The organism is Amycolatopsis sp. NPDC051071, assembly GCF_040682875.1.
Taxonomy (GTDB): Bacteria; Actinomycetota; Actinomycetes; order Mycobacteriales; family Pseudonocardiaceae; genus Amycolatopsis.
This window is the reverse complement of record NZ_JBFBBY010000036.1, coordinates 1-57671: the sequence shown is the minus strand read 5'-3', so window position 1 is coordinate 57671 and position 57671 is coordinate 1. Positions and strand designations below refer to the sequence as shown.

Here is a 57671-nt window from a genome sequence, read left to right as displayed (position 1 = left end):
TACCGGCGGCGAGCAGGCCGGCCCCGGTGGCGAGCCCGTAGATGAACCCACTGCAGACGGCGTTGACGTCGAAGGCGGCGACACCGTTCAGCCCGAGCTTGGTCGCGACCTGCGGCGCGCTGGCCGGGCACAGCTGATCGGCCGTCGACGTCGCGAGCACGACGGCGTCCGCGCCGCTCTCCCCTGCCGAGGCCAGCGCCCGGCGCCCCGCCTCGACCGCGAGGTCCACAGTGGACGTCCCGGGGTCGACGACGCGCCGTTCGGCGATGCCGGTCCGCGTGCGGATCCACTCATCGGAGGTGTCGAGCCGCTGAGCGATCTCCTCGTTGCCCACCACCCGGGGAGGCAGCCACGAGCCGAGACCGGCGAGAACGGCCGCCTGAGATGAGGGCACCAAGAAATCCTTTCGCGCGGAAAAAGAGAGGTCTGCCATTCACTTGTAAGCGCTACCATTCAGTAGACCCGTCAGTTGTGTTCCGGGTCACAATGGGAAAGAATTCTCACTTTCCCCCGCGCACCGTGCCGGACCAGCCTCATCCGCAACCGACCTGGCAGGACGGGGTGACCGGGCACACCGGCCACCCGATGATCGACAGGCCGGCGCGTGGGCCACGCGGGCGGGCACGCCGCACGCTGGGCGAGGGCCGCTCGCCGGACGCGGCGTGATCCACACCGCGTCCGGGCACGCGTAAAGGTCGGGCGTCCGGGAGACGGCTCCGGTTAGCCTGAGCCGGTGGACACACCCGACCTCGACCGCCTCGACGTAGCCATCCTCTCCTGCCTGCAGGACGACGCCCGCACCATCGCCGAGAGCATCGGCGCGAAGGTGGGCCTGTCGGCCGCCGCCGTGCAGCGGCGGATCAAGCGGCTGCGTGAAGCCGGGGTGATCGAACGCGAGGTGGCGGTGCTGTCACCGCAGGCGCTCGGGCTGTCGATGACGTTCGTGGTGATGGTCGAGATGGAACGCGAGAATCTCGCGGTACTCGACGGGTTCCGGCGGCAGGTGCTCGCGGACGACAACGTCCAGCAGTGTTACTACGTCACCGGCAACGCGGACTTCGTGCTCGTGGTCACCTGCAAGGACATGAGCGGCTTCGAGGCGTTCACGCGGCGGATGTTCGTCGACAACCCGAACGTGCGCCACTTCACGACGTCGGTGGCGATGGACCGGGTCAAGACGGGGCTGACCCTGCCGCTGGATCCCTGAGGGTCCACAGAGGACACTTCCCTTCCGCAACTTGCGCTCCGGTTACCGGGACGCTGCTCTCCGTGACATGACCTCGTCACCACGTGTATCGGGCCGAACGCAAGTGGTCTGTGCCCGGCGTTACACCACTATGGACATATGCAGCCGATAGCGTGAACGTCGCCGCACTCGCGTCATCCCGCGTCAATCCGGGCATCTCCTTGCCGAGACACAAAGTTCGCGCCGCGCGAACCACGAGCACTTAGGAGTGGCCGTGCACACCGATGCCGTTCACCAGAGCCAGTTCGTCCTGCTGAACCACAGCAGCACGCCCGTTCTCTCCCGTCTGTCCTTCCACGCCGACGAGCCCTACGCGGTCACCGTGGCGTTCCGGACCGAGCGCGGCCGATGGGTCGAGTGGACCTTCGCGCGTGAGCTGCTGGCCACCGGTCTCACCGACCCCGCCGGGATCGGCGACGTCCGGGTCCGCCCCGACCTCTCCGGGGACGAGGCGATGCTGACCCTCGAAATCGAGTCACCGGACGGCTATGCGTCGTTCGAGCTTGAGCGCGAGGACGTCGAATCCTTCCTCGGCTCCACCTTCGAGCTGGTCCAGCTCGGCGCCGAAAGCGAGCACTTCGACATCGATGCGCTGATCGAAGAAATCAGCAACGTGTAACCCGAGCCACCGCTCCCGCGGTACGAAGCGAAGGGCGGCCCGCGTGCGCTGGAGGCACTCGGACCGCCCTTCGTCTTGTTCAGGTCAGCCGAGGACCAGGGAGGTCCCGGTCGCGGACAACGCCGGCCGGACCGGGAAGAAGTAGGTCACCGAGCTGTTGCCGCCGGACAGCATGCCCTGCGCCTGGTTGCCCGCGATGAACGAGCCGCCCGAATCGCCTGCCTGCGAATGCACGTTGGTGGCGGTCATGCCGTAGACCGTGCCTTCGGCGTAACGGACGGTCTGGTTCTTGGCGCCGACGGTGCCGCAGGTCCAGCCGGTGGTCGAACCCGATTTGCAGACCGAGGCGCCGGTGGCCGCCACGTTCGAGCCGCTCACCCGGGTGCCGTTGTTGATGATGCCGCGCGGCACCCAGTTGCTGTTGACCCGGACGTGGCCGTAGTCGTTGGTCGGGAAGCTGGTGCGGGCGAACGAGCCCATCGCGACCCGGTTGGAGCCGGCGACGGTGCCGGGGCCACAGTGCCCGGCGGTGAGGAAGCCGCCGTTGACCGAGAACCCGATCGAGCAGCGCGAAGAGTTGTTGATGTAGTAGGCGTCGCCGCCGCGGACGTCGTACTTCAGGGTCGGCACCGAAGTGGTCTCGACCACTGAGACGGCGGCCTTGTCGACGCCGGTCTTCTCCAGATACGAGTCCACGGTGCCGCCCTTGCCAGGCAGGACGTTCAGCGTGACGCGGTTGCTCTTGGCGTCGACGCCCCAGCCGGTGATCGCGCCGTCCGCCGTGCGCTCACCCGCGTTCAGTCTGTCCACAGTGGAATCGAGCTGGGCTGACGAGAAGCGCACGAGTTCCGCTTCCGCCCCGGCCGCGGTGACCTTGGCCAGTTTCGCCGCGTCCGTGACGCCGACGCGGAGTTTGCCGGTGGCCTCGTTGTAGCTCGCGCCGCCGAAGCTGCCGGCGAGCGATGAGGCGAGCGACTGTTCGAGTGTGCCGGCGGCGGTCTCGCTCTGGATCCGGGCGAGTGCCTGTCCGGCGGTCAGGCCGAGGTCCCGTTGCAGGGCCGGGACCATCTCGGCGTTGAGCAGGGTGCCATCCGAGGACGCCGCCGCGGGGGTACCCGTGACGAGCGCGCCGGCCGACACGACAGCCGTGGCGGCCACTCCGAGGAGCTTCGTGAACTTCATGCTTCTCCCTCGTCATCACGCACGGCTCCGGTTCGCCATGCGATTGCCTCCCCCGACGGGTGAGAGTTCACCGAAGCAGTCGAGGCCCGCAATCCGGTCCGCGCTGGATAGGTATACCCAATCTTCGACTGCCGAATACCCTGCTCCAGGTCGGTCACGTAGCGATGGCACCCGTACGGGCACGTCCGTAAGTAGGGATTCGGAGTGAATACCTTGCGTAGTCATGACCACCCCCTGAACGTGGGATGAATCGCCGGAACGGGTCTCTAGCCGATGTTTCGGGCGTCCAGTGATTTTCCAACCGTCGATCCGTCAGTCACCCGGTGACGGTGCGTCCGCGGACGGCCTGATCCGATGCCCGTGCTGTCCGTGATGGGAGGTTTACGACCAGGTAGGCAGTGCTTAGGCTCCGCAGGACAACGCACAAGATCGTGTCGGGCTCAGCGGGAACCTCCCAACCGAGGAGCGCATGATGTGGCTTGCCACCCCTCGCCCGACCTCGGTTTCGGTCCGCGCCGGATCGACGGCGCTCGTGGGCCGCGACGTCGAGGTCTCGGCGATCGTGAAGATCCTGCTGCGCCGTCCCGCCGCCGTGCTGATCGAGGGCGAACCAGGGATGGGCCGCAGCAGGCTGCTCGAAGAACTGGCCGGACGCCGCGAGTTCGCGGCGGGCCGGGTGCTGTCCGGCGCCTGCCAGCCGATGCGCGAGCCGTTCCCCTTCGGCCCGGTGCTCGAAGCGCTGCGCTCGGCGGGAGACCGTCCGCTCGGACCGCTCAGTCCGGTCGCCGGGGTACTGAGACCCCTTCTGCCCGAACTCGCGGAAAGCCTTCCACCCCAACCGGAACCACTCACCGACCCGTGCGCCGAACGGCATCGCCAGTTCCGCGCCGTCCGTGAACTCCTGATCGCCTGCGGGCCCGCGCTCGTCCTGATCGACGACCTGCAGTGGGCCGACGAGGGCACCCGGGACCTCCTGCGGTTCCTCGCCGCGGCCATGCCCGCCGAACTCGCCGTCGTTTCGGCCTACCGGACCGGCTCCCCGGCCAGGCACGGCACCGCCGGTATCCCGTTCCGTACGCCGCCGAACGTCCAGACCGCGCGGGTGACGCTGGGCCCGCTCGACGTCGAGGCCGTCGGGAAACTGGCGGAAGAACTACTGGACCTGCCGAGGGTTTCCGCGGCGTTCACCGCGAAACTCCACGAAAGCACCGCCGGGATCCCGTTCGTGGTCGAGGAGACACTGCGCGCGCTGCGTGACGCCGCCGGGCGGCTGCCCATCGGCGAGGTGCTCTCGGACCGGCTCCTGGAAAGCCTCGAAGTCCCGGTCTCCCTGCGCGAGGCCATCACCGAACGGCTCGAAGCACTGCCGGAACCCGCGGTCCGGCTGGCGAGCGCGGCGGCGGTGCTCGCCGTCCCGTCCGAACCCGGGGTGATCGGCGAACTCGCCTGCCTCACCGGCGACGGGCTCCGCTCGGCACTGCTGTCCACTTTGGACGGCGGGGTGCTCGGGGAACTCGGTGGCGACCGCTACGGCTTCCGGCATCCGTTGGCACGCAAGGCCGTCTACGACACCATCAGCGGTCCGGAGCGGACACTGCTGCATTCCCGCGCCATCCAGGTACTCGCCGAACAGCCGGTGCCCCCGCTGACCCTGCTGGCAAACCACTCCCGCGCCGCCGGGCGGACCGAACAGTGGCGCCACTACGCCGAAGCCGCCGCTGACGAGGCCATCGCCCAAGGCGACACCTCACGCGCGATCGACCTGCTCCAGTCCGTCCTGGCGGAGGCGGGCCTCGGCGAGGACGCCGTCGCCCGGCTGGCCACGAAACTCAGCCAGGTCGCGCTGCGCGGGTTCCGCCCCGACGTCATCGAAACACTGGAGCGGATCCTCGATGAGCTCACCGACCTGAGCCCGAGCGTGCGCGGGACGATCCGGCTCAGCCTCGGGATGCTGCTGGTCCGCACGATCGGGCGGCTCGGCCGGGGCAGGGTCGAGGTGGAACAGGCGATCACCGAACTGGTCGACGAGCCGGAACTGGCCGCACGCGGGATCAACCTGCTCGCCCAGCCGATCGACGGGCTGACCCCGTTGTCCTGGCACGAGGTCTGGATGGAGCGCGCCCGCGAGGTCTTCGAACGGCTCGAAGACCCGGAACTGCGGCTCGCGCTCACCGGCGACCGGATCGCCACGCAGGCGCATATCGGCAACGGTTCGGCGTGGACCGAGTTCGAGCGGCTGCCGGACGAGACCACCGGCGTCGCCGAACGCGTCCAGCTCGCCAGGCTGTGGTGCAACCTCGCCGACGCCCAGTCGTGGGCAGGCCATCTGACCAGGGCGGAAAAGCTGGTCACGGAAGGGATTCGCCGCGCGACCGACGCCGGCGCGCTCTACGCCGCCGGGCTCGCGCAGGGCACCCGGGTCCGGCTGGACTGGGTACGCGGTGAGTGGTCCGGGCTCGCGGAGACCGCCGAACAGCTTCGCGACGGCTACCCCGACCTCGGCCCGATCGTCATGGAGTCCTCGCTGGTCCTGGGTGGACTGGCCGCGGTGCGCGGGGAATTCGCCGCCGCGCAACGACATCTGGCCGCGGCGAGTGTGAACGCCCCGGAACACGGGCCGATCCCCGTCGTGCTTTCGGCGGCCGGGGTCCTCATCCGGGTGCTGCTGGCGACGGACGACGTCGACGGCGCTTGCGCGGCGGCCGACGGCGCGATCGCGGCCGCCCGGCGCAAGGGTGTCTGGGTGTGGGCGGCGGGACTGGTCCCGGCGGCGGCCGAGGCCTACACCCGGGCGGGGCGCTGGTCGGAGGCAGACGCGGTGGTCGAGGAGTTCGCCCGTGGCGTCGAGGGCAAGGATTCACCGGTCTCTCGGGCAGCGTTGCTGGCCGGACGGGCAATCTTGTTCGACGCCCGAGGGAAGCATTCCGCCGCGGCGACGGTTTTCGACGAGGCCGCCATCGCCTACGAAACCCTGCCGATGCCGTATCAGGCGATCGGCTCCCGGGAGCGCGCGGCGCTGTGCCGTCTCACCGGTGGCAACCGCAAGGCAATCGAGGAACTCGCGGCCGCCGCGGAGGCGTACGAGCGGCTCGGCGCGACCCGGGACGCCGGCCGATGCCGCCACCAGCTGCGGGAACACGGTGCTTGGGCACCTTCACAACGCGGGCGGCGCGGCTACGGCCAGGAGCTTTCACCCCGGGAATTGGAGGTCGCGCGCATGCTCTCCGACGGGCGTACGAACCGGGAGATAGCGGACGGATTGTTCCTTTCCCCGCGCACCGTGGAACAGCATGTCGCGAAGGTTCTGCGGAAACTGGGCGCGCGTTCCCGCACCGATGTCGCCCGTCGCATGTCGACTTATGCCCCTGCTACGGTCGATCGATAGAAACGTCGATTGCGGTACGGTACTCGTTAGCTGGCAAGGGAATCCGCTCAAACGAGCACTGTGATCCAGCCCATCGGGTCGGGCGGTGTGCGTACGGTTCCGCGCGGTCACTCCCCGTGCTAGTTTGTTTTCGTCATTAACAAAGTCGGCTCCCTTTATGCGGGTCAGCCGATCGGGACGGGGTCCGACCCCCGCGAGGGAGTAGCGCAGAAGCATGGCTGAACGAGCCGATTTCGCGCTGGGGACGGTAGAAGCGAGTGTGGTCGGGCAGGCGCTTGGCGTCAATGTCCGGCTGTTTCCCTTGCGGGTCCGCAACACTTCGATCGACCCGGAGCGGTACACCGCCGTCATCCAGCGGGTCTACACCGACCTCGAACAGCGCCGCCTGTCGGTCAACGGGGAACTGAGCCCCGCCATCCGCACCGCGTTCGCACTGCTGGCGAATCACCGGATCACCGTTTCGGTGAACGGCGTCGACGGCCTCGGCGAGGACATCGCCGTACTCACCGTCACCGACGGCAGGCAGGCACTCGGCATCACCCAGGCCCACGGGGACGACCTCCTGCAGTTCGCGCTCTTCGCGGACGAGGACCTGGTCGAAGTCCTCGCCGGGGTACTGCCGCGCATGCGGCCCGCGTCGACCGGCCGCCGCAAGATCGTCCAGCAGGAAGAGCGGGCCGTCTCCGCGATGACGGCCCGCCGCCAGGCCGAGGCGGAGTTCGACGAGGAGGAGACCGACGCGTTCGGCAACCTCGAACTCACCGCCGTCGTCCGTGCCCGGCCCGAGACCGCGGTGCGCCCCAGCGGCGAGGACACCGACCTCCAGGTGCTGGAGAAGGTGCTGTCCGGCGTCCGGCTCGGCGGCGGGCACATCATCGTGAGCGGGATCGGCCGCCGCGGCGAGCGGCTGCGGTCGACGCCGTTGAGCTGGCTCGACACCGAAGACGGCCGTTACCTGGTCTGGACCGAGACCGACGAGGCATCCGGCGCCGTGATCGGCCACTACGACCCGGCGAGTCACTCGGGCGTGGCGAACGCGATCCGGGACGCCATCGCTGACATCTACTGACCTCCTGAATCCGGCGAGAGGATCCTCCGTTGACCGAGGAAGCACAACCGCTCGAGCCCAAGCTGGCCGAAGCCACGAAGTGGAAGACCGCCAAGATCGGGCTCGCGGGCACGCAGCTGAAGCGGATGGCCCGGCAGGGCGGCTTCGCCGTGGACGACAGCACTGGCGACGAGATGATCCGCTCACTCCAAGGAGTGATCGACAGCCTCGAAGAGCGCTGGAGCGCGCTGACCAAGCTGCAGAAGTCACCGCCGATGAGCGACACCGCCACCGCGCGCTGGGTGTCCCAGCACATGCAGGGCACCGCGACCGACGCGCAGGGCCTGCTCACCCAGCTGCAGGCGGCCCGCGCCGAGTTCCCGACCTACGTCGAGGCGATCGAACTCGCCAAGCGGAACTACCGTGAACGGGACGACGAGAACCAGCGCGACCTGACGCGGATCGACACCGAGATCTAGGGGAGGAACTCCGTGACCGACTCGACGGAAAAGACCACGAAGGTCTCCGATCCCGCCTCCAAGGAATACGACCCGGACAGCCCGTTCTACGACATCACGGCCGACTCGTCGAGCGCCTACTACTTCGGGCCGCTGGCGGACAAGGCCGCTTCCGGTGACGAGATCCGGGCCGGTGCCTCGTTCGGGACCGATGTCATCTTCAACCTCCTTGGCTGGGGTGACACGGCACTCAACGGCTTCAAGGACATGTTCACTCAGAAGATGTACGAGGGCCAGCTGGACAAGGCACGCGAGGGTCTCGACAAGAACCTCGACATCCGCGACCCCGGCCAGCCGCCGTCCACGGTCTGGGGCAACGCCACCCACGAGCAGATGCAGGCCGCGATCGCGGGTAACGCGGACCCGGCCGCGGTGGGCGAGACGTCCGAGGAATGGGTCCGGGTCGGCAACGACCTGGCGACGCACCAGCGCAACCTCGCGAAGGCGATCAACGCCAGCACGGCCAACTGGCAGGGCGAAGGCGGCGACGCGGCACGCGAGCACCTCGCGGGTGTCGGCAAGTGGCTCGGCTCGACCGCGAACGGCGCGACGCTGACCGGGCGCCAGCAGCAAATTCATTCGCAGACGCTGAACGAGACGCAGAAGCAGATGGCGGTGAATCCGCCGGTGCCGTTCAACGTGCGGGATGCCAACGCCAACCTGCAGACGATCACCGACCCGCAGCAGTACATGTCGCAGCTCGGGAAGGACCTCGAGACCTTCAAGAAGCAGCAGGACGGGCGCGACCGGGCCGCTCAGGTGATGACCCAGTTCGACACCACGGTCGGCTCGGCGATCGCCACCCCGGCGTTCCCCGCCCCGCCGAAGCTGCCTTCGGCGCAGGCGAGCCCTCGCTTGAGGGACGGTGCCGGTGGTGGCGGCGGCGCGGGCTCGCCGTCCCACACCCTTCGCGACCGCATGTCGCCTGAAGGCGCCGACGGCGTGCAGCGTCCGTCCCCCTTCAACGTGGATGGCACTGTGGCCGCTTCGGTGGACGGGACGCCCCAGGGCGGGCCGGGCGGCCCCGGCACCGTGTCGCCCTTCAACGCGCCGAACGGTCCCTCGGGTGGGTTCCCTGGTGGCGGTGGCCCCGGTAGCAGTGGTCCCGGTAGCGGTCCCGGTAGCGGCGGCTCGTTCGGTGGCCCCGGCGGCGGCCCGTTCGGTGGACCCGGTGGCTCGTTCCCCGGCGGATCCGGCTCGTCCCCGGTCATGCCCACCATCGGCGGCCCGAACGGCACTGGCGGCGAGGCCTACCACCCCACGACCTCGGCGCCCCGGCCGAATATGCCCAAGTTCGACGACGGCACGCACACCTCGGGCTACACCCCGCCCACGTCGCCTCCGACGTTCCAGCCGCCGCAGCTGCCGCCCCTTCCCGACAGTGGCGGCCCTCGTAGTGGCGGGGCCCCGTTCAACCCGCCGAACTTCCCCCTGCCTGGCGGCCCCAACGGCATACCCGGCGGCGGACCGGGACCGGTCATGCCGAAAATCCCGCCGATCGGCCGCACCGGCGGGATCAACGGCGACATCACCAGCAGGCTCGGCGGTCCTCCCTCGATCCCCGAAGGCGGCCCGATCAAGGGCGGTCCGCTCGGCGGCTCACCGAAGCTGCCCAGCTTCGGCGGCGGTGGTGGCGGGGTCGGCGGTGGCAGCCTCGGCGGCGGTGGTGTCGGTGGTTCCGGAGCCGGTGGCGGTGGTCTCGGCGGCGCGGGCCGGGCGACCGGTTCGCTCGGCATGGGCGGCGCTGTCGGCGCGGGCGCGATGGAAGCCGAAGGTGCCGCGGGCCGCGGGGCCGGTTCCGGCGCGGGCAAGGCGGGCGGCGCCGGCGGGATGGGCCCGATGGGCGGTATGGGCGCGGGTGGCGCCAAAGGCCAGGGTGACGAGGACAAGGAACACAAGATCGCCGACTACATCGAGTCCGACGACCCGTCCTTCTTCTCGCCGGACGAGGTCGTCGCGCCGCCGGTGATCGGTGACTGGCAGAACAAGGACTGGAAATGACGGCCTCGTTCGACGTCGACCCGGACGATCTGGTCGCGCACGCGAGTCACCTCGACGGGCTCGTCGACCGGCTGGACACCGCATACGGCGCGACCGGTTCGGCGATGTCGGCGGAAGCGTACGGCCTGCTGTGCGCGTTCCTGCCGCCGATCGTCAACCCGACCGGAGAACGCGCGGCGGAGGCGATCAAGGCGGCCGCCGAGGGCGTCCAGGCGACGGCGGACAACGTCCGCACCGCCGCGAAGTCCTATCAAGAAGGCGACCAGGCCAACGCCGAGCCGTTCAACCGTGACTTCAAGGCTCTCGATATCGGAGGAAAACAGTAGTGACCAGCGCTAACGGACTCGGGGATCTGATGCGGGACCCCGATGAGGCTGAGCGACGGCTGGACCAGTGGGCGCAGGGCCTGGAGGACAAGGCCCAGCGGTACGCCGCCGCGCAGGAGCGAACCGAGCAGTTGCGGCTGACCGCGTCCAGTTCCGACGGCGCCGTCAAGGTCACCGTCGGCGCGGACGGCGGCGTGACGGCCATCGAGTTCGGCAACAAGGCCAGGACGTACCCGCTGGAAGAACTGTCCCGGCAGATCCTCGGGACCATGCACCAGGCGCAGTCCGGGATCGCCACCCGGGTCTCCGAGGTGATGCAGGAATCGCTCGGCGACGAGGACCAGGAGACCAGGGAGCTGATGCTCGGCACCCTGCGCAGCCGCTTCCCCGAGATCGAAGAGGAAGAGCCGACGCCGCCCGTTCCCCCCGCGTCGTCGGGGCCGTCGGGTTCTACGGGTTCTTCGGGTGAAATTCCGCCGCCCCCGCCGCAGGCACCTCGCGATAAGCGCCACGAAGCACCCGACGACGAGGAGAACTCACCCTGGTGAGCCCGTCGTCCTGGCCGGTGTCCACAAAGGACCCGACCGTCCACAACGGACACTCATGTCCTGAAGGCCCCCTTTGAGACGTTCACCGTCTCAAAGGGGGCCTTCAGGACAACGCACCCCGGCCCTCGTGAGCACCCACCCGGGGGTCAGGCCGCGGCGAGGGAGACAACGCGGTTCCGCCCGCTGTTCTTCGCCTGGTACAGCGCGGAGTCGGCGACGTGCAGCAGCCGCTCCAGCACCGTCCCGCCCGCCGGGTAGACCGCGACGCCGATCGAGACCGAAAGGCCTCGCACGACCCGCTTGCCCGTGGCGGCCGGGACCTCGACCTCGATCGCCATCACCGCCCGCCGGACCCGCTCGGCCACCGGGAGCACCTCGGTCTCCGCCGCCCCGGGCAGCAACACGACGAACTCCTCGCCACCGAAGCGGCCGACGGAGTCGTAGTCGCGTACGTGCTGCGAGATCGTCGTCGCGACGACCTTGAGCACGGCGTCGCCCGCGAGATGGCCGTAGACGTCGTTGACCTGCTTGAAGTGGTCGAGGTCGAGCATCAGTACACCGAGTGTGCTCTTCGCCCGTGCCGCCGACGTCAGTTCCTGCTCGCCAAGCAGATGCCACGCGTGCGCGTTGAGCACCCCGGTCTTGCCGTCGATGTTCGCCGCGATCTCCAGTTGCCGCACCAGCACGCTGCGGTGCAGCACCAGCACGGGCAGCAGTACGAACGGGACGAGCGCGGGCGCGTGCACGACGCCGAGCGCGGTCGAGGTCCCGAGCACCAGTGTCGTGACCTCCAGCAGGTTGTCGTCGCTGGTACCGAACAGCGACCGGAGCGATCGGCCACCGGTGTGCAGGTAGACCGAGAGCGCCACGATGACCGCGTTGGCCATGGTGAACACGGCCGCCGCCTCGACGATCCGCAGTGACCCGGTGAACCCGACCGGCAAGCCGTTCCAGCCGGCGACGATGGCCCCCGAGGCCAGGCAGGAGAGCACGATCGCCGCCGCGCAGTACACGACGCGGTACGCGGGCCGGTGACTCATCCCCCGCCACACCCGGAACCAAAGGTGCAGGTAGACACAGACGCCGAGGACGACGGCGAGTCCCGGCGGGAGCACGAGCACCCCGGCGAAAGTCCACACCGAAGTCATGTTGATGTGGGGACGGTCACAGATACTGCGCCGCAACCGTTCCACCGAACGCGAAAGCTCGGCCTGCAGGAAAGCGAGGCCGAGCAATGATCCAAAGCGGACGAATTCCGTAGCCTCGTAGTTCGATCGGAGCAAAGAGATGACCGCGACCGCCGCCGCGAGCCCTTCCACCATAAGAAAAACCGCAGGTACGCCGCGTGGTCCGGACCAAAGATCCCAGTTTCGGATCCAGGCTCTCAGACGTGTTACGGCCCCTTCTCCGGCGAGTTCCACATCCCCCATAATCATCGTCACCGGTCCCCCTCCCGTGCACAATTCAATGTAACCGAAGTGGTACTGAGGGTGGCCCGAGTCAATTCCGGAACACACAGATGGAGCAGTGCGGAGGGAGGACCATCATGAACGGTCGCGAGGACTGATCCCACGAATTCAGCCGGTCCGGCTCCCGGCCGGGAGCCATACATCGGGTCCGGTGGCGATGGCGCGTTTCCACGCCATCGCCATCGGGCCCGCCGAGGCGACGGCGGCCAGCGCGGCCACCCCGACGGCGACGAACGGGCCGGTCAACTGGGCGAGACCACCCGCCAGCATGATCCCGATCCCTTGCACCGTCACCAAACTCGTCGAGGTCAGGCCCATCACCTGAGCCCGGACCCCGTCCGGCACCGCGCGGGCCATCAACGCGACGGCCTGCAGGTGGTACGGCGCCGCGCAGGCCCCGCTGAGCCCGATCAGTGCGAGGCACACCGCGAGCGGAGGGCGGAAAAAGACAAAAAGCAAAGGTACGGCGGATGCGATCGCGAGAATGCCGACAATACGCGTTTTCCGCCGTGCCGGAACCCATTTCGTGAAGATCCACGATCCTATTACCGAACCCACCGGATCCGCCGCGAGAATGAGCCCGACCGCGAAATTCCCCACCCCTAGTCCGCCGGCGAGCGGCGCCGCGAGCCCTTCCGGCGCGATGGCGAATCCGGCGAGCATCTTCAGCCCGAACAACACCCGGATTCCCTTGCCACGCCAGAGTTCCCGGACACCTTCACCGCTGAAAGCCCTGGCCACCCGGCTTTTCACGGAGGATTCCGTGACCGCGGGCGCCCGGTGACGGACTCCCGCGGAGACAAGCAGCGCCGAGACCACAAAGGTCGCCGCGTCGATCACCAGTCCCCAGTAAGGGGTTACGAGCCCGATCACCAGCCCGCCACCGCCGAAACCCGCCAGCTGTGCCGTTTGGATGGTGATCGTGCGTACCGCGAGCCCGGCGACGTAACGCTCGCCCACGAGGACATCCGGAAGCAACGCGAGCTGCGCCGCCCGGAACGGCCCACCCGCCATCGTCAGGAACACCAGCAATACGGCCAAAACGAGCAACGGTGTACCCGGGACGGCCATCAGCGCGGCGATCGCCGCGCGCAGCAGATCGCAGACGATCATCACCGTCCGCCGCGAATACCGATCGGCCAGCCCGGCGAACAAGGTGCCGCCGATCAGCGTCGGCAGATACGTCAGTCCGTATGTCAGTCCCGTCAGCCCGGCCGATGCCGTTCTTTCCCAGACCAGTACCGAAAGCGCGACCCTCGCCAGCTGGTCACCGGCCTGCGAAAGCGCCTCGGCCGCCCACAACGCACGGAACTCGCCGACCGCGAAAGCGGCCTTGAACGCGGTGCCCCGAGCGGAATCCCCCTTTTCCATGAGCCCCTCCCCTTGGCTCACGGTAAGGGATCACTTCCGCTCTGTCAGCGGCCATCCGGCCCACGACGTCGGTCAGTGTCCCTTGTGGAGGAAGAATCCGGTGTGGTCAGCGGCCCGCGCCGTAACCCGCCACTCCCTGCGCCAGCTGCGCCGCCAGCTGACTCGCCGCGACGGGATCCATCATGCTTCGGAAGCCCTCCGTGACTTTGTCCTGCGATCCGGTGTCGGAGCGTGGTTGCTCCGGCGGCCGGGTCTCCGCACGCGGCATCGCGACGACCTGCTCCTTGGCGGGGTTCTTCTTCGCCGTCGCGGGAGCCTGCTGCTTCACGGTGACCGGTACATAGACGGTCACCGGGGCGGCCGGCGGCGCGGGCTGCGCGATCGCCTGCGGTGGCACCGGCTGCTGGGTCGCCACCGCGGGCAGCGGCTGCTCGGGCAGGGCGTCGACCGACGACGGGACCGAGAACGTGCCGGCGAACCAGCCGATCGCCAGCAGCGCCACCCCGGCTCCGCCGACCAGCCAGGTCCTGGTGCGGCGGTGGATGACGACGGCTTTGGGCCGCAGGTCCTTGTCGACGACCGGTGCACAGACCGGGGGCCGGACCGGCATCGGCTCGGGTTCGTGCTCGTTCTCCGGGCTTCGCCGCCGTTTCGGCAGGCTCGCCGCGATGATGCCGGTCCGGTCCAGCAACTCGGCTGTCTCGACAGGCGCGGTGAACGCGGCATCAGTCGACGGACGGCGCTGGGCGGCGCGCGGCATGGGGACCTCCGGAAGGGGAATCACGAACGTGAGCATTCTGGTGCATTTCCGGCGCCGCCGTAAGTAACGCACCCCGATCGAGTTATCCCAAGCCGTCCGGACCACGGAGGGTTACTCCGTTCAGAGGCGCTTCATTCCGACGCGTCCCAGAAGTGCCAGTGGCCGCTGGTAAAAGGAGCCGAGCAGCCGCGGAATCGCGTCGATGACGTAGGCGTCCGCGCCGATCAGGATGCGCGGTGTCCCCCGTTCGATACCACGGACGATGGTCTGCGCGGCCTTCTCCGGCGTCGTCCTCGCGATCTTCTCGAATCCTTTCGCGGCCTTGTCGAGGTCCCGCTCGGCGCCACCCCGCGCGTCACGGGCGATATTCGTCTTGATGCCGCCGGGATGCACACAGCTGACCTTGACCGGATGCCGCGCGATCAGCATTTCCTGGCGCAGTGCCTCGGTGAAGCCGCGCACCGCGAATTTCGCCGCGTTGTAGGCGCTCTGCGTCGGCACGCCGATGAATCCGAAAACACTCGAAACATTGACGATATGCCCGTCACCGGAACCGATCACCTGCGGCAGGAAGGCCTTCGTGCCGTTGACCACGCCGCCGAGGTTGATCCCCATCAGCCAGTCGTAGTCGTCCCAGGTCATTTCCTCGACCGTCGCGCCGAGCGCGACACCGGCGTTGTTCACCACGACGTTGGCGCCCCCGAAATCGACGGCGACCTCCTCCGCGTGCGCGAGAACGGCGTCGCGATCGGCGACGTCCAGCTCGTACCCCTTCGCGGTCGCGCCCGCCTTCTCGCAGAGCGCGGCGGTCTCGGCGACGCGGATGGCGTCGACGTCGGAAACCGCGAGCTTCGCCCCGCGTCCCGCCAGTTCGAGCGCGAGCGCGCGGCCGATTCCCGAGCCCGCGCCCGTGACCACCACGACCTTGTCCGTGAACGACTTCATGCCCGTTCCCCATCTCAGCCAGACCGTTACCCGAGGTAACACATACTACGGGTATCCAGGCCACTCCGCTGTGAGATTGCTGTGCGTTGATCGATTCGGGCTGTGTTCGTGGACCGCTTATGGTGATCTGTACTCAGGACAGCCGTGGACGAGCGAAAGGATGGCGATGCGCCGCGCCCTGCTGCTCGTGCTCTGCTTCGCGCTGACCGGGTGCTCCGGCGCGTCGGAGGCCGAGCCCGCCGACACCGCCGGGGCCGCGACAGTGGCGGTCACCCCCACGTCGCGGTACAACCCCGCGATCGGCACGTTGTTCCTCGACGGCTCACACTTCTGCACGGCCAGCGTCGTCCACAGTGGTCCAGGCGACCTTCTGCTCACCGCGGCGCACTGCCTTCACGACGGCGAAGGCGGCGAGTACGCATCAGGGATTACCTTCGCCCCCGCCTATCACGACGGCGTCGCGCCCTACGGCTATTGGGACGTCTCGGATCCGCAGGTTCCCGAAGGCTGGGCCGATTCGTCCGATCCGGACTTGGATGTCGGGTTCGCGACCGCGCACCAGGCGGGCAACACGAAGTCCCTCGAAAGCATCACCGGCGCCAACAAACTGCTCACCGGCGGCGGTTTCGTCCACCCGATCACTCTGACGGGTTACCCCGACGAACGCGAGGCGCCGGTCGTCTGCCACGGCACCAGCGACCAGGCCGACACCTACCAGATGCGCGTCGGCTGCCCCGGTTTCACGACCGGCACCAGCGGCGCCCCGTGGGTGGTCGGCCCCGATCCGGAGACCGAACTCGGCACGGTCGTCGGCGTGATCGGCGGCTACCTGTACGGCGGGGACGACCCGGACACGTCCTACAGCAGCTATTTCGACACCGACGTCGCCACCTTGTACCGGAAGATGGACTCCCGAGGATGATCTCCCCATGAGCATCCACGACGTCCCGATCACCGGCGAGCCGATCCGCCTCGGCCAGTTCCTGAAACTGGCCAACCTGGCCGAAGACGGTTCGCACGCCAAAGACCTCCTCGACGCCGAAGAAGTCACCGTCAACGGCGAGGTGGAGGTCCGGCGTGGTCGCCAGCTGACGAACGGCGACGTCGTGGAGGTCGGCGGCGAAGGCGGCCGCGTCGTCCTGGCCTAGGGCGTGCCTGACCCCGCCCTAGGGCGTGCCTGACCCGCCCGAGCGGCCCTGCAGCGAAGGCAGGCGCAACGCCTTCGCGAGTTCCTCGAGTTCGCGGTGCACCGGTGCGTTGAGCGGGACACCCAGCGCCTGGCACTGTTCGAGGTACTGCGCCTCGCGCCAGCCCGGGTAGCGGACCGGGGTCCCGCCCTCCCAGCCGAGCAGGCTCCCGAACAACGCGCTCGCGGCCTTGTAGAAGCCGTCGGCGCTGCGCAACGTCGTCGGCGCGATGGCCATCACCATGAGCCCGGTGTCGTGGTCGTGGTCGCCGACGCCGGACAGCACCCCGGCGAAGATTTCGACCAGCAGCGCGAAGCCCGCGACGGCCGAGTTGTCGACGTCGGCGAGGGTGTCCAGGTCGAGGACGAATTCGGGGTACGCGCCGGCGGGGGCGGCCATGCCGAGCGGGTTCGCCGCCGTCCCTTTTTCGCCGCCCGCCGCCATGACCAGCCCGATCATGGTGTGCGGCAACGCCCGCGCGGCGTGGTGCCCGGCGCGGCCGAACGGTCCGACGCCACGGACCGACATCAACCCCACGCCGTACCGGCCGGCTCGGGTGATCGCCCTGTCCATCGCGTCGCCGACGGCCCACAGGCCGGGCGCGCGACGGTAGTCGATCAGCGCGGCGGCACCGCGGTCGGCGATCATCAGCGGTTCGGCGCGCGGCCGCACCATGCCGTTGACCAGCATCGGCAGATGCAGTCGGGTCAGTTCGGCGACGCCGGTCTCCGGGCTGCCGGTGAGATCGCCGTGGCATAACGCCTCGGCGGCCATCCTGGCACGCGACCACGGCAGGTCGTGCGCGGTGAAAGCCTCGGTGACCAGGTCGATCAGCGCGTCGATCGGGACGCGCTGCCAGACCTGTTCCGGGATCGGGGAGGGTTCGGCGGTCGGCTCGGCGGGGGCTCGGCGGAGGGAGCGAGGTCTGAGGGGCACTCCGCCGAGAGTGCTTAACGTGTTTTTCGGCGTCAACGAAGCGGGCCAGCTTCTAACCGACTGTGTGATCGAAGCGCCCGGAAGCGTCGGTGGTCAGACGTACGATCGGGGTATGTGCCGGAACATCACCACGCTTCGAGGCCTGGAGCCGGCGGCGACGCCGGACGAGATCGAGGCCGCCGCCCGCCAGTACGTCCGCAAGGTGACCGGGGTGCAGAGCCTCTCGGACGCCACCCGTGAGCCGTTCGAGGCCGCCGTCGCGGAGATCACCGAGGTCACCAAGCGGCTGCTCACCGAACTTCCCTCGCGCCGTCAGCCGCCGCCGACGGTGCCACCGTTGCGCCGTCCCGAGGTACAGGCACGTATCGCCGCCAAAGCCGCGAAGATTCAGGCGTCCTGAACCAGGCTCCGGCGGTTACGGTGAGCCGGTGACATATCCGCAGGACCCCTACGGTCAGCAGCAGCCTTACGGCCAGCAACCCCCGTACGGCCAGCCGTACCAGCAGCCCGGCTACGGATACGGTCCGCCGATGCCGCCGCAGGAACAGGGCCTGGCGATCGCGGCGCTGATCGTGTCGATCGCCAGCCTGGTGATCTGCAGTGGTCTGCCGTCGCTGATCGGCGTCATCATGGGGCATATCGCGCACTCGAAGGCCAAACGCGGCGAAGCCGGTGGACAGGGGTTGGCGCTCGCGGCGATCATCATCGGCTACATCGGCATCGCGATCATCGTCGGCATCGCGCTGCTGATCGTCATCATCGGCATCGCGACGGACTGGGACTTCGACTAGGGCGTCCATGCCCCCGCCACCAACCTCGACGGGAAGCTTCGCTTCGACTGGATCCGAAGCATTCCGGTAGCGAGCGGTCGGATATCCTCGACAGCGGTAGCGTGTCCGAGCGGCCGAAGGAACATGTCTTGAAAACATGCGAGGGCTCTGTCCTCCGTGGGTTCGAATCCCACCGCTACCGCCAGTCGTGAAAACGAAGCTCCCCAGGCCCTGCGGACCTGGGGAGCTTCCCGTTACGCGGGTACGAGGCCCCAGACGGTCTCGTCGCTACGGCCACCCACGAAGGGCCGTTGCTCCAGTAGCGAAGCCGTGCCGTTGTTGACCTGCCGCACCGCCAGCGAGCTGGCCCGGTTCACCAGTCCGTATCGCGTGTCCGCGCTCCGGAGCAGCTTCCACTGCTGATCGGTGGCCGAGCCGCAGTGCGTTTGTTCGAGGAGCGCGCCTTCCGCGGTGCTGCCGGAGACCGGCCGCAGGCACTGTCCGCTCCGTTCGTTGACGATCTTCCAGTACCCGCCGCCCGCGTCGGTGAGCTTCCACTTCTGGCCGTTGTCGTTCTGCCTGGCCACGTTGGTGATCTTCGCGCCGGCGGACGTCGAGCCGTCGACCACGGCCACGCTGTTGCCGTTGGTGGCGGCGGCGAAGTAGTACTTCTTGGCTGCCTGCGGACCGGGGTCGGCGACGGGGTTCAGGGTCCACTGCTGGTTGGCCGCCCCGGTGTAGGGCTGCTGGACGAGCGGCGCCGGGTACGCGCCGCCATCGGTGACCGCGTAGCCGGTCAGGTAGTTGAAGATCGCCACCTTGCCGTTGCCGAGCGGCTGGAACGCCCACCGCATGCCGTTCTGGCCGTTGCAGTTGTACTGAAGGATTTGCGTGCCGGGCGCCGTCCCGCTCTGGGCGCTGTCGGCGCAAAGCTGGCTGTTGGCGTTGACGAGTTGCAGACCGGTGTTGTACCCGAGGATCCACTTCTGGCTGGTCGAGTCGTTCCGGAGCCGCTGGCTGAGGTTGACGAGGCCTCCGGTCGACGAACCCACGACGTCGATGGCGTTGCCACCCGCTCCGGTGATGACGTAGGTCTTCCCGCCTTGGGCGTGGCCGTCGTCGTTGTCGGGGGTGTCCTTCTTGATCAGGAAGGCGCTGTTGGCCACGTTCCAGTGGGTGGCGAGCCAGCTGCCGGGGGTGGGATTCGTGCTGAAGTAGTCGTCGTTCCCGCAGTCAAGCAACCGATCGAAATCGCGCTGTGTGCAGTCGAAGGACTGAGTGTCGCCGTAACACATCAGGTCCCATTCCTGCGAGCAGTGCCCGCCGCCCTGGTAGTGCGGGGCACCGGGAAGGACCGCGCCGAGCACATGGCCCAGCTCGTGGGCGGTGGCGTTGACACCCCAGCAGGGAACGGCGATCTCGGTGTAGTGCCTGCCGTTGTTGAAGGCGTTGGCGGGACCGGGCTGGTCGTCGTTGTCACCCCAGGTACCCGCGCACGTGTGGGGATTGTCGGAGAACAGGATGTAGTCGCGGTCGGCGTTGAAGAAGCCGGCTTGGATGGCACGGTCGCGGATCGCGCCGGACTGGTACGTGCCGTCTGGCACCACCAGGGTGGCGACGGCGACCTGACAGCCCGCGCCGGCGGTCGTCACGTAGCGGATGTGCCTGCTGCCGCCCGTCACCGCGGCGCTGTCGTTGAACGAGTCGTCCATCCCGGACGCGTAGGCACGCAGGGACGGCGCGACGGTCGCGTACCGGTCGGGTTGACCGGTCTCACGGACGTAGACCAGCTCGATGCGCTTGCCGGAAACACCGTCGCCCTCGCAGATCACCGGGTTGGCGGCGATCTGCGCCTGAGCGACAGCGGGAGCGAGTGGGGCGATCGGGGTCGCGCCGGGCGGCAGCGGCCGGTCGTGATCTTTGGCGGCGAAGCCGTCCGAGATCGGGGCTGTCGGGGGCGAGCCTGCTTCGGCGGCACTCGCGGTCTCACCGATGAGCAAACCGCAAACGAGGCCGGCGGTCACCAGCATGCCGGTGTATCTCCGCTTTACTTGGGACAAGGACTGTTCCTTTCGCGAGGGAGAAGGATCTGTCGCGATAAAGAACGTTAGAGGTCGGATGTATAGACCACCAGGCAGAAGAACCGGCAATCTTCCCGGCGATGTCGAGAACCCGTGTCCTGCTCCGTCCCAGGGCCGAACGCGGCCAGAATGGCTCGCACCGTCATCGAGGAGAACCCATCATGGCCAAGTACCTGCTGCTCAAGCACTATCGCGGCGCTCCGGCCCCGGCCAACGACGTGCCGATGGACCAGTGGACGCCGGACGAGATCACGGCACATATGAAGTACATGGACGACTTCGCGGCCCGGCTCCAGCAGAACGGCGAGTTCGCCGACGCCCAGGCACTCGCCCCCGAAGGGACCTTCGTCCGCTACGACGGCGAAGGCCGCCCGCCGGTCACCGACGGTCCCTTCGCCGAGACCAAGGACCTCATCGCCGGCTGGATGATGATCGACGTCGACACCTATGAGCGTGCGCTTGAACTCGCGGGCGAGTTGTCGGCCGCTCCGGGAGCGGGCGGGAAGCCGATCCACGAGTGGCTCGAACTGCGCCCGCTGTGGTCCGAGCCGCCCACCATCACGGAGTGACCACCGAGATGGACGAGACCCTGCTTCGCGGTCTCACACCGAACGTCCTCGGGATCCTCGTCCGCCGCGGAGCCGGCTTCGCGGCGGCCGAGGACGCCGTGCAGGAAGCGCTGATCGAGGCCGTCCGCGTCTGGCCCGGCGACAAGCCGAAGGATCCGAAGGGCTGGCTCGTCACCGTGGCGTGGCGGAAGTTCCTCGACGCGACCCGCTCGGACGCCGCCCGCCGCCGTCGCGAGGAGCTCGTCGACGAGGAGCCGCCGCCCGGACCCGCGTCCGGCGTGGACGACACACTGCAGCTCTACTTCCTGTGCGCCCACCCGTCGCTGACGCCGTCTTCCGCGGTCGCCCTCACGCTGCGTGCCGTCGGCGGGCTGACCACCCGCCAGATCGCCGAGGCGTATCTGGTGCCCGAAGCGACCATGGCGCAACGCGTCAGCCGGGCCAAGCGCACCGTCTCGGGTGTGCGGTTCGACCAGGCGGGCGACGTCGCCACCGTGCTGCGTGTCCTTTATCTGGTCTTCAACGAGGGCTACTCCGGCAACATCGACCTCGCCGCCGAAGCCATCCGGATCACCCGGCGGCTCTCGGCCGTGATCGACCACCCCGAAGTGCGGGGCCTGCTCTCGCTCATGCTGCTCCACCACGCCCGGCGGGCCGCCCGGACCACGGCCGACGGCGAACTGGTGCCACTCGCCGAGCAGGACCGGGGCCGGTGGGACACGTCGGCGATCGCGGAGGGCGTCGAGATCCTGCAGGCGGCACTCGCTCGCGACCGGCTGGGCGAGTTCCAGGCACAGGCCGCCATCGCGGCACTCCACGCCGACGCGCCCGCCGCCGAAGAGACCGACTGGGTGCAGATCGTCGAGTGGTACGACGAACTCGCCGCGCTCACCGACAGTCCAGTCGTCCGGCTCAACCGTGCGGTGGCCGTCGGCGAGGCGGACGGGCCACGCGCCGGGCTGGCGGCACTCGCGGCACTGAACGGATCGCTGCCCCGGCATACCGCGGTCGCGGCGTACCTCCACGAACGCGACGGCGACCTGGCGACGGCGGCGAAACTGTACGGCGAAGCGGCCGAGAAGGCGTCCAACCTCGCCGAGAGCGCCCATCTGACACGTCAGGCCGCCCGGCTCAACGCTCTTCTGAGGTGACCGGCGGCAGACGCGGGAGACCGTCTATCTCCGACAGATGCTCCAGCACCCGCCCGAAGGCCTGCCCCAGCACCGTCTGCTCCTCGGCACTCAAGAGGTCGATCAGGTGCTCGCGGACACCCTCGACGTGGGTCGGCGCCGCACCCTTCAGCAGCTCCGCCCCGCGTTCGGTCATCTCCGCGACGACGCCACGCTTGTCCGCCGGGTCGCGGGTGCGGCGGATGACGCCGTCGGCCTCCAGCCGGACCATCTGATGCGAAAGCCTGCTCTTGGTCGAGCCGAGCATGCTGGCCAGTTCCGTCATCCGCATCCGGCTGTCGGGCTGGAGCGAGAGGCACACCAGCACCTCGTAATCGGCGAGAGTGACATCGTGGCGCTCGGCGAGTTCGCGGTGCAGGCGCTGTCGCAGCCGCATGGTGGCGACGATGTACGAGCGCCACGCGACCATTTCGGGCTCGGACAGCCAGCGCACATCCTTCTGCTCCACCGCCATCCACGCAGCGTAGATCGTTGATCGCGTAAGGCGCATACCCGCCGGTCACTTTTCGGGTGGTGAAAAATCTGGGAGAACATTCGCCCGAAGGTGGGTTACGAAAAGGTTGAGACTCGGCGAGAAAAGGCGCATTCTGCTTGTCAGCGGATGGTCGGGCAAGTATCGGGCGAACCGTCGAAGGATCGCCGGACCTGCTCCCAGCCGAGAAGGGTCAGGTGGTGGTATGGCGGGTGATTCTCGCGGTTGACCGCCTGCTGTGTCCCGCGACCGGAACGGAAAGGACCGGGTCGGTCGCGACTGCGAACAGCGACGAGCGCGGGCATCTTCGATGCGCTCGACATAACCATTCTCGCGCATTCGGCGTCACTCGAGCCTGTTTCGGGTTTGCGGCCTCTTCGACCGCCTCGGCAGTGCCGGACGCCGGCCCGGTGATCGCGGCCAACCGGCGATCAGCAGTAAAGACAACCTCGGTACCTGGGTGCGGCCAGCTGTAGTGGCCGCACCCAGGCATATCCGGGCTTCTCCGGCTACGCTTCTCCCGTGCGATTCGACGAAGGCGCGGGCCTGGACACCTCCGAGGTCGAGGACCTGCGCGGCGGCGGTGGTGGTGGCGGTATCGGCGGCCGGGTGGCGCTCGGCGGCGGCGGGCTCGGCGTGGTCGGCCTCGTCATCTACTTCCTCCTCTCCCAGTTCGGCGGCGTGAGCCTGAGCCCGGCTTCGGGCGGACTGGGCAGTGTGGGCTCCGGGCAGCAGATGGACGACACGTCGCTGTCACAGGAATGCAAGACCGGCGCGGACGCGAACCGGAACCACGACTGCGCGATCGTCGCCATCATCAACTCGATCCAGGACTACTGGGGGCAGGAATTCCAGCGCTCCGGATCGACCTATCGCAAAGCTCGCACCAACTTCTTCAACGGCGGCGTGAACACCGCCTGCGGCAACGCGACGTCGGACGTCGGACCGTTCTACTGCCCCGGCGACTCCAAGGTCTACATCGACCTCGGGTTCTTCAACGAACTCCGCACCAAGTTCGGCGCGCAGGGCGGGCCGTTCGCGGAGGCGTACGTGCTGGCCCACGAATACGGTCACCACGTCCAAAACCTCACCGGAGTGTCCAAAAAGGGCACCGGCAGCGGGCCGGCTTCGGGTTCGGTACGGCTCGAACTGCAAGCCGACTGCTACGCCGGCGTCTGGGCGAACCACGCCACCACCACACCGACCGAGACCGGGCGGCCGCTGATCAGCGAAATCAGTCAGGAAGACGTCAACTCCGCGCTGGACACCGCTTCGCGGATCGGTGACGACTACATCCAGTCCAAACTCGGCGGTGGCCGGGTCGACGAGTCGAAGTTCAGCCACGGGACCTCGGCGCAGCGGAAGAAGTGGTTCACCACCGGCTTCCAGACCGGCCAGCCCGCGCGGTGCGACACCTTCGCGACCAACAGCCTGGGCTGAGGTACCTACGGCGGCGCGTGAAGGACCCCTTCCCTCGGCTCAGCCGAAGAAACTCGACCTTCACACCTTCCCCAGTACAGGAAGGCCCCCTTCCTTGCGCTAGGCGCAAGGAAGGGGGCCTTCACGTACTTCAGGCGAGGCTCAGGTCAGGGCAGGGTCAGGATTTCGGCGCCGTCCTCGGTCACCACGAGGGTGTGCTCGAACTGCGCGGTCCACTTCTTGTCCTTGGTGGTGACGGTCCAGTCGTCCGCCCAGATGTCGTAGTCGATGGTGCCGAGGGTGATCATCGGCTCGATCGTGAAGGTCATGCCCTGCTCGATGACCGTGTCGACCGACGGCTCCTCGTAGTGCAGCACGGTCGGCGCGGTGTGGAACGCCGGGCCGACGCCGTGGCCGGTGAAGTCGCGTACGACGCCGTAGCCGAACCGCTTCGCGTACGCCTCGATGACGCGGCCGATCACGTTGAGCTGCCTGCCGGGCCGGACGGCCTTGATGGCACGCAGCGTCGCCTCGCGGGTGCGCTCGACCAGCAGCCGCGCCTCTTCGGAGACGTCGCCCGCCAGGAACGTCGCGTTGGTGTCGCCGTGGACGCCGCCGATGAACGCGGTGACGTCGATGTTGCAGATGTCGCCGTCCTCGATCACCGTCGAGTCCGGGATGCCGTGGCAGATCACCTCGTTGAGCGAGGTGCAGCACGACTTCGGGAAGGCGCGGTAGCCCAGCGTGGACGGGTAGGCGTGGTTGTCCAGGAGGAACTCGTGGATCACCTTGTCGATGTCGTCCGTGGTCGCACCGGGTTTGACGGCCTTGCCGCCCTCCTCCAGCGCCTGCGCCGCGATGCGGCTCGCGACACGCATCGCCTCGATCACCTCGGGCGTGCGGACCCCGTTGCCCGTATCGCGTTTCGGCGCCGGCCTGTCGACGTACTCGGGACGGGCGATACTGGCGGGGACGAGTCGCCTCGGCGTCTGGACGCCGGGCTTCAAGGGGGAACGAACGGACATGCGTCCAGCCTACGACCTGCTCGCTAGCCCAGCCCCGTCAGGAAGCGCTGCGCGGCCTCGACCGCCGGTTTGGACGTCCCGGCGTCGGTGAGCAGCACCGCGAACGCCAGGTCACCGGTGTACCCGACGAACCAGCCGTGCGAGTGCGTCCCGTCGCCGAACTGCGCCGTCCCGGTTTTGCCCCGGACGTCGGGCAGCGGCTTGAGCAGGGTCGCGGTGCCGTCGGTGACGACCTCGCGCATCATGGCGCGGACGGCGTCGAGCACCTCCGGCCGGATCGGCTTGCCGAGACCGGACGACGTCGCCGCCATCCCCCGCACCAGCGTCGGCACGGGGACCTTCCCCGACTGGACCGCCGCCGCGGCGATCGCCATCCCGAACGGGCTCGTCACGACGGTCCCCTGGCCGAACCCGTTCTCCGCGCGCTGCGCGACGGTGTTCGCGGGCGGCACGGATCCGGTGATCGTGGTCAGGCCAGGGACGACGAAGTCCGCGCCGATGCCGAGGTCGCGTGCGGCGTCGGTCAGCGCCGCAGGCGGCAGGTCCGTCGCGAGCTTCGCGAACGTCGTGTTGCAGGATTTGGCGAACGCCTTGGACAGCGGGACGACACCGAGCGCGAACTTGCCCTCGTTCGGCACCGTCCGGTTCTCGAAGGTGGCCGTGCCGGGGCAGTCGACCGGACTGTCCGCCTTGACCTGCCCCGCCGACAGCGCCGCCACCGCGGTCGCGATCTTGAACGTGGACCCCGGCGGGAACCGGCCGCTGAGCGCCAGCGCTCCCTGCGTGTCGGCCGGGGCGTTCTGCGCGACGGCCAGTAGTTCGCCGGTCGACGGCTGGATCGCGACCAGCGCTGCGGCCGTCGGGACCGGCGCCAGCGCGCGCTCCGCCGAACCCTGCGCCTTCACGCTCAGCGTGCTGACGACCGCGGGCGCCGGTTTGGGATGCTCGATCTGCAGTTCGGTGCTCTCGCCGCCACCCGCGTCGAGGGTGACGACGCGCCAGCCCGCCGCGCCCTCCACCTGGTCCTCGACGAGCGAGCGGACGGCGGGCAGCACCTGCTTGCCGGAGTTCTTGTCTTCGGGCAGCAGCCTGTCCTGTTGACTGAACCGGACGCCGGGCAGGTCGTAGATCTCGGGTTTCACCTGTTGGTAGTCAGTGCCGCGCAGGCTCACCACCGGATAGCCGTCACCCGGTTTGAGCGCCTTCACCCCGTCGCGGATCGACTGCCCGGTCACCGACGCCTCGAACCGGTTGAGCGCGGCACCGAGTTTGTCGGAGACCGCCACCAGGTCACCGGCCTTCGCCGGATCGAGCACCACGCCGACGACGGTCTGCGGGCGCAGCAACGGCATGCCGTCGCGATCCAGCACGGGCGCGAGGTCCGGCGGTTCGGATTTCAGCGCGATGGTCTGCTGCGCGGCCAGTTGCGGGTGGAGGACGGTGGGCAGCCAGCGCACCTTCCAGCCGTTCTGAGTGGAACGCACCTGCGCGTCGGCCTGGTACGTCCAGGCGCGGCCACGCGGCAGGTTCCAGGTGAGCTGGTAGGTCGCCGTCCCGTCGTCCGCGCCGGACGCGTGCTGGACCTTCGTTTCGGCGACCTTGATCGACTCCGGGGAAAGCGCCTTCCGTGCCAGCTCCATCGATGACCGGGCGGAATCCGGCGAATCGGTGAAGAACGCGGCGGCGGCGACGTCACCGGAAGAGAGTCCGTCCAGGAAGCCGGAAACGGCGTCTTCGGGACCGGAATCGGCGAACAGGCCGCAGCCGGCGGCGGAGAGGGCCACCACGCCCGCGAGCATGACGGCAACGACACGGCGACCTGCTGGCATGCCCCCGGATCCTGCCAGTCCCGGCGGTTTCCGCCCGGCCGAAACGCCGGTCTAGAAGAGAACCGTCGCGTACTGCCCGACCTGCTGGAAGCCGATCCTGCGGTAGGCGGCGAGCGCCGGGCCGTTGTAGGCGTTGACGTACAGGCTCGCGGTGCGGCCCATCCCACGCACGAGCCTGTTCACCACCGACGCCGTCGCGGCGGTGCCGAGCCCGCCACCGCGGCGTTCCGGATGGACCCAGACGCCCTGGATCTGGCCGACCGTGGACGACATCGCGCCGATCTCGGCCTTGAAGACGACCTCGCCGTCCTCGAACCGCGCGAACGCGCGGCCACCGGCGATCAGTTCCGCGACACGGGCGCGATAACCGGCACCACCGTCGCCGTTGCGCGGGTCGACTCCGACCTCTTCGACGAACATGGCTATCGCGGCGGGAAGGTATCTGTCGAGTTCTTCCGGCCGGACCGTGCGGACCAGCGGATCGGCGGCAACGGACGGCGTCCCGTCGAGCGCCATCAGCGGCTGGTCGTGCCGGACCTCGCGGGCGGGACCCCATTCCGGCTCGAGTTCGTCCCACAGTCCGAGGACCTGCTCGGCCGGGCCGACCAGCGACGAACAGCTCCGCTGGCGGCGCAGGGCTCGATCGGCGAAGGAACGCAACGCGGAGGCGTTGCCGCGCAAGGGGATCAGATTCGGCCCGGAGAAGCACAGCCCCTGGAGCCTGCCCGCCCGCACGGGACGGGAATCGGCGGCCCAGAGCTCACCACCGAGCCGCCAGGGGTCGAGACCCGCGGTCTCCACCCTGGCACTGACCATGCAGCTGCCGACCGGGTCCGCGGCGAGCGCGGCACGGACCGCCGGATAGTCCCGATCATCGAGCAGCCGTGCACCTGCAAGCCGCAACACCACTCCAGGGTGCCAGATCGGCGGCGTAAACGGAACGCAAGCTTTACGACACGCTGAGACAGCCTTGGCTGGCGGGGGCCACGATCAGCTCCCCGATGTCAGGAAAGACCCTTTCATGACACTTTTCGTCCTGAAAGGGTCTTTCCTGACATGCCTACTCGACCACCTCAGCCGACCGTGACGGTGGGCTCTCCCTCGCCGATGGTCTGGCCCGACTCTTCGGCGATCCGCATGGCTTCTTCGATCAGCGTCTCGACGATGGCGTGCTCGGGCACGGTCTTGATGACCTCGCCCTTGACGAAGATCTGACCCTTGCCGTTGCCCGAAGCGACGCCGAGATCGGCCTCGCGTGCCTCGCCGGGGCCGTTGACAACGCAACCCATGACCGCGACGCGCAGCGGAATCTCCATCCCTTCGAGCCCGGCGGTGACCTGCTCGGCGAGCGTGTAGACGTCGACCTGCGCGCGGCCGCACGACGGGCAGGACACGATTTCGAGCTTGCGCTCCTTGAGGTTCAGCGACTGCAGGATCTGGATCCCGACCTTGACCTCTTCCACCGGCGGCGCGGACAGCGAAACACGGATGGTGTCGCCGATGCCCTGGCGCAGCAGGGCGCCGAAGGCCACGGCCGACTTGATGGTGCCCTGGAACGCCGGGCCCGCCTCGGTGACGCCGAGGTGCAGCGGGTAGTCGCACTGCTCGGCCAAAATCTCGTACGCACGCACCATGACCACCGGGTCGTTGTGCTTCACGGAGATCTTGACGTCGTAGAAGTCGTGCTCGGCGAACAGCGACGCCTCCCACAGCGCGGATTCGGCCAGCGCCTCCGGGGTCGCCTTGCCGTACTTGTCCATGATCCGCTTGTCGAGCGAACCCGCGTTGACGCCGATCCGGATCGGGGTGCCGTGGTCCTTCGCGGCCTTGGCGATCTCCTTGACCTGGTCGTCGAACTTCCGGATGTTGCCCGGATTCACCCGAACAGCCGCGCAGCCCGCCTCGATCGCGGCGAAAACGTACTTCGGCTGGAAGTGGATGTCGGCGATCACCGGGATCTGCGACTTCCTGGCGATCGAGGCCAGCGCTTCGGCGTCGTCGGCGGACGGGCACGCGACACGGACGATGTCACAGCCCGCAGCGGTCAGTTCGGCGATCTGCTGCAGGGTCGCGTTGACGTCGGAGGTGAGGGTGGTGGTCATCGACTGCACCGAAATCGGGTGCTCGCTCCCGACGCCGACCGGCCCGACCTGCAACTGTCGGGTCTTACGACGCTCGGAGAGGACGGGAGGAGGAAGCGCTGGCATACCTAGAGCGACAGTCACGCCTTCAAGCGTACCTACCCCGATCGGCGGACAGACACGACGTCAGCCGTCACGGTGAGCAGCATTACCTGGGCAGCCCAATGGTGCTGACAGCGCGCTCCGTATACAGAGGTCCCCGTCACTGGAACAGCTTGACCGGGTTCACGATGTCGGCAGTAACGGTGAGCAGAGTCACCGCGCCACCGATGAAGACGAGCACCATCGTGACCGCGGAGAGCTTCGTGTAGTCGACCGGACCACCCGCCGCCTTGCCCCGCATTTTCCGGAACCAGTCACGGACCCGCTCGTACCAGACGACCGCGATATGCCCGCCGTCGAGCGGAAGCAGCGGCAGCAGGTTGAACACGCCAATGAAGAAGTTCAGGCTCGCCAGCAGGAGCACGAAGATCTCCCACAGACCGCGCTCGGCGGCCTCGCCACCGATGCGGCTGGCGCCGACGACGCTGACCGGGGTGTTCGGGTCGCGCTCACCGCCGAAGATGGAGTCCACCACCGCCGGGATCCGCGACGGGAACTCGATCAGCCGCTTCGCCGTCTCGGAGAACATCGTGCCGGTGAAGCCGAAGGTCGCCCCGACCGCGTCGACCGGGCCGTAGGTCAGCATCGGCGGTGCGGTGTTCTGGATCGGTGAGGCGCCGATCATGCCGACGTCCTTGACGACGGTGTTGTTGGAACCGTCGGCGACCAGGCGCTGCACCCGCGGCACGTCGACCATCAGGTTCAGCTGCTGCCCGTTGCGCTCGACGACGAACGGCGTCGGGCCGCTGGCGACCTGGACGGCGGCGAGCATGTCGCGCCAGGTCTTCACCGGCTTGCCCGCGACGGACAGGACCTTGTCACCGGCCAGAAGTCCGGCCGTCTTCGCCGGGGTCGGCGCGTTCGCCGGGCAGGCCGTGTCGTTGAGCTGCTCCATGGTCGTGGCCGCACGGGCGCACGACGTGGCGCTGATCACCGCCTCGGTGGGCGCGGCCTGCGCGGCCGGGTTCGGCAGGCCCATGGTGACGGCCATCAGGTACAGGATGACGAACCCAAGGATGAAGTGCATCGCCGAGCCCGCCGACATGACGACGGTGCGCTTCCAAGTCTTGAAGCGCCACATCGCGCGCTTCGACTCCTCCGGCGTCACCTCGTCGAGCGCGGTCATGCCGGCGATGTCACAGAACCCGCCGAGCGGGATCCACTTGACGCCGTACTCGGTCTCGCCGCGCCGGAAGGAGAAAACGGTCGGGCCGAAGCCGATGAAGTACCGCCGGACCTTCATGCCGAAGGCCTTGGCCGCCCACATGTGGCCGGCTTCGTGCAGCGCGACGGACAGGCAGATGCCCAGCGCGAACAGCACGATCCCGAGAATGAAGACCACGCGCTACTTCCCCTTACCGATCATCGCACCGGCACGCGCGCGAGCCCAGCGCTCGGCAGCAAGTACGTCATCCACGTCGCGAGGCTCGCGACGCCACTCGTCGGCGGCTTCCACCACCTGGGCAATAGTGTCCACAATCGAGGTGAAGCCGGTGTTCTGTGCGAGGAACGCGGCCACCAATTCCTCGTTTGCCGCGTTGTAGACCGCCGGGACGCAGCCACCGACGGTCCCGGCGTGTCTCGCCAGCTCGACGGCGGGGAACGCCTCGTTGTCCAGCGGCTCGAAAGTCCAGCTCGCGGGCTTGTCCCAGACGCACGCGGCCGCCGCGCCGGGGACACGGTCCGGCCAGTGCAGTGCCAGGGCGATGGGCAGCCGCATGTCGGGCGGGCTGGCCTGGGCGATCGTCGAGCCGTCCACGAAAGTCACCATCGAGTGAATGATCGACTGCGGGTGGACGACCACGTCGATGCGGTCCGTCTCGATGTCGAAGAGCAGTTTCGCCTCGATCAGCTCCAGCCCCTTGTTGACAAGGGTGGACGAGTTGATCGTGATGAGGGGCCCCATCGACCAGGTCGGATGCGCCATGGCCTGTTCGACCGTGACATCGGCGAGCTCCGCGCGCTCGCGGCCGCGGAACGGCCCGCCCGACGCGGTGAGGACCAGCCGGGCGACCTCGGACTCGCGACCGGCTCGCAGGGCCTGCGCGATCGCGGAATGCTCGGAGTCGACCGGCACGATCTGGCCGGCCTTGGCCGCGGCCAGCACCAGCGGGCCGCCCGCGATCAGCGACTCCTTGTTGGCGAGCGCCAGCGTGGCGCCGGTGGCCAGCGCGCGCAGGGTCGGCGGGAGCCCCTGGGAGCCGGGGAGCGCGTTGAGGACGACGTCGACCGGGACGGCGTCGATCATCTCGACGACCGCGTCGGCCCCCGCGAAGATGCGCGGGAGTTTGAAGTCGCCGCTGGAGTAGCCGCTCTTCTGCGCCTCGGCGTACAGCGCGAGCTGCAGGTCTTCCACGGCTGTCGGCCTGCTGACGGCGACAGCGTCGACCCGGTGGGCCAGTGCCTGCGCGGCCAGCGCCGCGGGGTCGGAGCCGCCCGCGGCGATCCCGGCGACCCGGAACAAATCCGGGTTACGGGCCGCGACGTCGAGAGCCTGGGCGCCGACCGAACCGGTCGAACCGAGCACGAGCACACTTCGCGAGGTAGTCATCGGGACTCATTGTCGCGCGGGGCCCGTCGGGCGCGTGCAGCCAGGTGTGGGATCATTCGCGGGCAAGTGAACCACCGGGTCTTGAGGAGTTGATCGTGGCGAGCAAGGCGGTCGAAAAGCGCGGCCGGGTGGGCGTCGACACCGTCGATCCCCGCGACGAGCCGTCGGCCGAATGGGGCTGGCACGGCTCCTTCCCGAAGGCGACGCGGATCGCGGGCTGGCTGAGCGCGATCATCCTGCTGGTGATGCTGTACGGCAACCACCATGGCTGGACCGAAAACCTGTGGCTGATCGGCCTGTCGTTGCTGATGATGTTCGGCCTGGTGCTGGACATCCGCAAGCGGCGCACGGCCTGGCGCAAGTAGTTCCTTCACGGCTCTATCGGCCCCCGCCCTCTTCCGAGGACGGGGGCCGATTGCCGTCCGGGGCCCAGAGCTCGCCGACGATCTTGACCGCGTCGTCGGCCTCGACCCCGTAGCGGTACCGGTACTTCGCCGCTGGCCGCTGGACCGCCGCCGCGACGTCCCCGATGGCGACGTTGTTCCACGAGCCGTTCGGGAAGAAGTGCCGCATCACGGCGAGGAACTTGCCGGTGGCCCAGACCGGGTCGGTCCGCTGTTCGAAGGAACCCCAGCTCGCCCGCTGCTGGAAGAGCCCGACCGAGTCGCCGAGCCCGCCGTCGAGGTTGGCGATACTCGACTCGACGATCACGGTGGCGACGGCGATGGCCGCCGCGCGTTCGTTGAGGCCCGCTCTCTGGACGGAGTCGACGACGGCTCTGGCGCACGAGGTGTTGTACGCGTTCATGTAGCCGCGCATTTTGGTGTGGAGTTGCTGGTTGAGCGCCCGCGCGGTGTCGGCGTCTTCGGCCGACGGGCCAGCCTGGGCGCAGGGCAGGGCAATGTGCTCGACCTGGTCGGGGCGGATCTCGGTGGGTGGAAGCAGGACAAGCGTGAGGGCGAGGTACGCGGCGGTGAACAAGAGGGGCTCCGTTGGTCGTGAGTGATTTGGGTCGTTCTAACGGCCCAAATCACTCACGACCCCCAACGCGCGTGATCGCTACCCGATGACCACCCTTTTGAGTTAGGTTCCCCCTCATGAAGCTGCGCTGGGGTGTCACCGCCGTCGTCTCCGCTCTCGCCGCCGTCCTGCTGCCCGGTGTGGCCACGGCCGCGCCCGCTGCTTCGGCCTCCCTGCCGATCGTGCGCTGCGAGTTCACGCCGACCCCGGAGAACCCCGCCGCCCGCCCGGTCTTCCGGCCGATCCCCTTCGCACTGACCCGCGGCACCATCGACGTCACGTTCCGCTTCAACTACGGCCCCGTCACCGTGCGCCTGAACCGCGCCGGCGCTGCTCCGTGCGCCGCGCACAACCTGGCGAGCCTGGCCCTGCAGCGGTTCTACGACCACAGCCAGTGCTGGCGCCTGACGAACTCCTCACGACTCGGCGTCCTCCAGTGCGGCGACATCTACGAAGCCGAAAAGGGCGGCCCGGGCTACAAGTTCCCGGACGAGGTCGACGGCACCGAGACCTACGAACGCGGCACCATCGCCATGGGCAACCAGGGCCCCGGCACCAACGGCAGCGAATTCTTCATCGTGCACTCGTTCGCGAACATCCCGAAGAACTACTCGGTGATGGGCAAGGTCGTGCGGGGCATGGAGGTCCTGGACAAGATCGTGGCCGCCGGGATCATCCCGACGGACCCGAACGGCCCCGCCGACGGACTGCCCGCTAAGCCGGTGAAGATCCAGAAGGCGACTGTCGGTTTTTAACTATAGCTCCAGCAGGGCCCTATTCGAGAATCAAGTTAACACCCCTTTCTGTAAACAATGCTGTAATTTCATCAAAATCGTCACCCATAAGGGTCGCAGAGTGACTCGAAGCCTTCCACGCAACAGTAAAGGGTGGAACCACGCCAAATCCTCCCGACAAACAATCTGCCAAAGAATTTACATCAGATCCAAAATAACCCGCAGGACCGTTCACTAGTTCACCAAAAGCACAATAGAAACTACTACTGTCAGCAATTACTTCACCATCGAGTACAAAGGTCTTTCCGGACAGGTCATCGACGCCTTGAGATGAACTTGCCATAATTCGGGCCACCTCCAACCAAGCGATCCTGTCGATCTCTGACAGGACTTTCCACTCGGCCACTTCCAGAGGCACTCCCTGGCGGCGATCCTCCCAGAGCCCTTCCGCTCCCACAGTTGGCACGCGATGAAAGAATCCACTCAACCTAATGTCGACAAGCGCCCTATCGCCGCCTTGACGCCGAATCCCTTTTATACTGGAGCCGCCGACATAATACGATCCGATTGACCGGCTCAGGCGATCTATGATCACAACCTCTATATTTCCGGGCCAGCCGACGAGATTTCTTTTCTCCCAACCATCAGAAGTTGCCGCGCAGCCTAGCAACCAAAATTCCCTCCAGGCAGCTTTCCGCGCCTCGTGCGCCACAAAAAAGTCAGAGACGCCAAGGGCCGAGAACAGGCGCTCATCGCCCTCTTCTTCAACCACAGCAAACCGCCAGAAAAGCGGGCCAGACACTCGTACCCCTCCAACCCATTCAGATCCACAGTCACCCCTCACGGTCATCCCCCGAGGCGCTTCGGAATCTTGCCACCTTCAGGGTACCACGGCGCAGGAAAAAGAAATGGCGACGAATAGTCATGATCAAGAACGTAACCCAACTTGCCGTCCGGACGCTCAAGAATTCGATGCTTGGTTCCGGGGACATCCCACTCCAACGAGTCTTTCCACTGCCCAGCTTGCTTTGGCGACATTCCTCGAGCTTCGAAGATGGTTTGTTTTCCCGTCCGCGGATCAACCCTCGGCGTTCCATTTCCGGCGCGAACCTCGTCATACTGACGATTTATGGATTTCGGCAGAGGATTAGGGCTGGAAAGATTGCATTCGTTATTACTGTTGTGAACTAGCGCAGAGGTTCTGTCAAAGTTCACATAGTAGGTGTGAATTCCACCGACGGTCAAGTTATAAACTCGAGACCGCGACACGGACCATTCGTCAGTACCAACGATTCTCACCTCTGCTCCGTCAATGGCACGCAGGACATCACCGGACTTGAGATCCGTCGCGTTGACCCACTTATTTTCCTCTTGCAACCAAAACGGATGTTCATCAGTCGCGGTGACACTGCCAACCTCGTCACCCGCAGCACCATCGACATCGATGAACACGCGGACAAGGTTCTTCTGGCCTTCACCGATGATCGTCGCAACGACCGGACGAGACTCGGTGCGACCGGTCTCAGGGTCAGTCGCGACGACCTCGTCCCCAAGCTCGACCTCTTCAATCGGCTTGGTCAGACCGCCCGCCATGAGGACGCGCGTGCCAGGGACGAAGCTGTTCTTACCTACGCAGGGCGGATTGACCGGGAAATCATGGACCGCGCGTTCAGCAACGTTCTCGGCACCCTTGACTGCCTGCTTACCCGACTTCCAAGCGGCCGCTCCCCAACCGAGGAAGGGAATTGCGGCAGCCACGGATATTCCCGCATTCAGCGAATCGCCTTCGTTCGCATACATCGCAGCATTCGAAAGGTCTGCCACTTCACCGAGAAGGGGGACATAGCCAATTAGGTCGAGAACACCATGGACGGCCTGCGAAGGGCTGTCTGCCTTGCCGATCTGCCAGAGCATGCCGAGCAGGCTCCCCGGCGGGAGAATCACGTCGAGTACATCGGAGACCGACGGGAAGCCGCCGCCGCTGTTCGATCGACCGGCTCCGCCGAGCTCTGACGGCGGCAGTTGGTTGACACTCTGGACGATCGGACCATCGCCGGTCACGGCATTCGTGATCTTGTTGACGTTGTTGTCCGCGGCAGCGCTTCCTCCGACAGCGATCGCCGGGAGATGCGGGCTCGGGGACACTGGCGCGACAGAACCGCCACCCGCATAGACCGGCTGCGTCACCGCCTGAGGCACTGGTAGCGGGTTGTTCTTGGCCGCGTTCTGCGCAGACGCTCTATAGTCGATTACCGGTTTAGGTGTGCCTCGGCCTGGAGTACCGGTGGCCTTTCCATGGCCTACACCTGATCCCCTTTTGCCTGTTCCGGTGCTAGGACCGTGGCCAGAGGGCTCACCAGGACCATTTGCCGGGCCCCAGTTGTTGAACGATGCGTCGTCGAGGTAGCTACCGTTGACCCGAATCCCACCGCTGGACAGCTGCGGCCTGGAAGGCGGGCCAGGCGGGCCGAACCATTCGCGCACTTTAGGCCCCACTACTTCGCAAAAGCCAATGGAGATTAAGCAGTCCCACCGGATGAAATGCCCGTCCGGATCAATTCCGTTCGTCGGAGCCGCATTGCCATAGGTGTACCGGTTCGAGGCAACCGACGGATTGCTCGGCAACGCGATATCGTCCCGCGCGTTGAACGTCCCGGTCCCCGGCGAGTACCACCGAGCACCCATGTCCACGTTTCCGCTGTCGGGATCGGTGTAGTCGGACTGGTACCCGAGCGTCGAAGTCGCCCCGGTCGAGCCGAGCTTCTTCCCGAACGGATCGAACCTGGTCGACCCGCTCAGGCCACCGGCGGGGTCGAGACCCGCGACGACGTCTCCGTGCTGGTCGGTCACCGCGACCTGCGACACCCCGGCCGCCGAACGCTGGCCGAGCAGCTGGCCGCCGGCGCCGCGAGCGAACTTGGCCGCGCCGTCGGTGATCAGGTCCAGGCTGGTTCCGTCGTAACCGAATGTCTGTCCATTACGGACCGACATTCGGTCGAGGCCGTCGTACCCGTAGGTGCTGGGGCCTTCCTTGACCGCTCGGTCGAAAGCATCGAACCCCGATTGCACCGAGCCACCCGCCTCGGTCCGGGATTCGAGCGTGCCCCGGGGGCTCCAGGCGAACGTGGTGGCCCCGTCGGTCAGCTGCCGGTTCCGCTCGTCGAACGTGGCGACGCGGTCACCCGCCTTGGTCCGGTTACCGGACTTGTCCCACGAGTATTCGGTCTTCTCTCCGCTGGCCGTCCACGACGTCATCCGGCCGGCGAAGTCGTAGCCATAGGCATTGCTGCGCGAACCTTCGGGACCTGAGGTGTTCTTCGTCGTGAGGCGATCGTTGAGGTCGTAGCCGTAGGCCACACCGGACAACGTCGCGTTGTCGGCTCCCTTCAGGGTATCCGAGGACATCCGTCCGAAGTCGTCGTAGCCGAACGACCTGATCCGGCCCGCTCCGTAGTCGATCGACCCGACACGGCCACCCGTGTCATAGCCGATGGCCTGGCGCACTCCGGTCAAGCCGTCAGTCTGGGTCGCGAGCCTTCCCTTGTCGTAAGTGAAGGACGAGGTCCCGGTCGTGTCGACTCGCTTGGCAAGGCGTCCTGAGTTGTCGTACTCGTAGGTCGACGCCCTGGTCGTCGGGCCGGTGCTGTTGAGTAGCCCGCCCCTGTCGTTATAGGTGAAGACCTTGAGCCCGCCAGGCGAATCGACGCTGGTCAGCCTGCCGGTGAAGTCGAAGCTGCGCTTCCGGTCCGTCGTCGGCTCCGAAGCACCGCTACCGGTCTCCCCGGTCAACCGGCCGAGTGCGTCGAAGTCGCGGGCCCGTGTCACTCCGCCCGGTGCGAGCAGATTGGTGGGCTGCCCGTTGAGATCGTAGCCGGTCGTCCACGTCCGGTCCTTCGGCTCAGGATGAGCCGCGGTCGTGGGTTCGATGGCGGACTCGGGCAACCTCAAGGAGTTGTAGGTCTGAATTGTCGCGTTGCGCCGGCCATCGGTGATGCGGGTCCGCTGTCCAGCGGCGTCGTAACCGAAGCCGGTGATGATGGAGTCGGTCGCCGAGACCTGCTCTTCCTGCTGGGTAGTCCTTCCCTGTGCGTCATAGGCGAACTTGACGGTGTGCCCATAGGGATCCGTGGTTGACAGGCGGTTGCCCGCCGGGTCGTAGCTCGCCGACGACTTCCGCAGGATGCGCTCGCTCGGGTCGAGATCGAAGCTGCCGGTCGGGCGACCGGCGCCGTCGATGCTCGTGTACTGCGTGTTCCCGGTTCCATCGCTGGTGCGAACGAGATTCCCCGCGAGGTCGTAGCCGAGCTGGGTCACGACGTTCGCAGGATCGGTGACGGTGGTTCGCTGGCCGAGAGCGTCGTACCCGTACCGGGTGACCTCCCCGGAAGGCGAGGTCGTCGACTTCATGTTCCCGGCCGCGTCATAGCGAAGCTTCGTCGTATACGCCGCGGGCTCCGGGTACCGCTCCAGCTGGGTGGCCGTGATCGGACGCCCGAGCTCGTCGTAGGTCGTTTCCTGACGAACCCCGTTCGGGTCGGTGACGGACAGCTGGTCGCCGGCGTTCGTGTACGAGTACTTCCACACGCCGCCTTCCTGGTCGCCGGCGTCGGCCTTCGGATCCACGCGTTCGAGCACCCTGCCGAGCTGGTCGTACCGGTATCGGGTGACCGCGCCCTTCGGGTCGATGCTTGCGGTGACCTTTCCGGCGGGGTCGTACTGCTTCCGCGACACCGCCTTGGCCGCGGTCGCGTCGCCGGGTTTGCGGTATTCCGGCGACGAGGCTTCCGTGACATGGCCAAGCCGGTCGTAAACCACCGTACTGACGTGGCCATTGGCATCCCGCGTCGCCGTCGGCTCACCGAAGGTGTTGAACCCGGTCAGCGTCTGGGGCCGCGTTCGTGTCGCGGGGTTTCCACCACTTTCGACGTCCACCGCGGGACTGGTCACCGATGTCCGAAGCCCGGCGCTGTTGTAGCCGAAGTTCGTGGTGAACGCCGCCTTGTCGGCACCGCCCGCGTTTCCTCGCGGGTCGGTGACCGACGCGACGAGTCCGCGCTGATCGAAGGTCTGGCTGGTGGTGAACTTCTGCGACCCTCCATTGAGGACACTCTCGCTGATCTTCCGACCGGCGGTGTCATAGCCGTACTCGGTGGTCTCGACCCGTCCGACGTCGATGCGCGAGCTGTTCGAGCTGCGACCGGTATGCGTCGCCGAAGTCAGGTCACCACCGAGCGAATACTGGAACTCGCTCCGGTTGGCCAGGCCGTCCGGATCGTGGGTCTCCGACGTCCGGCGACCCGTGGGGTCGTATTCGTACGCGGTCACCCCGCCACCCTGACGAGTCTCCTGTACGACATTTCCCGCGGCGTCGTAGGCCAGTTCGCTGAGTGTGACGTTCGTCTTGGGACCCGACGGGTTGTCCGGGTCCGACACATCGGTCGCGATCTTCTTTCGCAGCTTGTCGTCGGTGTAGTACTGGTAGCGGGTGGTGCGGCCCACAGCGTCCGTCTCGCGGATCAACCGCCCGGCGAAGTCGTAGGCGAACGACTGGAGGGTGAGTGAGGCCGTGGGGGAACCGTCGCCGTCACCGTCCCCCTCTCCCGTCCCGGCATCGACCGTGCCGCCATGCCAGCCGCGCAGGCGAACCTCCGCGATCGCGTTCCGTGCGGTGTAGGCGTACTCGTACTTGTTCCCGATCGGGTCGACCATCCACGTGCGGTTACCGAATCCGTCGTACCCGAAGAATCGCTTGTTGCCTTCGGCGTCCGTGACCTCACGAGGCCTGCCGAAGTCGTCATAAGCGGTACTTGTGACGCGGCTCGGGTCACCACCCGTCAGATCGAGGACCTCGTCGCGAATGACGTTCCCGTCCGCGTCGTATTCGGATTTCCGCTGCGCGGTATGGGTTACGCCGGTGACCGGGTCGTTCGATCCCGGGCTGGTCGCCGTGGCCTGCCTGGACAGCAGGTCGTAGGTGAACGTGGTCGTGATCCCCTTGGGGTTCGCGTCACTGATCTGGGTTTCGGACTTCTTCCGGCCGAGCATGTCGTAGGTGTACGTCGTGGTCAGGCCCGCCGCGTTGACGAGCTCGGCCAGATCACCGTTCTTGTAATAGGAGTAGCTGATTTCGCCGCCGCGGGGATCCGTGGTCTTTTCGAGCAGTCCACTCGGGATGTTCCCGCCACCGACGGCCGCTTCCGTCCCATCGGTGTACACGTGCCGGACGACGGCGCCATCCGGCGTCGTCTGGGTCGCGAGCAGTCCGCGACTCCACCCCTCGGTATAGGTGAACGTCGTCGCGAACCTGGGGTCGTTGGCGTTCGAAGAACGCGCGTCGCGCGACGTAAGAATCTTGTCGTTTCGCGCGTCCGTGACGTCGTTCGGGTTGAAGTAGTAGCTGTAATAGCTCGTTTGGCAGTCACCAGGAGCGATCCGGCAGCTCTTGCGGGAGGTGACGTTTCCGCGCGCGTCATTGGTCAGGACGACCTGGTCACCCAGTTCGTCACTGATGGTCGTCTGGAAGCCCTTCTCGTCATAGTCGTAGGTCCTCACTCCCAGGCCCATCACCGGGCCGCCGACCCAGGTACTGCCCCCGTTCACAGGCCCACCACAGAACCCGCCTGTCGGCGGGCAGCCAGGTACGGGCTCCGGTGCCGGCTTCCCTACGTTGTCCAGCCGGTCCTCGGCACGGATTCCTTGTCCGAGTGGCGCGATGGAACGCAGGATGCGGCCGCGGGCAGGGTCGTAATCGTAAAAATGCAGCCGGTTCCCGGGATCGGTGACCTGCGTTGTCCGCACCAAGTTGGTCGCCGTGCCGGTGACCACAGGCGAGACGATCTTCCAGTTTCCGCCGTTTCGATCCGTGAACTCGCTGAGGCGGTCAGCAGCGATGTCGTAGGCGAGCTTCGCGGCGACCCGCCCGCTGGGCAAGGTGATCTTCGAGAGGTGGTCCGCACCCGCTCTCGCCTGGAAATGGGAGAGCGCGGCCGTCTGACCGAGCGGGTACTCGTAGAACGCGACCTCGTCGATCATTCCGGAGAAGAATCGGCGGGGCTCGTTACCCCAGGCCGGCCACGACGACGGCGGCACCGTGTACGCGGCGCCGACCTGGTTGAAGGTGATGTCGTCGTGCTGGATCTCACCGGCGGCCGTGCCGACCTTCTGCCCGTCCAAATAAAGCGTCTGTGTGGCGAGGGAACCGGAGAGCACGACGTGATGCCATTGATCGTCGTTGACCAGACCCGACGACGTGATAGGACCGGCGGCACCGTTCCAGAACTGCCCTCGCAGCTTCCCGTCCGTTCCCACGTACAGCACGGGAACAGCGCCCTGCGGTGTCTCGTTGATGCGTGCCTTCTGGTACCCGAAGAGAGGGCCGCCTTGTGTGGTCTTGAACCAGAGTTCGATCGCGAGGTCGCGGTTCTTCTTCACCGTGCCGTCCGGCAGGGTGACCACCGACGACGTCCCGTTGAACGACGCCGCAGTGTCACTCGCGTTCGCCAACGGGCCCGGCTGGCCCAGCCCGACGTCCTTGTAGGTCCCCTTGTCCTTGCCGAGTTTGGTCTGCACCTGGCTGTTCGCGTCGGTGCCGGCGGTCTCACCGAGGCGCCAATAGGACGCGGGACGCGAATCGATGACGGAGCTGCGGTAATGAGAGCCGACGGTCTGCTCGTATCCGGTACAGCCGCCGTACGGGTCGCAGACCTTGGTCAGCTTGTCGCCTTCGTAGCTGTAGTTCCAGGTGAGCTGCTTGCCGTCGATCGGATCCGTGCTCACCGACGTGACATGGTTACCGGTCCACTTGAAGTAAAGGATCCGGTCGCTGGTCCTGCTGATGACACGTTTGAGGTGGTCGACCGTTCCATAGTCGAGCTCGATGTACCGGCCGTTCTGGTCGTGGACGGTGATCAGCCTGCCGTCGGGCCGGAACCGGTAGCTGGTCGCCGACCTGTCGACCAGCATCCAGCCGCCACCCGCGCCTTCGACCTCGGCGTGGAAGTCCATCTGACGGCCTTCGGGCGCCGCATAAGTACCGTCGGCGTTGCGCCCGAACCGGATCTGCTGCCCGTCGGAATAGGTGACGACGACGTTGCCGGAGCCGTCGTCATCCGGGACGACGCGCATGTCGTAACGCGTGGACCAGCCCCCGCCGAACGTCAGGTCTCGCCGCGGGTCGAGGCTGTTGTAGGTGCGGGCGACGCTGAGCTCGGGCCCGGTGACCCGAACGGTCGCGTCCACGGCACTCGAGTAGTAGTTACCGGTCTGAGGATCGAAGTCCGACGGACCACCGCTGTACGGCGCGTTGGCCAAGTGCGAGGTGATCTCGGGCTGCGGCACCGCGGTCAGCAGGTGGCTCGGCGGGAGCTTCTGGCTTTCGGAGTTCCCGTCGAAGGCGAAGGCGCGCCACTGGTAGTCCTTGCTCCAGCGCAAAGCGTTCTTCGGAACCGTCCAAGTGCGCTTGTCGACATATCCGGAGTCCGTGCACGAAACCCCGGTCTGCGAGCCGTCGGGGTTCTGCCGGTAGCTCTCGCAGATTTCGAACCGGTACTTCAGGCCGTTGGTGTTCGGCGGCGCGTCCACGTCGACGGCGTCGACCCACAACTGCGGTGTCAAGGTCGGTGCGGAGTAGCCGTTCGGCGGATATTGGGCCTTGACCACCGGTGGCACGTCGATGACCTTCATCATCAACCTGATCGGCGGAATCTGTTCGTCGGTGAACCAAGCGCCTCCGCGTCGCAACATGCTGAAGTCGAGGATGTAGTCCCCTGGTTCGATCGCCTTGATCTTGGCTTCGAGCGTCACCGACCCGCCACGAGGCACATCCGTGGCCAAGGTGGCGGCCTCGACGGATGCCACCGGCTGCCCGTTCGTCTTGAAGGCGCGGTAACCCAGGGCGTAAGTCGGCCCGGTCCAGGTCTCGGCTCCCCGGTTGGTCACCGTGATCTTGATCTTGCCGTCCTGGATCTTGGTAACCGGCGGATCGATCACACCGGAGTCCACTCGATACTCGGCGTCGTAGATTGAGTGCGTCACATAGAGAACGGGCGGGTTCACCGTGCGGTGCCCGGCGAACTTCTTCCAGCCGAAGGGATCCGTTTCCGACGCGCGGATGCTGAGGCCGTAGTTCGCCTGCGCACCAGTGACCCAGCGCTGCACCAGATCACGTCCGGGGGTACCGAGATTGATCAGCTCGTAGGCCGCCGGGCAACTGGAACGGGACTGTCCACGCCCGACGAACCCGTGCGCGAAGGACGAGTCGGTCAAGGCAGGACCGTAGGCAGGGCCGGGGAACCCCCCGCCGCTACCCCAGGGCGCGATGACCGGGTGCACCGACAACGGACGCGGCTGACAGGACCACGACCATGAGTTGGCGAGGCTGAGGTAGGCCCCGAAGATCTTGTGATTGCGCAGCCGGTCCTGAATACCGTCGAACGCCAGATAGCTCGCTGCCCTGATGCTTCCGGTCGTGCCCGCCTTAAGCTCGGATCCGCCGTCGCCGCGGCTCCCGTTCTGCACGACCATGCTGTTGTTGGCCTTGCCGGTGTCGACACTCGGGTCGACTTCGACCGGGTACTGCCGGGCGGGATCGCGGAGCCAGGCCGAATCGAGGTCCACCTGCAGGGCGGGCCGCCCCTTGTGCTCGATGAGCCGGTAGGTGACACCGTGAGAAGTCGCGAAGTCACCGCTCGACGGATCTTGTTTGGCGTCGTTCATCACGCCGGGCGGAATCTGCGCGACCTCCTGGCCACCCTCGTCGGTCAACGACACCCGGCCGTCGACGATCGCGGGCTTGAGACCGGTCAGTTTCAGCGGGAAGATCCAGCTGTGCGGGGCGTTCGGCGACTTGAGGACCAGGGTTTCCTTCACCCCACCGGGAAAGACGTCGAGGCGAAGATCAGATTCCGCTTTCACCGACGGATAGGTGATGCTGCTGCCCGAAACCGCGCCCGCCGAATCGGCGACGCCGTCGACCGCGTAGCCGAACTGACGGTTCTGGTCGACGATCACGTTGACGACGGGATCCTTCGCCGCCGTGGGAGCGAACTCGAGCCCGACCTTGTCTCCGGCGTTTCGCCATCCCGGCTTGCCGGTGTTCGGCACGATCGCCGTGTCGATGGGCGCAAACTTGCCGTCGGGTGCCTGGTAGTTGACGTCGTCACGGCTGAACTCGGTGGTTTGGGTACCGTCGGTGTTCGCGTAAGTGCGTTCCTTGGCCGTGCGCTTCTCGGGAAGTTCACGGCTGGTGGCCTTGTCGAAACCCTTGAGGTTGCTCGGGCCTTGCGCGACCCGGACCTGGTTACCGCGCAGCGTCTCGGCGCCCCCACCCACCTCGGGGAACTTCGATTGCAACGACTTGGGTCCCGCCGCGTTCGGCGTGCCCTGTTCGTCGTCATGGCCGGAGGCGGAACCGGTCCTCTGCTTGGGCGACAACGCCATCGCCTGCGCCAGCCGTTCCGCTCCGTCGGCCCAGCCCGGTGTCTCGTTGTGCGCGGCCGGACCGATCACGCCTGCCAACAGTGCGAGGATCATCACGACCAGCACGGATCGCGAGGGCACGGACTTTTTGCGCGCGCTGGAACCGCGACGAGAGAACATGGGAGAACCACCTAAGTCGGGAAACGAAGTCCGGCTGGGCAAAGGCTCGGTTCAGGTGTGATCGTGCGGAACCCGTCGAAGCGGTCCGCACGATCACACCCGATACGTCGGTCAGATGTTCGGCTTCGGCACCGGTCCGCCGGTGAAGACGGATCGAGGCGTCCCGAGTGACCGCGCCGCCGCGGCCGGCGGAGCGGACGCGTAGATGTAGGAAATGCCGTCCAGATCGCGGAAGGTGGCGACGACCCCACCTGCCGCACGACTCACCATGGACGGATCGGTGGCGGTTTGGTACGAAGCGCCGGTACGCGAATCGGCGAGCCGTTCCCACGTCCGATACGCGCCACTGGCCGGGGCCTGCTGCTCGGTTTGGTAGACGTAGCCGTCGTTGGCCCGCACCGCGACGTGGACAATGCCACCGGCATCCATGGCCACCGCGGGAGTCCCGCTGGCCACGACTCCGGGAAGCACCTTCCAGGTACCGGTGAAGCCGTCGGCGGTTTCTCGCTGGGTGACGACGCTTCCGTCGGGCTGGACGGCGAAGGCCTGAAGGTTGTTGTCCGGGTTGGCCACCGCCGCCGCGGGGTTGGTCCAACCGGTGCCGGGGACGGTGATCCACGGTCCCAGCACGCCGTCCACATAGGACGATTTGGTGTAGGCGCCCAAGGTCGTGCGGACGAGCAGGTCGATGCCATCGGCATGCGCGACGGCGGTGACATCGGAGCTCAAGCCCGAGGCCTGGAGGACGCGCCACGGAAGGAACTGCTTTGAACCGGGGTCCTGATCCCGGACCCAAAGCTTGCCCCCCGCGTCTGTCGCGAACAGCGAAATGATGCCCTTACGCTGGGCGGACACTGCAGGCCCCGGCGTCCATCCCCCGGCACCGGCTGCCGAAGCCCATGAGGTCGAGTTGGGAGCTTGGATACTCGTCCGGGTGTCGCTGTCCTTGCCCAAGGCGGCGACCCTAAGGGTGTCGTCCGCGGCGCGGGCCGCACTCGGAGTGCCGACGTACTGCTGATATCCGGGAACAGTCGTGTACTCGACGATGCCGGTGTCCTCGGTGCGCTGACGACCGTGGATCAGACGGCCGAAGTCGTCCGTGTAGAAGTACTGGACCCGGCCGGCCGCGCCTTCGATGATGTTGGTGGCGGCATTGGGGCGGGTGGGAACGGTGGGCCTGGTGGGCTGGTTGTTGTTGTTGAGCTTGCAGTCGTCCGTCGTGACGGCGAGCTGCCAATCCGCACCGACCGTGCCGATGATCTTGGGGCCAGGCGTCCAGGCACCTCCACCGAGGTACCGGTGCCACTTGACCTGGCCGTTGTTCTTGTCGATGGCGTAGATGATGTCCCCGCCTGCCGCGGCGACCTGGGAGTTGTACTGCCAGCCGTTCGTACTGACGACGGTCCCGTATTCGATCCAGCGCTGGCTCGCCGCGTCGTACTGGAATCGGTGGAGGGCACCGGCGGGCGTACGCGCGTAGAAGACCCCGGCACCGGCGCCGACGATCAGGTCGTACCTCGCCGTCGTCCAGCCGGTATCGATCAGCCGGTCCGTCCAGACCTTGGTCGCCTCGTCGTAGTGCAACCACGCGAGGATGCCATCGTGCGACCAGAAGAAGTCGCCATTGGAGTCAACCGTGATCCGGTTGCGCTGGGAGGCCAGGGTCACGCCGTACCAGCCGGTGGCGATGACCTGGCCCGCACCGCCGTTCTCCCACCCGGTCGCGAGACGGCGCTGGCGGGTGACATCGCCGTTGTCCGCGATCAGGTACATCCGGCCGTCGGGACCCGCCAAGGTCTTGCCGAACCAGGTGTTGCCGATCGTCGCCCTGCCGGTCCAGGAGTTGGCGCCGGTCTCGGGCTCGTTGTGCCGGTCCAGTTCCAGGACCGTGTCCGGTTTCGTGTAGAAGACACCCGCGTTCGCCCGGCAGGTGATCGTCTCGGCGGACGCCACCTGCGCCCCCACGGTCGCGGCCACACCGCTGAGCGCGATGGTGAACGCGGAGCAAAGAATCGCAGGTCTTCGGACTGAACGTCGCTGGCGCATGAGACATCCTTATGGTCGAGATGATGACGAGATCCGGGCAGCAGGGATCTGCTCCGTCACGAAATAGGTGGCGGAGCAGCACAAATTCAGGTGAATGACGAGCTATCGCCAACTTCGTGATAGCCACATGGCGAATCGAAGGAAGCCACCGGTCGATCGCGACCGGAAACATCCTCCCCCAGAGCGCTATACCTCCGTTGCCGGATGGGCCCGCGCTCCCGCGAGCCTGGTGATCATCACATCGGCACGCTCCGAAGGCTGTTACTGATTCTTCGACAGTTGCGCCATTCAGCTCACATCCGACGAATGTCGTCCCAGTCTGTGGACACCTCGCTCGGGCCCGAAAGTGGCCACCATCACGCCGATATCCCGCCTGAGCAGTAGACTTACGACATGCTGTACCCGGACCGCAGCTTTGAATAGAGGCGCCCTTGTGTGGGTCCGGTAAGCTCGTCCGCAAGGTCGAGAGGCGCTGCAACGGACCACGGGGTCCGCCACGCTCGGCCCCGGTACTTCACCGCAAGGGCGCCTCCCACGACATGGGAGGAGCGCTGGATGGAAACGACCGCCCTGCGAAAGCTGCTCGATGAGCGCATCGTCGTGCTCGACGGCGCGTGGGGGTCGATGCTCCAGAACGCCGGCCTCAAGCCAGAGGATTACCGCACCGAGCGGTTCAAGGAACACCCCCGCGACATCACCGGCGACCCGGATCTGCTGAACATCACCAGGCCGGACGTCGTACGCGACATCCACCGCCAGTATCTCGACGCGGGCGCGGACATCACCACGACGAACACGTTCACCGCCACCACGATCGGCCAGGCGGACTACGGGCTCGAAGACCTCGCGTACGAGATGAACCTGCGTGGCGCCCAGATCGCCCGTGAGGCGGCGGACGCGGCGGGCGGGAAGTTCGTCGCCGGGTCGGTCGGGCCGCTGAACGTCACGTTGTCGTTGTCCCCCAAGGTCGAGGACCCGGCGTTCCGCGCGGTCAGCTTCGACGAGGTGTACGCCTCCTACGCCGACCAGATCAAGGCGCTCGCCGAGGGCGGCGTCGACCTGCTGCTCATCGAGACGATCTTCGACACCCTCAACTGCAAGGCCGCGATCTCCGCCGCCCGCGACGTCGCACCGCATCTGCCGCTGTGGATCTCGGTCACGATCGTCGACCTGAGCGGCCGGACGCTGTCCGGGCAGACGGTCGAGGCGTTCTGGAGTTCCATCGAGCACGCGCAACCGCTGCTCGTCGGCGTCAACTGTTCGCTGGGTGCCGAGGAAATGCGCCCGCATATCGCCGAACTGTCCCACCTCGCCGGGACGTACACCGCCTGTCACCCCAACGCGGGCCTGCCGAACGCGTTCGGCGGTTACGACCAGACACCCGAGGAGACCGGCGGCCTGCTCGCGGACTTCGCCACCGCCGGGATGGTCAACGTCGTCGGCGGGTGCTGCGGCACGACACCCGCGCATATCAAGGAAATCGCCGACGCCGTTCGCGGGATGCCGCCGCGTGCCGTGCCGGATCCGCACGCGAACACCAGGTTCAGCGGGCTCGAGCCGTTCGAGATCGGCAAGGACACCGGGTTCGTCATGATCGGCGAGCGGACCAACGTCACCGGATCCGCCAAGTTCCGCAAGCTGATCGAGGCCGACGACCATCAGGCCGCTGTCGACGTCGCGCTGGAGCAGGTGCGCGGCGGGGCGAACCTGCTGGACGTCAACATGGACGCCGACCTGCTCGACAGCGAAAAAGCGATGACGACGTTCCTCAACCTCATCGCCACCGAACCCGAGGTCGCCCGGCTGCCGATCATGATCGACAGCTCGCGCTGGACGGTGCTCGAAGCCGGGCTGAAATGCGTACAGGGCAAGGGCGTCGTCAACTCCATCAGCCTCAAGGAAGGCGAGGAGCAGTTCCTCCAGCAGGCCCGGCGCATCCGCGACTACGGCGCGGGCGTGGTCGTGATGGCCTTCGACGAACAGGGCCAGGCCGACACCGCCGACCGCAAGGTCGCGATCTGCGGCCGCGCCTACGACCTGCTGACGCAGAAGGCCGGTTTCGTCGCCGAAGACATCATCTTCGACCCGAACGTGCTCGCCGTCGCGACCGGCATCTCCGAGCACAACGGGTACGCCAAGGCGTTCCTCGACGCGCTGCCGCGGATCAAGGAACGCTGCCCCGGCGTCCGCATCAGCGGCGGTATCTCCAACCTCTCGTTCTCCTTCCGCGGCAACAACGTCGTGCGTGAGGCGATGCACTCGGCCTTCCTCCTGTACGCGGTGCGCGCGGGGCTGGACATGGGCATCGTCAACGCCGGGCAGCTCGCGGTCTACGAGGACATCCCCAAGGATCTGCTGGAACTGGTCGAGGACGTGCTCTTCGATCGCCGTGAAGACGCCACCGACCGGCTCGTCACGTTCGCGGAAACGGTCAGCGGCAAGGGCACGCAACGCGTCATCGACTTGTCCTGGCGCGAAAAGCCGGTCGCGGAGCGGCTCAGCCACGCGCTGGTGCACGGGATCGTCGACTTCATCGAGGAGGACACCGAGGAGGCGCGGCAGCAGCTGCCGAGGCCGCTCGAGGTCATCGAAGGTCCCTTGATGGACGGTATGAAGATCGTCGGCGACCTGTTCGGCTCCGGCAAGATGTTCCTGCCGCAGGTGGTCAAGAGCGCGCGGGTGATGAAGCGTTCGGTGGCCTATCTCGAGCCGTACATGGAGGCCGAGAAGGAGAAGGCCCGCCTCGAAGGCCGCGTCGAAACCCGCCAGGGCAACGGAAAGATCGTCCTGGCGACGGTCAAGGGCGACGTGCACGACATCGGCAAGAACATCGTCGGCGTCGTACTCGGCTGCAACAACTACGAGGTGATCGACCTCGGCGTGATGGTCCAGGCCGCGGTCATCCTGGACACCGCCGTCGCCGAGGGTGCCGACGCCATCGGGCTTTCCGGCCTCATCACACCGTCGCTGGACGAAATGGTCAACGTCGCCACGGAAATGCAGCGGCGCGGGCTGAAACTGCCGCTGCTGATCGGCGGCGCGACCACTTCACGTCAGCACACCGCGGTCCGCATCGCGCCCGCCTACGACAACACGACCGTGCATGTCCTCGACGCCTCGCGTGTCGTCGGCGTCGTCGGTGACCTGCTCGACGCGGACCGCGCCGAGATCCTCGACAAGAGCAACCGGGCCGACCAGGAGAAGCTGCGTGAGCAGCACGCCAGCAAGCAGCGCACCCCGCTGCTGAAGATCGAGCAGGCAAGGGCGAACCCGGAGAAGGTCTCGTTCGACGAGGTCCCGACACCCGCGTTCACCGGCGTCCGGTACGTCGAGCCGACGCTCACCGAGCTGCGCGAGATGATCGACTGGACCTTCCTCTTCCTGGCCTGGGAGCTGAAGGGTAAGTACCCGGCGATCCTCGCGAACCCGGTCGCGCAGGAGCTGTTCGACGACGCGAACACCCTGATGGACCAGATCATCGCCGAGGAGCGGTTCCAGGCCAAGGGCGCGTACGCGTTCTGGCCGGCGCACTCCGAAGGCGACGACATCGTCCTGGAGTCGGGCGTGAAGTTCCCGATGCTGCGCCAGCAGACCAAGAAGCCGCTGTCGCGGCCGAACCGCTGCCTGTCCGACTACATCGCTCCAGCTGGTGCGGGCGATCACCTCGGCGGGTTCGCGGTCACCATCCTCGGTGCCGAGGACTTCGCGGCCGAGTTCGAGGCGAAGCAGGACGACTATCGCGCCATCATGGTGAAGGCACTCGCCGACCGGCTCGCCGAGGCGTTCGCCGAGTACATCCACCTGAAGGCGCGGCGGGACTGGTTCGAGCCGGACGCCGATCCGAAACTGGAAGACCTGCACGCCGAGAAGTTCCGCGGGATCCGCCCCGCGCTCGGCTACCCGGCCAGCCCGGATCACAGCGAGAAGCAGGAGCTGTTCGACCTGCTCGACTCCGATCGCCTCGGGATGACGCTGACGGAGTCCTTCGCGATGTCGCCGGCGGCGAGTGTGTCCGGGCTGATCTTCGCCCATCCCGACGCGAAGTACTTCACCGTCGGACGGCTCGGCAAGGATCAGGTCGAGGACTACGCCGTCCGCCGCGGCCTCGATCTGTCCACTGTGGAGCAGTGGCTGCGCCCGAACCTCGCCTACGAACCCGAGTGACACAATGATCAGGTGACTGCCGAGGGCTCGGACTTCCTGCAGCTGGACATCGGGGACGCACCACCGGGGCGCCGGTCGGACTGGCTGGCGTCCCGGTTGCGCCACGCCATCTCCGACGGCCGCCTCCCGGTCGGCAGCAGGCTGCCCGCGACCAGGTCGCTGGCCGCGGATCTGAACGTCTCCCGGGGCGTGGTCACCGAGGCTTACCAGCGGCTGGTCGAGGACGGCCACGTCGCCGGGCGCGGCCGCGCGGGCACGGTGGTCGTCGCCGCGCCGGCGAGGACGAAGGAACAGACGGCACCCGGGCCGCCGTCGGCGGGCACGATCTTCCGCCCGGCCCCGGGGATCGGCGTGTTCGACTCCCTGCGGGCGACCCCGGCGAGGTTCGACCTGTCCCCCGGCGTGCCGGATCTGACGGCCTTCCCGCGGACGGCGTGGCTGCGCGCGGAACGCACGGTGCTCAACGACCTTTCGGCGGCCGACTTCGGCTACGGCGACCCGCGTGGCGCGCCCGCGCTGCGGCTGGCCATCGCGCACTGGATCGCGCGCACCCGCGGGATCACCGCCGACGCCGACGACGTCCTGATCGTCGCCGGCGTCGCGCAGGGTCTCGGCCTGCTGGCGCAGGTGTTGTGCGACAACGGGATCTCCGAGATCGCCGTCGAGGACCCGAGTTCGCTCGGCGCGCGGCAGCATCTGCACGACCGGCGGCTCGGCACGCCGCCGATCCGCGTCGACGAGGAGGGCATCGACGTCGGCGAACTCGTCCGCAGCGGCGCACCCGCCGTACTGGTCACCCCCGCGCACCAGTTCCCGACCGGTGTCGTACTCGGCGGGGAACGCCGTCGTGAGCTGATGCGCTGGGCGGCCGACGGCGGGCTGATCATCGAGGACGACTACGACGCCGAGCACCGCTACGACCGCCCGCCGGTTCCCGCGCTGCGCTCGATGCTCGCCGAACAGGTCTGCTACGCGGGCAGCGTCTCGAAGTGGCTCGCGCCCGCGCTCCGGGTCGGCTGGATGCTGGTGCCGTCGCGGTACCGGGACCAGGTGGTCGCGGCCAAACGGTTCGCCGACCTCGGCAACGCCGTCCTCCCGCAACTGGTACTGGCGCATCTGATGGAATCCGGCGAGATGGAGCGGCAACTGCGGTTCGTGCGCAAACGCCACCGGCGGCGGCGGGACGCGATGATCGACGCGCTCCAGCGGCACCTGCCGGACGCCGTCGTGCACGGCGCGGCCGCCGGGCTGCACCTGACGATCACGTTCGACGCCGGGTTCTCCGACCTCGACTTCGCCGCCGCCGCGCTGGAGCAGGGCGTGAAGGTGCAGCCGCTGTCGTGGCATTGCCAGCGGCCGATGAACCCGGGGCTCGTCCTCGGCTACGGATCGAGCCCGGCGAGCGACATCGCCGAGGGCATCGCTGTCCTGGGCCACCTCCGGCGCTGACCACCCCCCGCAACTAGAGGACTAATCGCGAGAGAAGCGGAAGGAGCGCGGTCGGGAACTCGACGTGGGCGTTGTGACCGAGGCCGGGGAGTTCGGTGGCGGCCGGGTCGAGCGCGCGAAGCTGGTCGGGGCGGCTCATCGGATCGTTCTGACCGGTGGCGAGGACGACCGGGCAGCGGGCCGCGCCGAGGAGACCGCGCATGTCGGGCGCGCCGACGGCGAACGCGGCCGGGTCCAGTGCGAGCCGCCAGCCGCCTTCGGTTTCGACGACGCCGTCGGGATCGGCGTCCGCCAGACCTGCCAGGCCGGAGATCTTGAGGAAGCCGCGCTCGGCGTCCTCGCGAGCCGGGAACACCTTCGGCGGCCGGGCAGCCATGGCGGCGGCCCAGGCGAGGTCGTCCTCGCTCCATTCGACCTTGATCCCGACCGTGAGCAGGCCCGTGACCTCGACGCCGAACCAGCCGCTGGCCAGCGCGAGCCCGACCACCCCGCCGAGGGAGTGGCCGATGACCAGCAGCGGACCACGTTCCGGGAGCGCGTCGGCGATCGCGGCGGCAAGGCCACCGAACGAGTAGTGCGGCAACCGGCCCGATCCGCCGTGACCGGGCAGGTCGGGCGCCAGCCAGCGATATCCGGGCTGCGCCACGAGGCCATCCCAGACAGCACCCGTCGCGCCGAGGCCGTGCAGCAGCAGGACGGCGGGCCCGTCGGTTCCGGCGGTGCGCATCTTCAACGTGTCCACCGGACGGATCTTTCCCCAGTCGCCTGTCCACAAGCTAGTGTTCGAAGCCGTGATCACCGATCCGGACGTCTACACCCGCGGTGTGCCGTATGAGCACCTCGCGGCGCTGCGCCGGGAGTCGCCGGTTGTGCGGGTGGACGATTTCTGGGCCGTGCTGGCGCATTCCGACGTCAAACACGTGCTGCGCAATCCGAAGCTGTTCTCGTCGCGACTCGGCGGGACGCAGATCAGGGATCCGGCGACCGAACAGGACCTCGGCTACGTCCGGCGGATGATGCTCAATATGGACCCGCCCGAGCACGCCCGGCTGCGGGGCCTGCTCACGAAGGCGTTCACGCCGCGTGCGATCGACCGGCTGACCGAGCGGATTTACGGCTGGGCAAGGGATCTGATCACCGACGTCGTCGTGGACGGCCGCTGTGACTTCGCCGCCGTCGCGGCCGATCTCCCGTTGCTCACGCTCGCCGAGGTCTTCGGGATCCCCGAACAGGACCGGCGGCTGATGTACGACTGGAGCAACCGTGTGATCGGCTACCAGGACGCCGACTACGCGGTGAGCGCGACCGTCAGTGCCGACGAGGTCACCGCTCTCGCGCGGGCTGCGCTGGCCGTGCGTCCGGTACCGGGGCCGGACGGCACGATGCCCGATCCACGCACGCGTGCCGGGATGCCGGACCTCTACGCGTACGCCACCGCGCTCGGCGAGTACAAACGAGAGAATCCCGGCGACGACGTGATGAGCAACCTGATGGGGCACGTCGACGATATGGACGGACGGGTCTCGATCGCGGAGTTCGAGAACCTGTTCTGGCTGTTTTCCGTGGCGGGCAACGAAACCCTGCGCAACGGCCTCCCCGGCGGAATGCTGGCGCTGCTGTCACATCCGGATCAGTACCGGCGGCTGCTGGCCGACCGCTCGCTGATTCCCGTTGCGGTGGAAGAGATGTTGCGCTGGTGGTCGCCGGTGATGCACTTTCGCCGGACCGCGACCGAGGACGTCCGGCTGTCCGGTGTGGACATTCGCGCGGGTGACAAGGTCGTCGTCTGGTTCTCCGCCGCGAATCGCGACGAGACCGTTTTCGAGGCCCCGGACCGCTTCGACGTCGGCCGCACGCCCAACGATCACCTGGCCTTCGGGCACGGCCCGCATTTCTGCCTCGGCGCGCAACTCGCCAAGGTGCAGCTGCGGGCGATGTTCGAAGCTGTCTTGGACCTGCTCGGCGAGGTATCGCTCGACGGGGAGCCGGTGCGCTTGCGGTCGAACTTCCAGAACGGGCTGAAGTCCCTCCCGATCCGCTGGTGATTGCGCGTGAAAGCCCCCTTCCCTCGGCTGAGCCGAGGGAAGGGGGCCTTCACGCGCGTCAGCGCGGGGTCATTCGGCAGCGGCGAACTCTCGTTCGGCGACGGTGGTGCGGGCTTCGGCCCTGCGCAGGCCGACCACACCCGACAGTGCGACCAGGACACTGATCACCGCGATACCCGTGACGACGGTCAGCGCGGGGGTCAGGCCGTTGAGCAGCGCGGCGGGACCGGTGGCGCCACCCGCGTTCCCGGTCAGGACCGCGGTCACCACGGCGAGGCCGATCGCGCCGCCGACCTGGATCGACGTGTTCAGCAGACCGCCGGCGAGCCCCTGCTCGTCGTCCGAGATCCCGTTGGTCGCCTGGATGTTCAGCGACGAGAACGCCAGCATGAAGCCGACCCCCAGCAGGACCATGCTCGGCAGCACCGAACCGGCGTAGCTGGAGCTCTCGTCGATCCGCAGGAACAACGCGTACCCGATGACGTGGGCGACGACGCCCGCGAGAATCGTGCGCGGCGTGCCGAGCCGGTCGATCAGCGGCTCGATCCTGGGCGAACCGAAGGCCACGATCAGCGCGGCGGGCAGGAACCCGAGCGCGGTCTGCAACGCGGACCAGCCCAGCACGGTCTGCAGGTACAGCATGACCACGAACTGGAAACCGATGTAGGCACCGAAGAACGTCGCGCCGCCGAGGTTGGCGCGGGCCAGCGGACCGGAACGCAGGATGCCGAGCCGCAGCAGCGGGTGCTTGCTGCGCTTCTCGATGAACACGAACGTGACGAGCAGGGCGAGCGCGAGGGCGAACGAGATCAGCGTCCTCGGCGAGGCCCAGCCGATCTCCGGCGCCTCGACCACGGCGAAGACCAGCAGGAGCGAACCGGCGGCACCGGTGATCGCGCCAGGGAAGTCATAGCCGCCACCGGTCTGTGGCTGGTAGGACGGGATCAGCTTGATCGCGGCGACCAGCGCGGCGAGTGCGATCGGCACCGGCAGCAGGAACGTCCAGCGCCAGCCCACCTCGGTGAGCAGACCGGAGAACACGAGGCCCGCGGAGTAACCGCTGGCACCGAACACGGCGAAGATGCTGATCGCCCGGTTGCGGGCGGGGCCTTCGTGGAAGGTCGTGGTGATGATGGACAAGGCCGCCGGTGCGGTGAACGCGGCCGCGAGGCCCTTGATGAAGCGGGTGGCGATCAGCAGCGCACCGTCGTCGACGAGGCCGCCGAGCAGGGACGCGAGCGCGAAAACCGCGACGGCGATGAGGAAGACCCTGCGCCTGCCGAGCAGGTCGGCGGTGCGCCCGCCGAGAAGCAGCAGGCCGCCGTAGCCGAGCACGTAGGCACTGATGATCCACTGCAGAGCACCGGTGGAAAGGCCGAGTTCGGCCTGAATGGACGGGAGGGCGACGGCGACCATCGACACATCGAGCGCGTCGAGGCCCACGACGACGGACACAGTGAGCAGGACACCCCAGAGGCGCGCGTCCCACCTTGTCGAGCTGGTGGACAGCTGCACGGAAGAACTCATGATCGGTACACTACATGCATACGCATCTAATGCAAGCGCATTAGATGACTTTGCATAAAATTCACGTGCATGCTATCTTGGGCCGCGTGAGCGATGTCGCTGAGCAAGGCCTGTTGCAGGAGTGGCACAACCTGTCCGCCCGGCACGCGGCGGTCTTCGGCACGCTCGAGTGCCGGCTCCAGGAGCGTCACGGACTCGGCGTCACCGAGTTCGAAGCCCTCGAACGACTGGTGAACTGCGTCATCGGCAAATGCCGCGCGGCCGATCTGACCGAGGTCGTCCACCTGAGCCAGAGCGCCACCTCACGACTCGTCGCCCGCCTGGAGCGCGAAGGGCTCGTACAGCGCGCGCTCTGCGAATCGGACCGGCGAGGGATCTTCGTCGTCGTGACCGACGAAGGCCGCCGTCGCTACGAAGAGGCGAAGCCGACTCATCGCGCGGCCCTCGAAGAGACGCTCGCCGAGGCCTGAGGCGCGTTCTCCCTTCGCAACCTCGACACCGCCGGCAACCGAGGCCCTGCGCGCGCGGCAAGGTCGTCATCACCGTCCGAACCGGCTGGCAAGAGTTTTCCCCGACGTTCACCACCGGCCATCTCGACCGTGTTCGGTGTCGTGGAGCGACCCACCACGACGCTGAGGAGAACCTCCATGTCCGTCAACCGCCGGGACCTGTTACGAGGCGCCGCCACCGCCGGGGCGCTGGGGCTGGCCTGGCCGTTGAGTTCGCGCATGACCGTCGCGCAGGCCGAAGAGGCCGCGGCACAACTCGGGGCGAGCTGGGACGAGGCGCCGTTCACCCTCGGCGTCGCGTCCGGCGACCCGGTCCCGCACGGCGTCGCGCTCTGGACCCGGCTCGCGCCGAAGCCGATGGAGTTCGAGCAGCCGCTCAAGGACACCGAAGAGGTCGGCTGGGAGATCGCCACCGACCGCGGGTTCCGCCGCCGCGTGGCACACGGGACGGCGGCGGCCACCGTCGCGCTCGGGCACAGCGTGCACGTTTCGGTGGCCGGGCTCGAACCTGGTGAGCAATACTTCTACCGCTTCACCGCGCTCGGCAAGGTCAGCCGGGTCGGCCGCACCCGCACCGCGCCGGTCGGGCCGGTCCGGCGGGTGCGGTTCGCCTCGGCGAACTGCCAGGCCTTCCACGACGGGTTCTACGCGGCGCACGCCGGGATCGCGCGGGAGGACCTCGATTTCGTCGTCCATCTCGGCGACTACGTCTACGAGCACGGTCAGGTCGGCGGGAACCCGCTGCGCGACCACGAAGGTCCCGAGGTGCTGGACCTGCCGTCGTACCGGCGGCGGCACGCGCTCTACAAGTCCGACCCCTCGCTGCGGGACGCCCACGCGGCGCATCCCTGGTTCATCACGTGGGACGACCACGAGGTCGTCAACGACTACAGCGGCACCACGCCGTCACTGCGGGCCCGCCGGTCGGCGGCGTATCAGGCCTGGTTCGAGCATATGCCGGTGCGGCCGGACCATCCGGCGACCCCGCGGATCCACCGGCAGCGGCGCTGGGGCGACCTGCTCGACCTGTCCATTTTGGATCTTCGGCAGTACCGGTCGGCGCAGAACCTGCCCGACGGCACGATCCTCGGTGCCGACCAGAAGGCGTGGCTCAAGGACCAGGTGACCGGCGCCGGCGAGGCGTGGCACTGCTGGGTGAACTCCATCATGCTGAGCCAGCTGGCCAAACCCGGTGGCGGCTACATGTTCACCGACCAGTGGGACGGCTTCCTTGCCGAACGCGAGGAGGTGCTGACCCACGTGGCACAGAGCGGCCTCGAAGACCTCGTGGTGATCACCGGCGACTGGCACTCCGCGTTCGTCGACGACATCCGCCCGGATTTCGCCGATCCGGCGAGCCCGGTGATCGGCACGGAGTTCACCGCGCACTCGGTCTCCTCCGGCGCCTACTCCCCCGAGTGGAACGCCACGAACGGCCCGAAGATGGGCGCGGCGAACCCGCACCTCAAGTACTTCGAGGGCAACCGGTACGGCTACGACGTCTACGAGGTCACCCCGCGCCGCTGGAGCACCCAGATGCGGGTGATCGGCGACCGGCGCGACCCGCGCTCGCCGGTGAGCACCCTGACGACGTTTCACGTCGACCGCGGCAGGCCGGGATCCTACGAGGATCGGGCGACGATCACGTCTCCGGCGCAGCACCGGCGCCGCTAGGGTTCTTGTCGGCAACGAGAGCCGGCGCGACACCCGGGCGCATGCGTCCGTTATGGACAGTGGCAGGTGTGGCGACAGGGGCACAGGTGGCGTCGGCCGCGGGGGTCGTGAGTGATTCGGGTCGTTAGAGCGACTCCGCTCTTGAGCGCTTACGCGTCACCTGTGGCGTTGCTCGTGTGAAGTACAGGAAGGCCCCCTTCCTTGCGCTAGGCGCAAG

At 67.5% G+C, this 57671-nt stretch carries 44 protein-coding genes and 1 tRNA gene (1 of these 45 running past the window's edge); 24 read left to right on the top strand and 21 right to left on the bottom strand.

The genetic code is table 11. The features are described 5' to 3' along the window. Nucleotides 1–433: the beginning of a beta-ketoacyl-ACP synthase III gene (locus AB0M65_RS14980; protein WP_364027069.1), read on the bottom strand. 605 nt of this gene lie to the left of the window's left edge; 433 of the gene's 1038 nt are visible here — the first part of the coding sequence; the start codon lies at nt 431–433; its stop codon lies off the left edge, out of view. Between the two features lie 86 nt (nt 434–519). On the opposite strand from AB0M65_RS14980, the gene AB0M65_RS14975 reads away from it, so the two are divergent. From AB0M65_RS14975 to AB0M65_RS14965, 3 genes are all read left to right on the top strand, one after another. Next, nucleotides 520–666, top strand: coding sequence for a hypothetical protein (locus AB0M65_RS14975; RefSeq protein ID WP_364027066.1), 147 nt, complete (start codon nt 520–522; stop codon nt 664–666). A gap of 67 nt (nt 667–733) precedes the next feature. After that, nucleotides 734–1207 carry an Lrp/AsnC family transcriptional regulator gene (locus tag AB0M65_RS14970; RefSeq protein WP_364027063.1) on the top strand — a complete coding sequence of 158 codons (474 nt, stop codon included), beginning with the start codon at nt 734–736 and terminating at the stop codon, nt 1205–1207. Nucleotides 1208–1460: 253 nt separating this feature from the next. Further along, entirely contained in the window at nt 1461–1865 is a 405-nt protein-coding gene (locus AB0M65_RS14965) for an SsgA family sporulation/cell division regulator (RefSeq protein WP_364027060.1), read from the top strand. Between the two features lie 84 nt (nt 1866–1949). Here the strand turns inward: AB0M65_RS14965 and AB0M65_RS14960 are convergent, their stop codons facing one another. Next, the gene (locus tag AB0M65_RS14960; protein WP_364027057.1) at nt 1950–3047 is read right to left on the bottom strand and encodes a S1 family peptidase; all 1098 of its coding nucleotides are present in this window, start codon (nt 3045–3047) and stop codon (nt 1950–1952) included. Nucleotides 3048–3519: 472 nt separating this feature from the next. On the opposite strand from AB0M65_RS14960, the gene AB0M65_RS14955 reads away from it, so the two are divergent. The 6 genes from AB0M65_RS14955 to AB0M65_RS14930 all read left to right on the top strand — a co-directional run bounded on the left by AB0M65_RS14955 (nt 3520) and on the right by AB0M65_RS14930 (nt 10873). Beyond that, the gene (locus tag AB0M65_RS14955; RefSeq protein ID WP_364027076.1) at nt 3520–6432 is read left to right on the top strand and encodes an AAA family ATPase; all 2913 of its coding nucleotides are present in this window, start codon (nt 3520–3522) and stop codon (nt 6430–6432) included. A 214-nt stretch (nt 6433–6646) separates the two neighbouring features. Continuing rightward, nucleotides 6647–7501 (top strand): ESX secretion-associated protein EspG, encoded by an 855-nt coding sequence (locus AB0M65_RS14950; protein ID WP_364027054.1) that lies wholly within the window; start codon nt 6647–6649, stop codon nt 7499–7501. 29 nt (nt 7502–7530) lie between these two features. After that, nucleotides 7531–7959, top strand: a complete 429-nt coding sequence (locus AB0M65_RS14945; RefSeq protein WP_364027051.1) for a hypothetical protein — start codon at nt 7531–7533, stop codon at nt 7957–7959. Nucleotides 7960–7971: 12 nt separating this feature from the next. Then, the gene (locus AB0M65_RS14940) at nt 7972–9999 is read left to right on the top strand and encodes a hypothetical protein (RefSeq protein ID WP_364027048.1); all 2028 of its coding nucleotides are present in this window, start codon (nt 7972–7974) and stop codon (nt 9997–9999) included. Further along, nucleotides 9996–10325: a type VII secretion target gene (locus AB0M65_RS14935; protein WP_364027045.1), complete on the top strand. Its 330-nt coding sequence runs from the start codon at nt 9996–9998 to the stop codon at nt 10323–10325. The genes AB0M65_RS14940 and AB0M65_RS14935 overlap by 4 nt, the downstream gene beginning before the upstream one ends. Beyond that, the gene (locus AB0M65_RS14930) at nt 10325–10873 is read left to right on the top strand and encodes a YbaB/EbfC family nucleoid-associated protein (RefSeq protein ID WP_364027042.1); all 549 of its coding nucleotides are present in this window, start codon (nt 10325–10327) and stop codon (nt 10871–10873) included. The genes AB0M65_RS14935 and AB0M65_RS14930 overlap by 1 nt, the downstream gene beginning before the upstream one ends. A 146-nt stretch (nt 10874–11019) precedes the next feature. Here AB0M65_RS14930 and AB0M65_RS14925 read toward each other — a convergent pair whose 3' ends face one another. From AB0M65_RS14925 to AB0M65_RS14910, 4 genes are all read right to left on the bottom strand, one after another. Further along, a complete protein-coding gene (locus tag AB0M65_RS14925; RefSeq protein ID WP_364027039.1) occupies nt 11020–12195 on the bottom strand; it encodes a GGDEF domain-containing protein in 1176 nt (391 codons plus the stop codon). Between the two features lie 255 nt (nt 12196–12450). Next, nucleotides 12451–13713, bottom strand: coding sequence for an MFS transporter (locus AB0M65_RS14920; RefSeq protein WP_364027036.1), 1263 nt, complete (start codon nt 13711–13713; stop codon nt 12451–12453). Nucleotides 13714–13819: 106 nt separating this feature from the next. Then, nucleotides 13820–14473 carry a hypothetical protein gene (locus AB0M65_RS14915; protein ID WP_364027033.1) on the bottom strand — a complete coding sequence of 218 codons (654 nt, stop codon included), beginning with the start codon at nt 14471–14473 and terminating at the stop codon, nt 13820–13822. 120 nt (nt 14474–14593) lie between these two features. Beyond that, a complete protein-coding gene (locus AB0M65_RS14910; RefSeq protein ID WP_364027030.1) occupies nt 14594–15418 on the bottom strand; it encodes an SDR family NAD(P)-dependent oxidoreductase in 825 nt (274 codons plus the stop codon). Nucleotides 15419–15584: 166 nt separating this feature from the next. Between AB0M65_RS14910 and AB0M65_RS14905 the strand changes: the two genes are divergently transcribed. Beyond that, on the top strand, nt 15585–16340 hold the full coding sequence (locus tag AB0M65_RS14905) for a serine protease (RefSeq protein ID WP_364027074.1): 756 nt from the start codon (nt 15585–15587) through the stop codon (nt 16338–16340). A gap of 7 nt (nt 16341–16347) precedes the next feature. Continuing rightward, the gene (locus tag AB0M65_RS14900; RefSeq protein WP_005149665.1) at nt 16348–16566 is read left to right on the top strand and encodes an RNA-binding S4 domain-containing protein; all 219 of its coding nucleotides are present in this window, start codon (nt 16348–16350) and stop codon (nt 16564–16566) included. An 18-nt stretch (nt 16567–16584) separates the two neighbouring features. Here AB0M65_RS14900 and AB0M65_RS14895 read toward each other — a convergent pair whose 3' ends face one another. Further along, nucleotides 16585–17541, bottom strand: coding sequence for an Ldh family oxidoreductase (locus AB0M65_RS14895; RefSeq protein WP_364027027.1), 957 nt, complete (start codon nt 17539–17541; stop codon nt 16585–16587). A 112-nt stretch (nt 17542–17653) separates the two neighbouring features. Between AB0M65_RS14895 and AB0M65_RS14890 the strand changes: the two genes are divergently transcribed. The 3 genes from AB0M65_RS14890 to AB0M65_RS14880 all read left to right on the top strand — a co-directional run bounded on the left by AB0M65_RS14890 (nt 17654) and on the right by AB0M65_RS14880 (nt 18516). Next, nucleotides 17654–17941, top strand: a complete 288-nt coding sequence (locus AB0M65_RS14890) for a DUF2277 domain-containing protein (protein WP_364027024.1) — start codon at nt 17654–17656, stop codon at nt 17939–17941. 28 nt (nt 17942–17969) lie between these two features. Then, on the top strand, nt 17970–18332 hold the full coding sequence (locus AB0M65_RS14885) for a DUF4190 domain-containing protein (RefSeq protein ID WP_364027021.1): 363 nt from the start codon (nt 17970–17972) through the stop codon (nt 18330–18332). 95 nt (nt 18333–18427) lie between these two features. Then, nucleotides 18428–18516: transfer RNA gene (locus tag AB0M65_RS14880), tRNA-Ser, on the top strand. 49 nt (nt 18517–18565) lie between these two features. On the opposite strand, the gene AB0M65_RS14875 is transcribed toward AB0M65_RS14880, so the two are convergent. Further along, nucleotides 18566–20371, bottom strand: a complete 1806-nt coding sequence (locus AB0M65_RS14875) for an RICIN domain-containing protein (RefSeq protein ID WP_364027018.1) — start codon at nt 20369–20371, stop codon at nt 18566–18568. Between the two features lie 182 nt (nt 20372–20553). On the opposite strand from AB0M65_RS14875, the gene AB0M65_RS14870 reads away from it, so the two are divergent. Together AB0M65_RS14870 and AB0M65_RS14865 are read left to right on the top strand one after the other, a co-directional pair. Next, nucleotides 20554–20961 (top strand): YciI family protein, encoded by a 408-nt coding sequence (locus AB0M65_RS14870; protein WP_364027015.1) that lies wholly within the window; start codon nt 20554–20556, stop codon nt 20959–20961. 8 nt (nt 20962–20969) lie between these two features. Beyond that, on the top strand, nt 20970–22112 hold the full coding sequence (locus AB0M65_RS14865) for a DUF6596 domain-containing protein (RefSeq protein ID WP_364027072.1): 1143 nt from the start codon (nt 20970–20972) through the stop codon (nt 22110–22112). Here AB0M65_RS14865 and AB0M65_RS14860 read toward each other — a convergent pair. After that, the gene (locus AB0M65_RS14860) at nt 22093–22605 is read right to left on the bottom strand and encodes a MarR family transcriptional regulator (protein ID WP_364027012.1); all 513 of its coding nucleotides are present in this window, start codon (nt 22603–22605) and stop codon (nt 22093–22095) included. The genes AB0M65_RS14865 and AB0M65_RS14860 overlap by 20 nt on opposite strands. A gap of 540 nt (nt 22606–23145) precedes the next feature. Here AB0M65_RS14860 and AB0M65_RS14855 point away from each other — a divergent pair. Further along, nucleotides 23146–24063 (top strand): neutral zinc metallopeptidase, encoded by a 918-nt coding sequence (locus AB0M65_RS14855; RefSeq protein WP_364027009.1) that lies wholly within the window; start codon nt 23146–23148, stop codon nt 24061–24063. Between the two features lie 146 nt (nt 24064–24209). On the opposite strand, the gene map is transcribed toward AB0M65_RS14855, so the two are convergent. The 6 genes from map to dxr all read right to left on the bottom strand — a co-directional run bounded on the left by map (nt 24210) and on the right by dxr (nt 31690). Beyond that, on the bottom strand, nt 24210–25067 hold the full coding sequence (map, locus tag AB0M65_RS14850) for a type I methionyl aminopeptidase (RefSeq protein ID WP_364027006.1): 858 nt from the start codon (nt 25065–25067) through the stop codon (nt 24210–24212). 23 nt (nt 25068–25090) lie between these two features. Then, nucleotides 25091–26896, bottom strand: coding sequence for a penicillin-binding transpeptidase domain-containing protein (locus tag AB0M65_RS14845; RefSeq protein ID WP_364027002.1), 1806 nt, complete (start codon nt 26894–26896; stop codon nt 25091–25093). A gap of 51 nt (nt 26897–26947) precedes the next feature. Then, entirely contained in the window at nt 26948–27802 is an 855-nt protein-coding gene (locus AB0M65_RS14840; protein WP_364026999.1) for a GNAT family N-acetyltransferase, read from the bottom strand. Nucleotides 27803–27969: 167 nt separating this feature from the next. Then, on the bottom strand, nt 27970–29121 hold the full coding sequence (gene ispG / locus AB0M65_RS14835; protein ID WP_364026996.1) for a flavodoxin-dependent (E)-4-hydroxy-3-methylbut-2-enyl-diphosphate synthase: 1152 nt from the start codon (nt 29119–29121) through the stop codon (nt 27970–27972). Between the two features lie 118 nt (nt 29122–29239). Then, nucleotides 29240–30481 carry a site-2 protease family protein gene (locus AB0M65_RS14830; protein ID WP_364026993.1) on the bottom strand — a complete coding sequence of 414 codons (1242 nt, stop codon included), beginning with the start codon at nt 30479–30481 and terminating at the stop codon, nt 29240–29242. Between the two features lie 3 nt (nt 30482–30484). Then, complete coding sequence (dxr, locus tag AB0M65_RS14825) at nt 30485–31690, bottom strand: 1-deoxy-D-xylulose-5-phosphate reductoisomerase (protein ID WP_364026990.1); 1206 nt, start codon at nt 31688–31690, stop codon at nt 30485–30487. Nucleotides 31691–31785: 95 nt separating this feature from the next. On the opposite strand from dxr, the gene AB0M65_RS14820 reads away from it, so the two are divergent. Further along, nucleotides 31786–32055 carry a DUF2631 domain-containing protein gene (locus tag AB0M65_RS14820; RefSeq protein ID WP_364026987.1) on the top strand — a complete coding sequence of 90 codons (270 nt, stop codon included), beginning with the start codon at nt 31786–31788 and terminating at the stop codon, nt 32053–32055. 13 nt (nt 32056–32068) lie between these two features. On the opposite strand, the gene AB0M65_RS14815 is transcribed toward AB0M65_RS14820, so the two are convergent. Beyond that, nucleotides 32069–32671, bottom strand: a complete 603-nt coding sequence (locus AB0M65_RS14815) for a hypothetical protein (RefSeq protein ID WP_364026985.1) — start codon at nt 32669–32671, stop codon at nt 32069–32071. Nucleotides 32672–32787: 116 nt separating this feature from the next. Here AB0M65_RS14815 and AB0M65_RS14810 point away from each other — a divergent pair, with 116 nt between their 5' ends. Further along, nucleotides 32788–33465 (top strand): peptidylprolyl isomerase, encoded by a 678-nt coding sequence (locus AB0M65_RS14810; RefSeq protein WP_364026982.1) that lies wholly within the window; start codon nt 32788–32790, stop codon nt 33463–33465. A gap of 19 nt (nt 33466–33484) precedes the next feature. On the opposite strand, the gene AB0M65_RS14805 is transcribed toward AB0M65_RS14810, so the two are convergent. The 3 genes from AB0M65_RS14805 to AB0M65_RS14795 form a co-directional block, all read right to left on the bottom strand. Next, complete coding sequence (locus tag AB0M65_RS14805) at nt 33485–34246, bottom strand: barstar family protein (RefSeq protein ID WP_364026979.1); 762 nt, start codon at nt 34244–34246, stop codon at nt 33485–33487. A 44-nt stretch (nt 34247–34290) separates the two neighbouring features. Then, nucleotides 34291–44040, bottom strand: coding sequence for a polymorphic toxin-type HINT domain-containing protein (locus tag AB0M65_RS14800; protein WP_364026976.1), 9750 nt, complete (start codon nt 44038–44040; stop codon nt 34291–34293). A gap of 111 nt (nt 44041–44151) precedes the next feature. After that, nucleotides 44152–46017, bottom strand: coding sequence for a tachylectin-related carbohydrate-binding protein (locus AB0M65_RS14795; protein ID WP_364026973.1), 1866 nt, complete (start codon nt 46015–46017; stop codon nt 44152–44154). Between the two features lie 624 nt (nt 46018–46641). Here AB0M65_RS14795 and metH point away from each other — a divergent pair. Together metH and AB0M65_RS14785 are read left to right on the top strand one after the other, a co-directional pair. Then, complete coding sequence (metH, locus tag AB0M65_RS14790; protein WP_364026970.1) at nt 46642–50250, top strand: methionine synthase; 3609 nt, start codon at nt 46642–46644, stop codon at nt 50248–50250. A 12-nt stretch (nt 50251–50262) separates the two neighbouring features. Then, entirely contained in the window at nt 50263–51699 is a 1437-nt protein-coding gene (locus tag AB0M65_RS14785; RefSeq protein WP_364026967.1) for a PLP-dependent aminotransferase family protein, read from the top strand. Between the two features lie 13 nt (nt 51700–51712). Here AB0M65_RS14785 and AB0M65_RS14780 read toward each other — a convergent pair whose 3' ends face one another. Next, nucleotides 51713–52441 carry an alpha/beta hydrolase gene (locus AB0M65_RS14780; RefSeq protein WP_364026964.1) on the bottom strand — a complete coding sequence of 243 codons (729 nt, stop codon included), beginning with the start codon at nt 52439–52441 and terminating at the stop codon, nt 51713–51715. A 49-nt stretch (nt 52442–52490) separates the two neighbouring features. Between AB0M65_RS14780 and AB0M65_RS14775 the strand changes: the two genes are divergently transcribed. After that, complete coding sequence (locus AB0M65_RS14775) at nt 52491–53744, top strand: cytochrome P450 (protein WP_364026962.1); 1254 nt, start codon at nt 52491–52493, stop codon at nt 53742–53744. A 69-nt stretch (nt 53745–53813) separates the two neighbouring features. Here AB0M65_RS14775 and AB0M65_RS14770 read toward each other — a convergent pair whose 3' ends face one another. Beyond that, on the bottom strand, nt 53814–55271 hold the full coding sequence (locus tag AB0M65_RS14770) for an MFS transporter (RefSeq protein WP_364026959.1): 1458 nt from the start codon (nt 55269–55271) through the stop codon (nt 53814–53816). Nucleotides 55272–55357: 86 nt separating this feature from the next. On the opposite strand from AB0M65_RS14770, the gene AB0M65_RS14765 reads away from it, so the two are divergent. Both AB0M65_RS14765 and AB0M65_RS14760 read left to right on the top strand, forming a co-directional pair. After that, complete coding sequence (locus AB0M65_RS14765; RefSeq protein WP_364026956.1) at nt 55358–55741, top strand: MarR family transcriptional regulator; 384 nt, start codon at nt 55358–55360, stop codon at nt 55739–55741. A 177-nt stretch (nt 55742–55918) separates the two neighbouring features. Next, complete coding sequence (locus AB0M65_RS14760) at nt 55919–57454, top strand: alkaline phosphatase D family protein (protein ID WP_364026954.1); 1536 nt, start codon at nt 55919–55921, stop codon at nt 57452–57454. Nucleotides 57455–57671 lie beyond the last annotated feature (217 nt).

What these genes read in the sequence shown, in the direction of transcription:
- AB0M65_RS14960 (WP_364027057.1), bottom strand. Translation starts at nt 3,047, where the DNA reads ATGAAGTTCACGAAGCTCCTCGGAGTGGCCGCCACGGCTGTCGTGTCG.
- AB0M65_RS14955 (WP_364027076.1), top strand. Translation starts at nt 3,520, where the DNA reads ATGTGGCTTGCCACCCCTCGCCCGACCTCGGTTTCGGTCCGCGCCGGA.
- AB0M65_RS14950 (WP_364027054.1), top strand. Translation starts at nt 6,647, where the DNA reads ATGGCTGAACGAGCCGATTTCGCGCTGGGGACGGTAGAAGCGAGTGTG.
- AB0M65_RS14935 (WP_364027045.1), top strand. Translation starts at nt 9,996, where the DNA reads ATGACGGCCTCGTTCGACGTCGACCCGGACGATCTGGTCGCGCACGCG.
- AB0M65_RS14925 (WP_364027039.1), bottom strand. Translation starts at nt 12,195, where the DNA reads ATGGTGGAAGGGCTCGCGGCGGCGGTCGCGGTCATCTCTTTGCTCCGA.
- AB0M65_RS14920 (WP_364027036.1), bottom strand. Translation starts at nt 13,713, where the DNA reads ATGGAAAAGGGGGATTCCGCTCGGGGCACCGCGTTCAAGGCCGCTTTC.
- AB0M65_RS14915 (WP_364027033.1), bottom strand. Translation starts at nt 14,473, where the DNA reads ATGCCGCGCGCCGCCCAGCGCCGTCCGTCGACTGATGCCGCGTTCACC.
- AB0M65_RS14910 (WP_364027030.1), bottom strand. Translation starts at nt 15,418, where the DNA reads ATGAAGTCGTTCACGGACAAGGTCGTGGTGGTCACGGGCGCGGGCTCG.
- AB0M65_RS14905 (WP_364027074.1), top strand. Translation starts at nt 15,585, where the DNA reads ATGCGCCGCGCCCTGCTGCTCGTGCTCTGCTTCGCGCTGACCGGGTGC.
- AB0M65_RS14900 (WP_005149665.1), top strand. Translation starts at nt 16,348, where the DNA reads ATGAGCATCCACGACGTCCCGATCACCGGCGAGCCGATCCGCCTCGGC.
- AB0M65_RS14890 (WP_364027024.1), top strand. Translation starts at nt 17,654, where the DNA reads ATGTGCCGGAACATCACCACGCTTCGAGGCCTGGAGCCGGCGGCGACG.
- AB0M65_RS14870 (WP_364027015.1), top strand. Translation starts at nt 20,554, where the DNA reads ATGGCCAAGTACCTGCTGCTCAAGCACTATCGCGGCGCTCCGGCCCCG.
- AB0M65_RS14865 (WP_364027072.1), top strand. Translation starts at nt 20,970, where the DNA reads ATGGACGAGACCCTGCTTCGCGGTCTCACACCGAACGTCCTCGGGATC.
- AB0M65_RS14860 (WP_364027012.1), bottom strand. Translation starts at nt 22,605, where the DNA reads ATGGCGGTGGAGCAGAAGGATGTGCGCTGGCTGTCCGAGCCCGAAATG.
- map (WP_364027006.1), bottom strand. Translation starts at nt 25,067, where the DNA reads ATGTCCGTTCGTTCCCCCTTGAAGCCCGGCGTCCAGACGCCGAGGCGA.
- AB0M65_RS14845 (WP_364027002.1), bottom strand. Translation starts at nt 26,896, where the DNA reads ATGCCAGCAGGTCGCCGTGTCGTTGCCGTCATGCTCGCGGGCGTGGTG.
- dxr (WP_364026990.1), bottom strand. Translation starts at nt 31,690, where the DNA reads ATGACTACCTCGCGAAGTGTGCTCGTGCTCGGTTCGACCGGTTCGGTC.
- AB0M65_RS14810 (WP_364026982.1), top strand. Translation starts at nt 32,788, where the DNA reads ATGAAGCTGCGCTGGGGTGTCACCGCCGTCGTCTCCGCTCTCGCCGCC.
- AB0M65_RS14800 (WP_364026976.1), bottom strand. Translation starts at nt 44,040, where the DNA reads ATGTTCTCTCGTCGCGGTTCCAGCGCGCGCAAAAAGTCCGTGCCCTCG.
- metH (WP_364026970.1), top strand. Translation starts at nt 46,642, where the DNA reads ATGGAAACGACCGCCCTGCGAAAGCTGCTCGATGAGCGCATCGTCGTG.
- AB0M65_RS14770 (WP_364026959.1), bottom strand. Translation starts at nt 55,271, where the DNA reads ATGAGTTCTTCCGTGCAGCTGTCCACCAGCTCGACAAGGTGGGACGCG.
- AB0M65_RS14760 (WP_364026954.1), top strand. Translation starts at nt 55,919, where the DNA reads ATGTCCGTCAACCGCCGGGACCTGTTACGAGGCGCCGCCACCGCCGGG.